The sequence below is a fragment of the Kitasatospora sp. NPDC088264 genome (assembly GCF_040685715.1).
In the GTDB taxonomy this organism is placed as follows: Bacteria; Actinomycetota; Actinomycetes; order Streptomycetales; family Streptomycetaceae; genus Kitasatospora.
On the sequence record NZ_JBFBIR010000029.1, the window covers coordinates 1 to 57,362 of the forward strand.

Sequence of the window (57,362 nt, forward strand, 5' to 3'; positions counted from 1 at the left end):
CGGCGGAGACCACCACGGTGTGGGACACCCCGGGGGTGTTGTCCACGAAATTGGTGATCAGCCAGTTCAGGTTCTGTGCGGCCTGGCTCATCTGATTCAACTCAACGCTCCTGGTGATCTGCGCCGTTGCCGTCGGTCCGGCCACCGAAACTATCGAATCCGGGCTGCTGGGCACCATGCTGGGAGCCCGGCTGGTTGGCCTGTTCGGCTCCGGCCCGGCGGCCCTGCTGGATGCCGCGGCGCAGGTTGGTCAGCCGGCCGCGGACCTCTTCGGGGGCCCGGGAGACCTGCGGACCGGTCAGCGGCGAGGCCTCGGCGGTGCCGGAGACCAGGTTGGCCTGCGGGGTCCGCCGGGGGAGACCGGACATCGTGACGCCGCTGGTCGAGGGCTCGCGGACCTGCTCGGCGCGGCGCCAGCGCTCGTCGTTCGCGGACGGGCGCCACGGGGCGTCCCCGGGGCCGGGCTGCGGCTGCTGGCCCTGCCGCGGCTGCTGCTGACCCTGCTGCGGGGCCTGGGACTGCGGGGCCTGGGGGGCCTGAGCCTGCGCGGCCTGCTGCGGAGCCTGGGGCTGCGGGGCCTGGGCCGGCCGGCCCTGTCGGCCCTGCGGGTCGGACGGCTGGAACTCCGGCGCCGAGGTGCCGGGCCGGCGCGGCTGGTACGTCCGCGGCCGCGCCTCCTGCCCGCCCTCCTGCGGGTACCACGGCTGCTCGGCCGCACCCCCGGACGGGCCGGTCGGCAGCGCCATCGGCTCCGGCCGGGCCTGCTCCTGGCGCACCGGCTCGGGCCGGGCCTGCTCCTGACGGACCGGCTCCGGACGCGCCGGGTTGGGCACGCTCGGCAGCACCGGCTCCACCAGACCGAGGCCCAGCGGGTCACGCGGGTCGATCTGACTGGCCTCGAAGCGCGGCCGGGCGAACTGCTGGGTGCTCTCCACCGGTGCCGGCTCGGCCGACGGCAGCGGCTGGGCCTGCTGCTGCGGCGGCAGTTGCGGCTGGCGGTCGCGCTGCGGCGCGTCCGGGCCGGGGCGCTGCGGACGGCGCTGGCCCTGCGGACCGGGCTGGCCCTGCGGGCCGCCCTGACCGGGGCCGCCCTGGCCCTGCGGGGCCGGCCGGCGCTGCGGCAGGCCCTCCTGCGGGCGGTTGCCCGGGCGGGCGCCGCCGCCCTGCTGCTGCGGAGCGCCGCCCGGCCGGCCCGGCCGACCGTGCTGCGGCTGCTCGCCGGTCCGGGGGCCCGGACCGCCGTCGAACTCGCCACCCGGGCGCGGCCGTTCCTGGCCGGGGCGGCCCTGGGCGGGCTGCTGCTGACCGGGGCGGCCCTGGGCGGGCTGCTGCTGGCCGCGGCGGGGCAGGCCGCCGAGGCCGCCCTGCGCCGGGCCCGGCCGGTTCGGGCCGCGCTGCGGCAGGCCGCCCTGCGGGGACTGCTGGGGCTGCGGGGACTGCTGGGCCTGCGGGGCCTGCGGGGCCTGCTGGGCCGGCTTCTGGCCCTGGGGCTGCGGGGCTTGCCGGCCCGGTCCCTGGGGTCCCTGGGGCTGCTGGCCCGGGCCTGGCTGGCCCGGCTGGCCGGGGTTCTCGCGCAGCGACTGGCCGACCTGGCGGGTCGGCAGGCCTCCGGCCCGGCCGCCGGACGCGGCAGGTGCACCCGGTCCGGTCGGAGCACCCGGAGCACCCGGAGCACCCGGAGCGTTCGGTCCGGTCGGAGCACCGGGGCCGCCCTGGCCGAGCTGCGGTCGGCCGCCCTGCGGGGCACCGCCGGCCGGGCCCTGGCCGAGCGCGGCCGGGCCGCCCTGGCCGGGCGGCACCTGGCGCTGCTGGCGCGGCGTCGGGGCGACTCCGCGCTGCTGCTTGGCCTGGGCCGGGCCGGGCCGGCCAGCGCCGCGGCGGTCGGCGGAGTTGGTGACGTCCACCGGGAGCATGACCAGCGCGGTGGTGCCGCCGGAGTCGCTGGGGCGCAGCTGGATGCGGATGCCGTGTCGCAGGGACAGGCGGCCGACCACGAAGAGGCCCATGCGGCGGGAGACCGAGACGTCCACCGTCGGCGGGTTGGCGAGGCGCTCGTTGATGTCGGCGAGGTCGTCGGGGCTCAGGCCGATGCCGGTGTCGTGGATCTCGACCAGGACGCGGCCGTCGGGCAGCGCGTGGCCGGTGACCCGGACGCGGGTCTGCGGGCTGGAGAACGAGGTGGCGTTCTCCAGCAGCTCGGCGAGCAGGTGGACGAGGTCGTTGACGACGCGGCCGGCGACCTCGGCCGACGGCACGGCGGCGAGTTCGATGCGCTCGTACTGCTCCACCTCGGAGGCGGCGGCGCGGAGCACGTCGACCAGCGGGACGGGCCTGGTCCAGCGGCGGCCCGGGTCCTCACCGGCGAGGACGAGGAGGTTCTCGCCGTTGCGGCGCATGCGGGTCGCGAGGTGGTCCAGCTTGAAGAGGTTGGCCAGCTGGTCCGGGTCGGCCTCGCGGCTCTCCAGTTCGGAGATGAGCGACAGCTGGCGCTGGATGAGGCCCTGGCTGCGGCGCGAGAGGTTGGTGAACATCGCGTTGATGTTGCCGCGCAGGAGGGCCTGCTCGGCGGCGAGGCGGACGGCCTCGCTGTGCACCATGTCGAAGGCGTGCGCCACGTGGCCGATCTCGTCGGTGGAGTCGACGGCCACCGGTTCGACCGTCGTGTCGACGTCGTGCGGGTCGCTCTCGGAGAGGGTCTTGACCAGCTCGGGCAGGCGGCGCTCGGCGACGTCCTCGGCCGCGGCCTGCAGACGGGTCAGCGAGCGCACCATCGAGCGGGCGATCAGACCGGCGCCACCGAGGGCGACGAGCAGCACCAGGGCGATGGCGGCACCGATGATGATGGCCTCGGTGTCGGCCTGGGACTGGAGGTCCTGGGCCTTGCCGTCGAGGTCCTCGATGAGCTTGGACTCGATCCGGCGCTCGGCGGTGATCTTGGCGCTGGCCTTCTCGTACCAGTCCTTGTAGGTCACCGGGTCGGTCTGGTGGATGCCGCTCGGCTGGAGGATCGAGCGCGCGTACCGGTCGGCGTCGGCGATCACCGAGTTGTAGCTGAGCTGGCCGCGCAGGTTGTCCAGGTCGTGCGCGGTGTAGATGTTGTTGAAGCTGGTGAGCGAGTTGTCGTACGAGGTGCGCAGGCGGATGCCGAAGGACTCGTCGCTGGGGCTGAGGTCGGGGCCCTTGGGGTTGGCGAGTGCGGCGCCGATCAGGGCGCGCTGCTGCGAGGTGGCGTTCTTGGCCAGCGAGAACTGCTGCAGCGAGCGGGTCGCGACGAGCAGGTCCTTGTTGTTCGACGCGAGCGCGATGTCCTGGGTGATGGCCAGCAGGTCGCGGATGATCACGTCGTAGGCGGTGATCGTCGACTGGATGTTCTGGTTGTTCTGGTACGGCGTGTTGCGCGCGTCCGAGATCGAGTTCAGGTCCCTGCGGATCTGGAACAGCAGCGCCTTCCCGCCCGAGAGCTCGAGGTTCTCGAACTTGTCCGAGGACGCGGTGAAGGTGCGGCTCAGGTCGTCGGTGGCCCTGCGGGCGGTGGCGATGTCGTCGTCGAGCGGGTCGTTGGGGCGCGCGGTGATGTAGCCGGCGCTGATGTCGCGCTCGGTCTGCAGGGCGTCCGCGAGGTTGGTCGCCTTCTTGGCCAGGTCGGACAGGTTGGCCATCTGGGAGAGCTGCTGCGAGTTCTGCATCGAGGCCTGGATCCGCAGGCCACCGAGGACCAGGGAGACCAGGACGGGCAGGGCGAGCAGGGCGATCAGTCGGGTCCGGATGCGCCAGTTGCGCATCGCGAGCCGGCTCAGACCGGTGGCCCGCCGCCTGGTCAGGGTGGTCCGGAGCTTGTCCCGGGCGGACTTCCGTTCCTGGCCGTCGTCCTCCGGGTGGCCGGGGGCCTCGGGGATCACCGGCTCGGGCGGGCCGCCGGGGGCCGCCGCCTGCTGGGGGGCTGCCACGGGCTCGTGCGACTCCGGGTTACCCGCGCCGCCGCTACCCCTTTTGAAACGTCCCTGCACTGGCGTCGCAACCTCTGGACCGGGCGTCCCGCCGCGTCGCCGCGGACCGGACGGTGTCGAGTTTCCTTCCGCTCCCCGGCTGGTCCGGGTGAGCGCGTCGCCGGGGTGGACTTCTCCCTACCCACGGTCCGTGGCATTCCAGCACAGCCGGGGAATCCCAACAAGGGCCGCCAGGACACGCCGCGCGGCGCTACCGAACGCGTGCGTGACTTCACTGACTGTGCCGTAACAGGACCGGAATACCGCATTTTTCGGACACTCGCCGGATACATGCCAACCCGGCCCGAGATCGAAAAGAGTCGCGGACCTTCCGGAATGACCGTTATCGGAGATATGCCGGAAAATCCCGTTGCGGCGATATGTCGGATATCTGCAATTCGCTCATGAATTTGTGAGCAAAATCACAGTCTAATGTGTAGCTTTGGTCACGGCCCCTGTGGAATGAGATCTCGTAACCTGGCTGTCTCCGGAGCACGGCCCCGATCAGCCTGCCCAGAACCCCTCCGAATCATTCGGAATCACTCAGGCCGGTGACGATCCGCCGCGATCCGCCCGGCCGCGACCACGAGGTGCTCTCGATGTCCCAGGCGAAGAAGGCCACCAAGTCCACGCTGCCCTGCCGCTCCACGGCGAACCCGCGCCGGACGACGCTGGCCTCGGTCGCGGACTTCAGCACGATCCCGGGTGCCCGCAAGCCCGAGGACGCCGTCACCTACGGCACCGAGCTGCCGGCCAGCACCGCCAACCCGCGCCGCACCCAGCTGATGGTCGCCCCGGCGCCCGTCGTCGTGCAGGACTGACCCGACCCCCGCTCCGACCGGGCGTCGCGGCCGTGCCACCGAGGGCGGTCGCGGCGCCCTGCGGCGTTCCCGGGCGGTTGCCGGGGCTCGCGGCCCAACCGCGCTGAACAGGGGCAAAGCGGTCAGCCGGGGCCCCACGCGATAGCCTGGACGACGATTGACGGGGCCGCGCCCACCGTGGGCGAGGCGCCCACCAGCGCCCGGGCGCGCCCCGGGCGGTCGACGAAGCGAGGGGTATCCCAGCCGTGCGCATTGCCAGGTTTTCCGTCCGGGAGGGGAGCCCTGCCGCCGGCAGCGTCTCCTTCGGCGTGGTGGAGGGCGACCCTTCCCAGCCCGACTCGCTGGTCGTCCACGCGCTGGCCGGCCACCCGTTCGGCCAGCCCCAGCCGACCGGCGAGAGTTACCGCTTCCAGGACGTCCGGCTGCTCAGCCCGATGCTCCCCAACAAGATCGTGGCGGTCGGCCGCAACTTCGCGGCGCACGCCGCCGAGCTGGGCAACGACGTCCCGGACGTGCCGCTCACCTTCTTCAAGCCGTCCACCTCGGTGATCGGCCCGACCGAGAACATCGCCTACCCGCCGTTCTCCTCGGACGTCCAGCACGAGGCCGAACTCGCCGTGGTGATCGGCCGGATGTGCCGCGAGGTGCCGCTGGACCGGGTGCCCGAGGTGATCCTCGGCTACACCTGCGCCAACGACGTCACCGCCCGGGACGTGCAGAAGCGCGAGGGCCAGTGGGCCCGGGCCAAGGGCTTCGACACCTCCTGCCCGCTGGGCCCGTGGATCGAGACCGATCTGGACCCGGCCGACCTCGCCGTCACCTGCACGGTCAACGGCGAGCTCCGGCAGGCCGGCCGCACCTCCCAGATGGTCCGCTCGGTCGCCGAGCTGATCGTCCACATCTCCGAGGCCATGACGCTGCTGCCCGGCGACGTCATCCTCACCGGCACGCCCGCAGGGGTGGGCCCGCTCAACGTCGGCGACGAGGTCGCCGTCTCCATCGAAGGCATCGGCACTCTCACCAACAAGGTGATCAAGCGTGGCTAGTGAAAAGCTCAGCGGCTCCGCCGCGGGCAACCCGGCCGTCCGGGTTCGTTTCTGTCCGTCCCCGACCGGGAACCCGCACGTGGGCCTGGTCCGCACGGCCCTCTTCAACTGGGCCTACGCCCGCCACAACGGCGGCACGCTGGTCTTCCGGATCGAGGACACCGACTCGGCCCGCGACTCCGAGGAGTCGTACGACCAGCTGCTCGACGCGATGCGCTGGCTCGGCTTCGACTGGGACGAGGGCCCGGAGGTCGGCGGCCCGCACGAGCCGTACCGCCAGTCCCAGCGGATGGACATCTACGCCGACGTCGCCCGCCGCCTGCACGAGGCCGGCCACGCCTACCACTGCTACTGCAGCACCGAGGAGCTGGACGCCCGCCGCGAGGCCGCCCGCGCCGCCGGCAAGCCCTCCGGCTACGACGGCCACTGCCGCGAGCTGACGGACGAGCAGGTCGCCGTCTACAAGCTGGAGAAGCGCGAGCCGATCCTGCGTTTCCGGATGCCCGACCGCACCCTCAGCTTCGACGACCTGGTGCGCGGCACGCTCACCTTCGAGCCGGAGAACGTGCCGGACTACGGCATCGTCCGGGCCAACGGCGCCCCGCTGTACACCTTGGTCAACCCGGTGGACGACGCCCTGATGGGCATCACCCACGTGCTGCGCGGCGAGGACCTGCTCTCCTCCACCCCGCGGCAGATCGCGCTGTACGCCGCGCTCGCCGAGATCGGCGTCGGCGACGGCACCACCCCGCGCTTCGGCCACCTGCCGTACGTGATGGGCGAGGGCAACAAGAAGCTCTCCAAGCGCGACCCGCAGGCCTCGCTCAACCTGTACCGCGAGCGCGGCTTCATCCCCGAGGGCCTGCTCAACTACCTCTCCCTGCTGGGCTGGTCGCTGGCCGACGACCGCGACCTGTTCGGCATCGACGAGATGGTCGCCGCCTTCGACATCGCCAAGGTGAACGCCAACCCGGCCCGCTTCGACCTGAAGAAGTGCGAGGCGATCAACGCCGAGCACGTCCGCAAGCTGGCCCCGGAGGACTTCGTCCGCCGCCTGGTGCCGTACCTCCAGGCACCCGGGCTGCTGCCGGCCGAGCCGACCGCCGAGCAGCTGGACCTGCTCGCCAGGATCGCGCCGCTCACCCAGGAGCGGATGGTCGTGCTGAGCGAGATCGTGAACATGGCCGGCTTCCTGTTCGTCGACCCGGCCGACTTCGCCGTCGACCCGGACGACGCCGCCAAGGCGCTGACCGCCGACGCCCGCCCGGTGCTGGAGGCCAGCGTCAAGGCGCTGGAGGCGCTCGCGGACTTCAGCCCGGAGCCGATCCAGGCCGCGCTGCGCGAGGCGCTGGTGGACGGGCTGGGCATCAAGCCCAAGTTCGCGTTCACGCCGCTGCGGGTCGCCGTCACCGGCCGCCGGGTCTCGCCGCCGCTGTTCGAGTCGATGGAGCTGCTCGGTCGCCCCGAGACGCTGCGCCGGCTGAACTCCGCCCTGGAGGCCCTGCCGGCCGCCTGAGCGGGCCGCTGAGCAGGCCGCGGGCCCGGCCTCGTGCCGGGCCCGCGGCCTGCCCGGACGTCACTGCCAGGACGCCCGGCCGCTGCCTGGGGTTATCGATTTTGGAGCCGGGGCCGGCGTCGGGTAATGTTCTTTCTGCGCCGCCCGGGAGGGAACGGACGAGGGAGCGAAACCCTCCACCCGGCCCCGAACGAGAGGCGCAACGCCTGAGAAGGCCCCGACAGGGGTTCAACTCTGGTGGGGTATGGTGTAATTGGCAGCACGAGTGATTCTGGTTCATTTAGTCTAGGTTCGAGTCCTGGTACCCCAGCGCAGTACGCAAGTCCAGCAGTACAAGTGAAGAACAAGCCCCCGTTGTGTAGCGGCCTAGCACGCTGCCCTCTCACGGCAGTAGCGCCGGTTCGAATCCGGTCGGGGGTACCGATCCCGCAAGGGATCACCTGGAAAGCCCCCGTTGTGTAGCGGCCTAGCACGCTGCCCTCTCACGGCAGTAGCGCCGGTTCGAATCCGGTCGGGGGTACTGATCCCGCAAGGGATCGCCAGGAAGCCCCCGTTGTGTAGCGGCCTAGCACGCTGCCCTCTCACGGCAGTAGCGCCGGTTCGAATCCGGTCGGGGGTACTCCAGAGCATGAAGCCGGTGGGTTATCCCATCGGCGCTTGCTTTGTGTTGGGGTATGGTGTAATTGGCAGCACGAGTGATTCTGGTTCATTTAGTCTAGGTTCGAGTCCTGGTACCCCAGCCAGAAATTGGAAGGCCCCGGTTTCCGGGGTCTTTTTTGCATTTCCCGGAGCATTCCGAAGGGCCCCGCGCGGTGGTGCTGCGCGGGGCCCTTTCCGGGTGCGGCGGTCAGCCGCGGCGGAGGGCCTCGGTGAGCCGGTTCGCGGCCTCGATGATGGCCTGGGCGTGCAGGCGGCCCGGGTGGCGGGTCAGCCGCTCGATCGGGCCGGAGACGGAGACGGAGGCCACCACGCGGTTGGAGGGGCCGCGCACGGGAGCGGAGACGGACGCGACGCCCGGCTCGCGCTCGCCGATCGACTGGGCCCAGCCGCGGCGGCGGACGCCGCTGAGCGCGGTGGCGGTGAAGCGGGCGCCCTGGAGGCCGCGGTGCAGCCGCTCGGGCTCCTCCCAGGCCAGCAGGACCTGGGCGGCCGAGCCGGCCTTCATCGGCAGGGTGCTGCCGACCGGGACGGTGTCCCGCAGACCGGAGAGCCGCTCGGCGGCGGCTACGCAGATCCGCATCTCGCCCTGGCGGCGGTAGAGCTGTGCGCTCTCGCCGGTGACGTCGCGCAGGTGGGTCAGAACCGGGCCCGCGGTGGCGAGCAGCCGGTCCTCGCCCGCCGCGGCGGAGAGTTCGGACAGACGGGGGCCGAGGATGAATCGCCCCTGCATGTCCCTGGTGACCAGACGGTGGTGTTCGAGTGCGACGGCGAGCCGGTGGGCCGTGGGGCGCGCCAGACCGGTGGCGGCGACCAGCCCCGCCAACGTGGCGGGGCCCGACTCCAGTGCGCTCAGCACCAGAGCGGCCTTGTCGAGAACGCCGACGCCGCTAGAGTTGTCCATGCGCTAAGACTGCAGTCTCATTCCGCGAGACGCAAGTTCAATCTTCCGGGAAAAGCGCCACTCTGGATGCAGCAGCCCGGGAGGCATCCAGGATGCGACCTCACCAGAGTGTCCGCATCGTGGACAGCGATCCGGCGTGCAGGTCGCGAGAACGCGCCCGCCACAGGGCGGCGGGAGCTCCGACCTCGACGACACGAGAAGGCCGGCAACGCGGCCGGCTGGAGGGAATCCGATGGGACGGACACTCGCAGAGAAGGTCTGGGACGACCACGTCGTGCGGCGCGCGGAGGGAGAGCCCGACCTGCTCTTCATCGACCTCCACCTGCTCCACGAGGTGACCAGCCCGCAGGCCTTCGACGGGCTGCGGCTGGCCGGCCGGACGGTCCGCCGCACCGATCTGACGATCGCCACCGAGGATCACAACACCCCCACCGTGGACATCGACAAGCCGATCGCCGACCCGGTGTCCAAGGTGCAGCTGGAGACGCTGCGCCGCAACGCCGCCGAGTTCGGTGTCCGGATCCACTCGCTCGGCGACATCGAGCAGGGCGTCGTGCACGTGGTCGGCCCGCAGCTGGGCCTGACCCAGCCCGGCATGACCGTGGTCTGCGGCGACTCCCACACCTCGACCCACGGCGCGTTCGGCGCACTGGCGTTCGGCATCGGCACCAGCCAGGTCGAGCACGTGCTGGCCACCCAGACGCTGCCGCTGGCGCCGTTCCGGACCATGGCCGTCACGGTCGAGGGCGAGCTGCCCGAGGGCGTCACCGCCAAGGACCTGATCCTGGCCGTGATTGCCAAGATCGGCACCGGCGGCGGCCAGGGATACGTCCTGGAGTACCGCGGTTCGGCGATCCGGGGCCTGTCCATGGAGGCCCGGATGACCATCTGCAACATGTCCATCGAGGCCGGCGCCCGGGCGGGCATGATCGCCCCGGACGAGACCACCTTCGGCTACCTCAAGGGCCGTCCGCACGCCCCGCAGGGCGAGGACTGGGACGCCGCCGTCGCGTACTGGTCGACCCTGGGCACCGACGAGGACGCGGTCTTCGACCACGAGATCTTCGTCGACGCGGCCGCGCTGACCCCGTTCGTCACCTGGGGCACCAACCCCGGCCAGGGTGCCCCGCTGGGCTCTGACGTGCCGGACCCGGCCTCCTTCGCCGACCCGCAGGAGCGCGCGGCCGCCGAGAACGCCCTCGCCTACATGGGCCTGGAGGCCGGCACCCCGCTGCGCGAGGTCACCGTCGACGCCGTCTTCGTCGGCTCCTGCACCAACGGCCGGATCGAGGACCTGCGCGCCGCCGCCGCCGTCGTGGAGGGCCGCCGGATCGCCGACGGCGTACGGATGCTCGTCGTCCCCGGCTCCGTCCGGGTCGCCCTGCAAGCCGTGGAGGAGGGCCTGGACAAGGTGTTCACCGCGGCCGGCGCCGAGTGGCGCCACGCGGGCTGCTCGATGTGCCTGGGCATGAACCCCGACCAGCTCGCCCCCGGGGAGCGCTGCGCCTCCACCTCGAACCGCAACTTCGAGGGCCGGCAGGGCAAGGGTGGCCGGACCCACCTGGTGTCCCCGCAGGTCGCCGCCGCGACCGCCGTCCTGGGCCGTCTGGCCGCACCGTCCGATCTGCCCTCCGACCTGGCGGACACCAACGTGGCTGTGGAGGCCTGAGAACCATGGAGAAGTTCACCACCCACACCGGCCGGGCCGTTCCGCTGCGGCGCTCGAACGTGGACACCGACCAGATCATCCCGGCCCACTGGCTCAAGAAGGTCACCCGTTCCGGTTTCGAGGGCGGCCTTTTCGAGGCCTGGCGCAAGGACGAGTCGTTCATCCTCAACCAGCCCGAGCGGCAGGGCGCCACGGTCCTGGTGGCCGGCCCGGAGTTCGGCACCGGCTCCTCCCGTGAGCACGCCGTCTGGGCGCTGCAGAACTACGGCTTCCACGCGGTCATCTCGTCGCGCTTCGCGGACATCTTCCGTGGGAATTCCCTGAAGAACGGACTGCTGACGGTCGTCCTGCCGCAAGAGACCGTGGAACAGCTCTGGGCGCTCACCGAGAGTAACCCTTCGGCCGAGATCACCGTTGATCTGGAAGCCCGCGAAGTCCGGGCCGAGGGCGTCACCGCGTCTTTCGAACTGGACGACAACGTCCGGTGGCGGCTGCTCAACGGGCTGGACGACATCAGCATCACCCTGCGGAACGAGGCCGACATCGCGGCCTTCGAAGCGACCCGTCCGACCTTCAAGCCCCGTACTCTGCCGGTTGCCTGAGATCCCCTCAGAACAAGCATTCTGGCGATCCACCGGATGGCCCGCCTCCCCTTCGGGGGGGCGGGCCATCCGCCGTTCCGGAGCACGAGTTAGCGCCGCGGCCCACCCCGGATTGCCCATTTGGCTTTGCCGGAGAGGGCCCCGCGCAAGTACAACTGCGGGTAGATGGCACAATCAGTACATGCACCGGCACCATGAACCTCCGTACGCGGGCGGCGAACCCGCGGCTCCGGAGTCCGTGGGCCGGGGATCCGAACGCCGAATTGACGATCGGCCGGACGTCGCCTCCGCACCAGCTGAGGGGCCGGACGACCAGGAAGTCGCAGCGCTCTACGCGCTTGTGGCCGAGCGGTTGAAGCAAGCTCACGCCCGCGTGCATGCGCTGAACGTGTCTGCCGATGCAAAGACCGCTCTCTCCCGTCAACTCCTCATCGTCACCGAGACCGCCAAGCGCGATCTTCCGGAGGCGGCAAGGCGGTTGAGTCGCTTTGTACATGACCTCGACGAGGGGCGCCCGCCCGTCGCCTGAGGTCGCCGACGCGCAAATCCATTGCGACACTAGGGTGATTCGCGCGTTTGGTAATTGAAAGTCCGCAGATACATACCTAACGTGCGAAAAGAACGGATGGAATCATCCGGCGCCCGTTTCCGAAGGGGAAGACGTGAACAAGGCTCAGCTTGTCGAAGCGGTGGCCGAGCAGCTGGGCGGTCGCAAGGCTGCCGCAGAGGCCGTCGACGCAGTGCTCGACACCATGGTCCGTGCCGTTGTGGCCGGTGACCGGGTTTCGGTCACTGGTTTCGGCACCTTCGAGAAGGTGGAGCGCTCCGCGCGCTTCGCCCGCAACCCGCAGACCGGCGAGAAGGTCAAGGTCAAGAAGACCTCGGTGCCCCGCTTCCGTCCCGGCCAGGGCTTCAAGGACCTGGTCAGCGGCAGCAAGAAGCTGCCGAAGGAAGGCCCCTCGGTGAAGAAGGCCCCCAAGGGCTCCCTCACCCCGGGCAAGAGCGGCGTCGCCGCCACCCCGGCCGCCAAGCGCGCCGCCACCAAGCGTGCCGCCACGGCCGCCGCCGCCGCTCCGGCCAAGAAGGCCGCCGCCAAGAAGACGGCGACCACGGCCGCGGCCAAGAAGGCGACCACCACCGCCGCCGCGAAGAAGGCGACCGCCACCAAGAAGGCGACCACCACCGCCGCCGCGAAGAAGACCACCGCGACCGCGACCAAGAAGACGGCCGCCGCCGCCAAGAAGGCGACCACCACCGCCGCCGCCAAGAAGACCACCGCGACCGCCAAGAAGGCGACCGCGACGGCCAAGAAGACGGCTCCGGCGAAGAAGACCGCCACCCGCAAGACCACCGCGCGCAAGACCTCTGCCAAGTAGTCCCGCGCAGCGGTCCTCGGACGGCCTTCGGCAGAGAGCCGCGGCACCCCCCCTCCGTGAATTGCGGAGACCGGGTCGCCGCGGCTCTTTCGATTTCCGGGCGCTTAGTCAGGATTCTGCGACCGACGGTGACCAGGCACGGAACGCGGCGGCGGGCGTGCCGGACGGCGGGGGAGGACCAGCGGGGGGACGGTCAGCGGAGGACGGTCAGCCCGCGGCCGGGTCGGGGAAGGTCTGCAGCGTCACGAAGACCACCCGGCGGGCCTCGCCGGCGCCCTCGGTGCGGATCCGCACCCGCTGGCCCGGTCGCAGCAGCCGCAGACCGCCGGCGTCGAAGGCGGCCGCGTCGAACGGCACCGGGGTCCCGTCGTCGAGCAGCACGGAGCCGGCCCGGGTGGCGGGGTCGAAGGTGAACGCGGTGGCCTGCATGGCAGCAGCATAGCGAGCGGCCCCGGCCGACCGGGCGGCGTCCCGCGGGGCGCCGGTCAGGCCCGCGCCAGCCGGGCGAACAGGACGCTGGTGTACGGGCCGAGGCCGAGCGCCGCGGCCTCGCCGAGGTCCGCGCCGGTGTCGACGTCCCGGCGCACCGACTCCACGTCCGCCAGGCGAAGTTCGAGTGCTCCGCCGGCCGCGTGCCGGGCCCGCGAGCCGTCCCCGAAGGCGGGCGAGAGCGGGCGGCCGGGGGTACAGGCGAGCAGCGTGGTGCCGAGGCCTGGGGAGTCCGGCAGGAAGGCCCGGCCGTCCGGCGGCACCGCGCCCAGCACCCGGGCCAGTTCGACCGGGCGCAGGGCCGGCAGGTCCGCCGAGAGGGCGGCCAGCGGCGAGCGCGGGGCGAGCGCCAGGGCGGCCGCCGTGCCGTGCACCAGCGCCTCGTTGAGGCCCTCGCCGGGTTCGTCGGCGACCACCACCGCGCCCAGTGCCGCCAGCCGGGCGCCGGCCGCCGCGTCCCGGGTGACCACCAGGACCCGGGCGACGCCCGGGGTGGCCAGTGCGGCGGTGGCGGTGTCGAGCGCGAAGGACAGCGCGAGGTCCGCCCGGTGCGGCCCGGCGTACGGGGCCAGTCGGCTCTTCGCGAGGGCGAGCGGCTTGAGCGGCAGCACCAGCGACCAGTCGGTGGCGGGTGCGGGGGGCGCGACGGGCCCGTTGGGGCGTACGGTGTCCTGGGTCATCGGCGTCATTGTGACGCCGGTCCCGGAGCCCTCGCCAGGCCGTCCGATCTGTGCGGACGTGCGTTTGATCACGCCTGCCGGGCGGGTTGGTGCGGTCGCTCGACAGCCGGTGAGCAGCCGGGCGAGACTGTTCCGCGCCCGTCACCCGGGCACCGGTCCCGTACCGGTGCGCGGCACCGGGAGGTTATGACCGCGGCACCCCACGTGCCGCTTCGGATGAGGAGGACCTGGGGTGGCCCGCCGCTCGTACGCCAAGTTCGGCAACGCCGACTACGGCATCTGGTACCGCTTCGCGGCCGTGCTGGTGAAGCCGGTGACGACCGCGCTGGTGAAGCCCGACTGGCGGGGCTGGGAGCACCTTCCGAAGGAAGGCGGCTTCATCGCCGCGGTGAACCACAATTCGATCATCGACCCGGTGATCTACGCGCACTGGCAGTACAACAGCGGCCGTCCGCCGCGCATTCTCGGCAAGTCCTCGCTGTTCTCGATTCCCTTCATCGGATTCATGCTGCGCAAGACCGGCCAGATTCCGGTGTTCCGCGAGTCCACCGATGCCGCGCAGGCTTTCCGGGCCGCTATCGACGCCGTCAACGGCGGCCAGTGCGTGCAGTTCTACCCGGAGGGCACGCTCACCCGGGACCCGGACCTGTGGCCGATGACCGGCAAGAGCGGCGTCGCCCGGGTCGCGCTGATGACCGGCGCGCCGGTCATCCCGGTCGCACACTGGGGAGCGCACGAGATCATCCCGCCGTACGGCCGTCCGGGCTTCGGGAAGGGCAAGTTCAACCTCTTCCCGCGCCACCGGGTCACCGTGGCGGCGGGGCCCGCGGTGGACCTGAGCAAGTACCGGGGCCAGGAGCTCACCGCCCAGGTGCTCAACGACGCCACCGAGGACATCATGACGGCGATCACCGCCGTGCTGGCCGACGTCCGCGGCGAGGAGCCGCCGGCCGAGCGCTACGACATGCGCAAGGCCGCCCGGAACCGCGCCGCCGCGGCCGCCGCCGAACGCCGGCGCGCCAAGGGCGGCAACGACGACGAGGAGGGCGGCCGGTGACCCGCTGCGCAGTGATGGGGACGGGCTCCTGGGGCACCGCCTTCGCGATGGTGCTGGCCGACGCGGGCAGCGACGTCGTCCTGTGGGCCCGCCGCCAGGAACTCGTCGACGCCATCAACACCACGCACGAGAACCCGGACTACCTGCCGGGCGTGCCGCTGCCGGGCTCCGTCCGGGCCACCACCGACGCCGCCGAGGCGCTGGCCGGCGCCGACTTCGCCGTCCTGGTGGTGCCCTCGCAGACGCTGCGCGACAACCTGGCCGCCTGGACGCCGCTGATCGAGCCGCAGACCGTGCTGGTGAGCCTGATGAAGGGCATCGAACTCGGCACGGCCAAGCGGATGAGCGAGGTGATCGACGAGGTCACCAAGGTCGGCCCGGAGCGCGTCGCGGTGGTCAGCGGGCCCAACCTGGCCCGGGAGATCGCCAACCGGCAGCCCGCCGCCAGCGTCGTCGCCTGCGCGGACGAGGCGGTCGCCAAGCGGCTCCAGGCGGCCTGCCACACGCCGTACTTCCGCCCGTACACCAATACCGACGTGCTGGGCTGCGAGCTCGGCGGAGCGGTCAAGAACGTGATCGGCCTGGCGGTCGGCATGGCGGCCGGCATGGGGCTCGGCGACAACACCAAGGCGACGCTGATCACCCGCGGGCTGGCCGAGACCACCCGGCTCGGCGAGGTGCTCGGCGCCGACCCGCACACCTTCGCCGGGCTCGCCGGGATGGGCGACCTGGTCGCCACCTGCTCCTCGCCGCTGTCGCGCAACAACACCTTCGGCATGAACCTGGGCCGGGGCATGTCGCTCGCGGAGACCATCGCGGCGACCCGGCAGACCGCGGAGGGCGTCAAGTCCTGCGAGTCGGTGCTCGACCTGGCCCGGCGCAACGGCGTCGACATGCCGATCGTCGAGGCGGTGGTGGACGTCGTGCACAACGGGCGGCCCACCCAGGAGGCGCTCCAGGCCCTGATGTCCCGTTCGGCGAAGGCCGAGCGGCGCTGAGCGGTGCCGAGCGGCGCTGACGGCGAGGCGGTGGTCCGGGGCGGTGGTCGGGGGCGGCTGACGCCCCGGAAACCCTTCGCACGGTAGTCTCAAACCCGATATGAGCATCGAACAGTCCTCCCCGAACCCGTCCGCTGCGAAGCCGCGCGTCGCGCTGGTCTTCGGCGGACGCAGCTCCGAGCACGGCGTCTCGGTGGTCACCGCCGGCAGCGTGCTCAAGGCGATCGACCGCGAGAAGTACGAGGTGCTCCCGATCGGGATCACCCCCGAGGGCCGCTGGGCGCTGGTCAGCGACGAGCCCGCCCGGATGGCGATCACCGACGGCCGGATGCCGGACGTCCCGGGCGTCGCCGAGTCCGTGGACGGGCAGGTCGCGTTGCCGATCGCCCCGGGCGACCGGGAGGTCGTCCTGAGCGAGCCGGGGAGCACCCCCAAGGCCCTCGGCGAGGTCGACGTGGTGTTCCCGCTGCTGCACGGCCCCTGGGGAGAGGACGGCACCCTGCAAGGCCTGCTGGAGCTGTCCGGCGTGCCCTACGTCGGCAACGGCGTGCTGTCCAGCGCGGTCGGCATGGACAAGGAGTTCACCAAGCGGATCCTGGCCTCGCACGGCCTGGGCGTCGGCCGGTACACCATCGTGCGGCCGCGCGACTGGGAGAGCGAGGCCGGCCGCGCCGCGGTGCGCGAGCGGGCCGCCGAGCTCGGCCTGCCGCTGTTCGTGAAGCCCTGCCGGGCCGGCTCCAGCATGGGCATCACCAAGGTCAAGGACCTCGCCGACCTCGACGCCGCGATCGAGGAGGCCCGCCGGCACGACCCCAAGCTGATCATCGAGGCCGGCGTGAGCGGCCGCGAGATCGAGTGCGGCGTGCTGGAGACCGAGGACGGCCCGAAGGCCAGCCTCCCGGCCGAGGTGCTGGTCGGCGACGGCTTCGACTTCTACGACTTCGAGGCCAAGTACATCGACTCGTCCGAGGTGCAGATCCCGGCGAAGCTCGACGACGAGCAGACCGCCGAGATCCGCCGCCAGGCGGTGGCCGCGTTCGACGCGCTTGGCTGCGAGGGCCTGGCCCGGGTGGACTTCTTCCTGCTGGAGGACGGCACCTGGATGGTCAACGAGATCAACACCATGCCCGGCTTCACCCCGATCTCGGCCTACCCGAAGATGTGGGAGGCCACCGGGCTGTCCTACCCGGAGCTGATCGACCGGCTGCTCCAGGCGGCGCTGCGCCGCTCGACCGGCCTGCGGTAGCCGCGCGCGAACGACGGAGGGCGGGCCGGGAAGCTCCCGGCCCGCCCTCCTCGGCGCGCTCGCGGGCTCAGCCCGGGACGGTGGCCTTCACCGCGCCGGTGAGGGCGGCGGCCGGGTCGAAGGGGTTGGCCGCGGCACCGGCCGGGACGGTCACCTCGACGTAGGCGGCGCGCATGGTCGTCACGAAGCGGTAGCCGCCGTCGGTGAGCTTCTGCGACCACCAGGTGACGTCGTCCACGGTCGGCGACCAGTCCTTGGCGTGCTCGCCGTCCAGTTCCTCCGGACGGTCGATGCCGCAACGCAGCACCGTGCGGGGCGAGCTGGCCCACGCGGCCACGTACGGCGAGGCGGGCGACGGGTCCTTGCGGGCGTGGCCGAGCAGCTCCTGCGGCAGGGCCGCGGCCAGCGCGCGGCAGTACTCGGCCGCCTTGCCGCCCGGCCGGGGGGCCGCCACCGATTCGTCGGCGGAGCCCCAACTGCCGAGCAGCACGACGACCGTGCAGGTCAGGGCGAGCGGCAGGGCCAGCCAGCGGACGGGCGCCGGCAGTGCCGTCAGCGCCCGTGGGATTCGGAGTTCTCTGGCCACCCGCCGATGGTAGCCGGGTCTTACAGGTGCACCACCGGACAGGTGAGGGTGCGGGTGATGCCCTCGACCTGCTGGACCTTGGCCACCACCAGGCGGCCCAGGTCGTCCACGGTGTCGGCCTCGGCCCGGACGATGACGTCGTACGGGCCGGTGACGTCCTCGGCCTGGAGGACGCCGGGAATCTCGGAGATCGACTGGGCCACGGCGGTGGCCTTGCCGACCTCGGTCTGGATCAGGATGTATGCCTGTACCACGGGGACCTCCGGCGGCCGGTTACGGGGATCGCCGCCGTGATCGCCCGGACGGTTGTCGGGGTGGGAACGGGCTCACCGGCAGTCTGATCACCACGCTACCGCGCGGTGGGCCGGGGAGGGGAGACCCCGACACCCCGGAAGGGCGTACGCTGCGCGCGGGGGCGCGACGGGGACGAGTTCAGATGGACATGCGAGAGGACGGCAGATGCAGGGGACCGTGGGCGAGCTCGGCGAGTTCGGTCTCATCAGGGAGCTGACCGCCCGGGTGCCGCTCACCGACGCGGTGGACCTCGGCCCCGGTGACGACGCCGCGGTGGTGAAGGCCCCGGACGGCCGGGTGGTGGCCACCACGGACGTCCTGATCGAGAACCGGCACTTCCGCCGGGACTGGTCCACCGCCTACGACGTGGGCCGCAAGGCCGCCGCCCAGAACCTCGCCGACGTGGCCGCCATGGGAGCGGTGCCCACCGCGATACTGCTTGGCCTGGTCGCCCCCGCCGACCTGCCCACCACCTGGGCCACCGAGCTGATGGACGGGCTGCGCGACGAGTGCCAGGTGGCCGGGGCGACGGTGGTCGGCGGCGACGTGGTGCGCGGCGACACCGTCACGCTGGCCATCACGGCGCTCGGGGACCTCCAGGGGCGCGCGCCGGTGACGCGCGCCGGCGCGCAGGTCGGCGACGTGGTCGCGGTGACCGGCTGGCTCGGCTGGTCGGCCGCCGGACTCACCGTGCTGCAACGCGGCTTCCGCTCCCCGCGCGCCTTCGTCGAGGCGCACCGCCGGCCCGAGCCGCCGTACCACGCGGGCCCGGGCGGCGCCGAGTTGGGCGCGACCTCGATGATCGACGTGAGCGACGGACTGGTCGCCGACCTCGGCCACGTGGCCCGGGCCAGCGCGGTGGACATCGACCTGAAGGCCGCCGACTTCGACGTCCCGGCGCAGATGGCCGACATCGGACAGGCGGTCGGGGTGGACCCGCTGGTCTGGGTGCTGTCCGGCGGCGAGGACCACGCGATCGTGGCGACCTTCCCGCGCGGGGTCCAACTCCCGGCCCGCTGGCGGGTGGTGGGCGAGGTGACCGGCCGACCCCGGGGCAGCCGCAGCGGCCGGGTGACGGTGGACGGCGCGCCCTGGGACCGGGTCGGCGGCTGGGACCACTTCGCCGAGTGACGGGCGGCCGCGCCGATTGTCGTACGGCACACGGCGGGTGACGCCCGGACACCGGCGCGCGGCGGGCGGCGCGTGACCCCCGGACTCGCGGCGCACGGGCTTCGCGGGTCCGTTTTGCGTAGGCTGGCGACAACCGAGCCCGCCCGCCCGTCTGGTGTGGGTGGTCTGAACCACTGCGAGCGGGAGCGCACCCAGTCATGCGTATCGGTGTACTGACCAGCGGCGGCGACTGCCCCGGCCTCAACGCGGTGATCCGCTCCGTCGTGCACCGGGGCACGGACGTGCACGGCGACGAGATCGTCGGCATCCTGGACGGCTTCCTCGGCCTGATCGAAGGCCGCACCCGGCCGGTCTCGCACGACGACGTCACCGGCCTGCTCACCCTCGGCGGCACCGTCCTGGGCTCCGCCCGGGTGCAGCGCGAGCGGATCTCCTGGGCGGTGGAGAACGCGAGGACGCTGGCCCGGGACATCGGCATCGACGCGCTCATCGCGATCGGCGGCGAGGGCACGCTGACCGCCGCCAGGCTGTTCAGCGACGCCGGACTGCCGGTCGTCGGGGTGCCCAAGACCATCGACAACGACATCAACGCCACCGACGCCACCTTCGGCTTCGACACCGCGGTGCACGTCGCGACCGAGGCGATCGACCGGCTCAAGACCACCGCGGAATCCCACCAGCGCGTCATGGTGGTCGAGTTGATGGGACGTCACACCGGCTGGATCACCCTCACCGCGGGCATGGCCGGCGGCGCGCACGGCATCCTCATCCCGGAGAAGCCCTTCGACATCGAGGCGGTGGCCCGGATGGTCGACGACCGCTTCGACCGCGGCAAGAAGTTCGCCATCATCGCCGTCGCGGAGGGCGCCGCCCCGCTGCCCGGCACCATGCGCTTCGACCACGGCGAGGTCGACCAGTACGGCCACCGGACCTTCGGCGGGATCGGCAACCGGCTCGCCCACGAACTGGAGAACCTGCTCGGCAAGGAGGCCCGCCCGGTCATCCTCGGGCACACCCAGCGCGGCGGCACCCCGACCGCCCGGGACCGCGTGCTCGCCACCCGCTTCGGCTGGCACGCCGTCGAGGCCGTCCACCAGGGCGCGTTCGGCCACTTCACCGCGCTGCGCCGGACCGGGATCGAGCTGGTGCCGATCGCCGACGCGGTGACCAGGCTGAAGACGGTGCCGGAGGACCGCTGGGTGGAGTCCGAGGCCGTGCTCTGAGGCCGTGCTCTGGTCGCGCGCAGGTAGGGTGCCGCGCTCCGAACGCGCGCAGGTAGGTTGACCTCATGGCCCACCCGTCTCCCACCCCCGCCCCTGGCCGACGCGCTGCGCGCGGCCCCTCCACCGCCCCTCCCCGCGTGCTCACCGTCGCCGGCTCCGACTCCGGCGGTGGCGCCGGCATCCAGGCCGACCTCAAGGCGATGCTCGCTCTCGGCGTCCACGGCATGAGCGTGATCACCGCCGTCACCGCGCAGAACTCGCTCGGCGTCCAGGGCTACTGGGAGCTGCCCGCCGAGGCCGTCCGGGCGCAGTTCCGCAGCGTGGTCGACGACATCGGGGTGCAGGCCGTGAAGACCGGCATGCTCGCCTCGATCGAACTGGTCGAGACCGTCTCCGAACTGCTGGCCGGGGTGGACGCCCCGGTGGTCGTCGACCCGGTCGGCGTCTCCAAGCACGGGGACGCCCTGCTGGCCGCCGAGGCCGTCGCCACCGTCCGCGAACGGCTGCTGCCGGTCGCCACCCTGGCCACCCCCAACCTGCACGAAGTGACCCAGCTCACCGGCCGGACGGTCGAGGACGAGGGGCAGATGCTGGACGCCGCCAAGGCGTTGCTCGACCTCGGGCCGCGCTGGGCGCTGGTCAAGGGGGGCCACCTGGAGGGTGAGGCCGCGGACCTGCTCTACGGCGGGCCCGGCGAGGTGCACTGGTACCGGGCGCCGCGCTACGACAACCGGCACACCCACGGCACCGGTTGCACCCTGGCCAGCGCGATCGCGGCCGGGCTGGCCAAGGGCGAGTCGCTGCCGGAGGCGGTCGGCTCGGCCAAGGCCTACATCACCGGCGCGATCGCCGGCGGCTTCGCGCTCGGTGCCGGGATCGGCCCGGTCGACCACGCCTGGCGCTGGCGCTGACCCGGCCGGTGGGCGGGCCCCCGGGCCCGCCCACCACCACGGATGTGGCGGGGAACACGGGTGCGGCGGGAAGCCGGCGGGAAATCAGCGGCCGGAAAGCGCGGCGGAAAAACAGTGAAGCCGGTTCATCCGAGGATGAACCGGCTTCACTGGAGGACCGGCATGCCGGTCTGCGCGTCAGCGCGAGACCTTACCGGCCTTGATGCACGAGGTGCAGACGTTGAGCCGCTTCGGCGTCCGCCCAATCACAGCGCGCACCGTCTGAATGTTGGGGTTCCAACGACGGGGGGTACGGCGGTGCGAGTGGGAGATGCTGTTGCCGAAGCCCGGCCCCTTGCCGCAGACGTCGCAGTTGGCAGCCACAGGAGTCACTCCAAGACTTCAGATCATTTACGTTCGACAACCCCGCTGGACCAGCGGAGCACTCGCGTGAACCTGACCGGACCGAGGGGTGAGCCTGGATTGTTCCAGGCAACCGGAAGAGCATACAACGCCTGTTCCGGTTCAACGAAACTACCATGTCCGGCAGGGTGATCGCTCCGGTCGCCGGTCCGGGCGACCCTCCCCGGCCCCCGATAACCTGCCGGTATCACCCCTCGCCGCGGCCTTGGCCGTGCTGCTGCCCCGCAGGCCGTCGCGGCGTCCCACCCGGAGGAGACCTGGTGCTGCACACGCTCGACGCCCCGGCCGTGCGCACCTGGTGCCAGCTCGCCCTGCGTGCGCTCGGCCAGGCCCGCGAGGAGATCGACGCGCTCAACGTCTATCCCGTCCCGGACGGTGACACCGGCACCAACCTCTACCTGACCGTCGAGTCCGCCGCCGCCGAGGTGGAGAGCCGCTTCGCCGACCCCGCCGCCGACCCGGCCCCCGGCCTGGCCGACACCGCACGGGCGATGGCCCGCGGCGCGCTGGTCGGCGCCCGCGGCAACTCCGGGGTGATCCTCGCCCAATGGCTGCGCGGCACCGCCGAGACGCTCGCCGAGGGCGGCGGCGCCGACCAGCTGCGGGCCGCCCTGCAACGGGCCGCCGACTCCGCCTACCAGGCCGTCGCGGAGCCCGTCGAGGGCACCCTGCTGACCGTCGCCCGGGTCGCCGCCCGGGAGGCCGTCCGGGCCGGGGACGGGCTCGCGCAGGTCGCCGACACCGCCTACCGGGCCGCCCGGGACGCGCTGCGGCACACCCCCGAACAGCTCGCCGTGCTGGCCGAGAACGGGGTCGTGGACGCCGGCGGACGCGGCCTGGTCGCCGTGCTCGGCGCGCTCGCCGACGCCGTCGCCGGGCAGCAGCCGATGGGCCCGGTCGCGCTGCGCGGGGACGTCCGGGAGGTCGACAGCTGCGCGGTGCACCTGAGGCCGCCGGGCCCCGGCCACCCCGCGTTCGAGGTGATCTACCTGCTCGACGCGCCCGACGAGGCCCTGCCCACGCTGCGCGAGCGGCTCGGCGCGCTCGGCGACTCCCTGGTGGTCGGCGGCGGCGACGGCCTGTGGAACGTGCACGTCCACGTGGACGACGCGGGCGCCGCCGTCGAGGCCGGGGTCGAGGCCGGGCGGCCGCACCAGATCCGGATCACGCACTTCGCCGAGGCCGCCGCCCGGGCCGGCAGCGCCGCCGAGCGCGGCGAACGCCGGGACCGGGCCCGCGCGGTGCTCTGCGTGGTGTCCGGCGGGGGACTGGCCGAGTTGTGCGAGCAGGCCGGCGCCGTCGCCCTGCACGCCGACCCGGACCGCCCGCCGGCCAGTGCCGAACTCGCCGCCGCCGTGCGCCGCTCGGCCGCCCGCGAGGTCGTCCTGCTGCTCAACGACCCCGAACTGCGCGCCGCCGCCGGGGCCGCCGCCGACCAGCTGCGCGAGGAGGGCGTGCGGATCGCCGTGCTGCCGACCCGCTCGCCGGTGCAGGGCCTGGCGGCGCTCGCGGTGCACGAGGGCGGGCGCCGCTTCGACGAGGACGTGGTCGCCATGACCTCCGCGGCAGGTGCCACCCGGTACGCCGAACTCGCCGTGGCCGAGGGGGAGTCCTGGACGATGGCCGGGGTCTGCCAGGCCGGGGACGTGCTCGGCCTGATCGACGGCGACGTCGCGGTGATCGGCACCGGGCTGGCCGAGGTCGGGGCGAGCGTGCTGGACCGGATGCTCGGCGCAGGCGGCGAACTCGTCACCCTGGTCCTCGGCGAGGGCGCCGACGAGGCGCTCGCCGACCGCCTGGTGGCACACGCCCGGCACCGGCGGCCCGAGGTCGACGCGGTGGTCTTCCACGGCGGCCAGGAGTCCGCGCCGCTGCTCATCGGGGTGGAGTAGGGCACGCCGCGGAGCCCGGAATGTCGGCCCCGTGGTGTAAACAGGGGCCTGATGGGCGCTCTCGATGAACCACTGACCAAACTCGTCGGCGACCGCACCGCGAAGGTGCTCGCCGACAGCCTCAAGCTGCGCACGGTCGGGGACCTGCTGCACCACTATCCGCGCCGCTACGTCGAGCGCGGCCAGCTCACCAGCCTGGACGAGCTGGAGATCGACGAGCACGTCACCGTGCTGGCCCGGATCGAGAAGGTCACCCTGATCCCGTTCCGCGGCCGCAAGGGCGACCGGCTGGAGGTCGTCGTCACCGACGGCCGCAGCCGGCTCTCGCTGGTCTTCTTCAACCAGGGCTGGCGGCAGAAGGAGCTCAAGTCCGGCGCCCAGGGCCTGTTCGCGGGCAAGGTCGGCGTCTTCAACCGCAGCCGCCAGCTGGTCTCGCCGGACTACCAGCTGCTCGACGAGGAGGCCGGGTCGGACGCCGCCCGGCAGTTCGCCGGCCGGCTGATCCCGGTCTACGGCGCCAGCGCGCAGATGCCCAGCTGGAAGCTGTCGATCTGCGTCGAGACGGCCCTCACCAAGCACCTGGGCGACGTCGGCGAGCCACTGCCCGCCGAACTGCGCGAGCGGCACGGGCTGATCCCGCTGCCCGAGGCGCTGGAGCTGATCCACCGCCCGCGCGGCCAGGCCGACCGCGAGCTCGCCCAGAGCCGGTTGCGCTGGGACGAGGCCTTCGTCCTCCAGGTCGCCCTGGCCCAGCGCCGGGCCGCCGAGTCCGCGCTGCCCGCCGTCCCGCGCAGGGCCCGCGCGGGCGGCCTGCTGGACGCCTTCGATGCCCGGCTGCCGTTCACCCTCACCGAGGGCCAGCAGAAGGTGTCCGCCGAGATCGCCGCCGATCTCGCGAGCGAGCACCCGATGCACCGGCTGCTCCAGGGCGAGGTCGGCTCCGGCAAGACCCTGGTCGCGCTGCGCGCCATGCTCGCCGTGGTCGACGCGGGCGGCCAGGCCGTGCTGCTCGCGCCCACCGAGGTGCTGGCCCAGCAGCACCACCGCTCGATCGTCGAGATGATGGGAGACCTGGCGGAGGGCGGCATGCTCGGCGGCTCCGACCTCGGCACCCGGGTGGTGCTGCTGACCGGCTCCATGGGCGTCCCGGCCCGCCGCCAGGCGCTGCTCGACATGGCCTGCGGAGATGCGGGCATCGCCATCGGCACCCACGCGCTGATCGAGGACAAGGTCCAGTTCCAGGACCTCGGCCTGGTCGTGGTCGACGAGCAGCACCGCTTCGGCGTCGAACAGCGGGACGCCCTGCGCGCCAAGGGCGAACAGCCGCCGCACCTGCTGGTGATGACCGCCACCCCGATCCCGCGCACCGTCGCGATGACCGTCTTCGGGGACTTGGAGACCTCCGTCCTCGACCAGCTGCCGGCCGGCCGCTCGCCGATCTCCACCCACGTCGTCCCCGCGCTGGAGAAGCCCAACTTCCTCGCCCGGGCCTGGGAGCGCGTGCGCGAGGAGGTCGCCAAGGGCCACCAGGCGTACGTGGTCTGCCCCCGGATCGGGGACGAGGAGCCCGCCGCCGAGCCGAAGAAGAAGCGGAAGGCGGCCGAGGAGGACCTGGAGGACGTCGCCGACGCCGGTGCCGGGAGCGACGAACGGCGGCCCCCGCTCTCGGTGGTGGAGACCGCCGGGAAGCTGGTCGGGGGGCCGTTGCAGGGCCTGCGGGTGGAGATCCTGCACGGCCGGCTGGCCCCGGAGGCCAAGGACGAGGTGATGCGCCGCTTCACGGCCGGCGAGGTGGACGTGCTGGTCGCCACCACCGTCATCGAGGTCGGCGTCAACGTCCCCAACTCCACCGCGATGGTCATCATGGACGCCGACCGCTTCGGTGTCTCCCAGCTCCACCAGCTGCGCGGCCGGGTCGGCCGCGGCAGCGCCGCGGGCCTGTGCCTGCTGGTCAGCGACATGCCCGCGGGCAGCGCCGCCCGGGCCCGGCTGGACGCGGTGGCCGGCACCCTGGACGGCTTCGAGCTGTCCCGGATCGACCTCGAACAGCGCCGCGAGGGCGACGTGCTGGGCCAGGCGCAGTCCGGGGTGAAGTCCTCGCTCAAGGTGCTCTCGGTGCTGGAGGACGAGGAGGTCATCCTCACCGCCAGGACGGAGGCCACCCGGCTGGTCGCCGAGGACCGCGAGCTGACCGCCCACCCGGAGCTGCGCACCGCGCTGGAGAGCCTGCTCGACGAGGACCGCGCGGCCTACATGGAGAAGGGCTGAGCGGCCGCCGCCGGCCCCGGAATTGTCAGACCCCCGCGAGAGAATGAAGGTGTTCAGGGCGCACCCCCAAGGTGCGTACCTGGCACGACATTTGGGGGTCCTGCCATGGCATTCCGTCATCTCAACGAGCTCCCGCTGGGCGACAAGGTCTTCCGGATCGAACTCGCCAGCGACGACGACCGCGAGGTCACCCTCACCCTGACCGGCTGGCGCGAGGGGGCGGCCGCCCAGCCGCTCGCCTCGGGCAAGCTCCGCCTGCCGGTCGAGGACGTCGCCTCGCTGCGGATCGCGCTCAACCGCGCGCTGCGGGCGCTGGCGATCGTCGCCGACGTCTCCGAGCCCATCCCCGACCGTGACGTGCTGCGCGAGCTGTACCCCGGCCACGGCGCCCCCTGGGTCCCGCAGCACGAGGAGGAGCTGGTCCGGCGCTTCCACGACGGCGAGACCGTCGCCCGGATCGCCGCCCGCTTCGGCCGCACCCCCGACTCCGTCCGCACCAAGCTGCGCGAGCTCGGGCACGACCCGCGCCGCCCCGAGTTCTGCCCGCCCGACGGCTGCCTGTCCTGGTCCCGCTACGCCTCGCCGGCGCTGCTCGGCGCGGCCGTCCCGACCCCGCCGGCGGGCTCCGAGGCGAGCTGAGACGCGCCCCGGGGCCGGCTGAGGCGGGCTCCGGGGCGGGCTGAGCCGTGACCCGGGGGCCCCACCGATCCGTCGGTGGGGCCTCGACCCGTATAGCGTGGTCGGGCAGCGACGAAAGGACCTTCCCCCACCATGACCCGCGTGATCGCCGGGCTGGCCGGCGGCCGCCGGCTGGCCGTACCGCCAGGCCGGGGCACCCGCCCGACCTCCGACAAGGCCCGTGAGGCGATGTTCTCCACCCTGGAGGCGCTGCGCGGCACCCTGCACGGGATCCGGATGCTCGACCTGTTCGGTGGATCGGGCGCGGTCGGCCTGGAAGCGCTGTCGCGCGGCGCCGAGCACGTCCTGCTGGTCGAGGCGGACGGCCAGGCGGCCCGGGTGATCCGGGAGAACGTCCGCACGATCGGCCTGCCGGGCGTGGAGGTGAAGGCCGCCAGGGCCGAGCAGGTGATCGCGGGCCCGCCCCCGCAGACCCCGTACGACCTGGTCTTCCTCGACCCGCCGTACGCCGTGACGGACGACGAGCTGCGCGAGATGCTGATCACACTCCTGGCCGGGGGCTGGCTCGCGGAGGACGCACTCGTCACCGTGGAGCGCAGCACCCGTGGCGGCGACTTCGGCTGGCCCGAGGGCTTCGAGGTGCTGCGCTCGCGCCGCTACGGCGAGGGCACGCTCTGGTACGGTCGCGCCGCCGCCGAGACCAGTCAGCACGAGTAGCGGGCCGAGGCCCGCAGCAGCCGTCACCCCACGAGGGAGCACCCACGCCATGCGCCGCGCCGTCTGTCCCGGTTCGTTCGACCCGATCACCAACGGTCATCTCGACATCATCGGGCGGGCCTCGAAGCTGTACGACGTCGTGCATGTCACGGTCCTGATCAACCGCAACAAGCAGGGCATGTTCAGCGTCGAGGAGCGGATGGGCCTGATCGAGGAGGTCACCGCGGACTTCGGGAACGTGGTGGTCGAGTCGTACCACGGCCTGCTGGTGGACTTCTGCCGGGAGCGCGGGATCCCCGCGATCATCAAGGGCCTGCGCGCGGTCAGCGACTTCGACTACGAGTTGCAGATGGCCCAGATGAACCACGGCCTGTCCGGGGTGGAGACGCTGTTCGTGCCGACCTCCCCGACGTACAGCTTCCTCTCCTCGACGCTGGTCAAGGAGGTCGCCTCGTACGGCGGGGACGTCTCCCACCTGCTGCCGGAGACGGTGCACCGGCGGCTGGTCGAGCGGATCGCGGAGCGCAGGGCCCAGCAGTAGGCGGGAGCGTCGGCATCGCGGGGCGGGCGTCCGTTTCTGCTGGTTCGTCATGACTTGTCCGATGCCCGGTCGACCGGTTCGGCTCGGGCGTTGTGACCACGCCGCGCGGTGGCCGTACAGTCTGTATTCCTGCCCCTGCGGTGAGGTTCACCGCGTCGGGCCTGCCTCCGCCGGACCGTCGGCGGCACACGGAAAGACGAAGCCCCGTGGACGTGCAGAACAAGGTCGACGAGATCGTCGCGGCGGTCGAGAACGCCCGCTCGATGCCGATGTCGGCCTCCTGCGTGGTGAACCGGGCCGAACTGATCGGCCTGCTCAACGCCCTCAAGGCGGAGCTGCCCGCCGAACTCGCCCAGGCCCAGTCGATGATGGCCGACCACGAGCAGGTGGTGGCCGGGGCCCAGGCCGAGGCCGACCGGATCATCCAGGGTGCGCACGCCGAGCGCGGCTCGCTGATCTCGGACACCGAGGTGGTCCGCCGGGCCCAGGCCGAGGCCGACCGGATCCTCGCCGAGGCCCGTGGCGAGACCGAGGCCAAGCGTGCCGAGGCCGACGACTACGTGGACAGCAAGCTCGCCAACTTCGAGGTCGTGCTGACCAAGACGCTCGGCGCCGTCGGCCGCGGCCGGACCAAGCTGCGCGGTGACTCCAGCGTCTTCGAGACCGAATTCGACGGCGAGACGGACGGCGAGGAGTTCCAGCCGCAGCGGATCACCCCCAGCCCCGAGGTCGACGAGTACGTCGATGTGAAGCTCGCCACGCTGGAGAACGTCCTCAGCGCCACCCTGGAGGCCGTCGGCAAGGGCCGCGACAAGCTGCTCGGCAAGCGGCCGATCGACGAGCTGGGCGCCTACCTGGCCGCCGCCGACGAGGCGCAGCAGGCCAAGGAGCGCGCCGAGGCGGTGGCCGCCGGCTTCGCCACCGACGCCGAAGCCAACGGCGACGACATCGCCTGGTACCGCGAGGACGTCCCGCAGCAGCAGACCTGGCCGGAGCAGACCCCGGCCGCGGCGGGCTGGCAGGCGCCGGGCGTCGACCAGTACGCGGCCGCCCAGCAGCAGGGCGGGCAGCAGCAGGGGCAGTACGCCGAGGTGTACGCCGGCGGCTACGACCCGGCCGGCCAGGGCGACCCGTACGGTGCCCAGTGGGGGCACCAGCAGCAGGGCGCCGCGGACGGCTACCCGCAGCAGCAGCACCCGGACTACGCGGCCCAGCAGCAGCACGGGGACTACGGCTATCCGCAGCAGCAGCAGCCGGGTTACGGCGCGCAGCAGTACGACGCCTACACCTACCCGCAGCAGCCCGCCGCCCCGCCGGCGGTGCCGCAACAGCAGCAGCAGCCGGGTCTGGACGAGACCAGCTTCTTCGACACCAGCATGATCGACATGACCCGGCTCCGGGAGCTGGGCGGCCGCTGAGCCGGCCCCGCGCGGGCCCGGCGGAAGCTCCTGACGGGAGCGAAGTTGGGCCTGGCGGGAGACTCCGGTAGGCTGACCACTCCGGCCTTTTCGTGTCGGACTGTCGGCTTGCCCGCGCACCGTTGGTGCGGTGGCACCGCGATCGAAGATTCCCCATGGAAGTCAGGACACCTTGAACCGCCTCGACCACCGCGACCCCCTCGTGTTCGACACGCACGAGCTGGGACGTCGCCCGGGCTCGCTGCGCAAGGTGTCCCGCACTCTGGAGGCCCCCGCGGGCCTGGGGATCATCGACGTGATCGGCGTCCCCGAGAAGAGCGAGCTCCGGCTGGAGCTCCGCCTGGAGTCCGTGGTCGAGGGCGTGCTGGTCACCGGCACCGCCGAGGCCCAGGTCGAGGGCGAGTGCGCCCGGTGCCTGGAGCCCGTCGAGGACGACCTCGACGTCGACTTCCAGGAGCTGTACTACTACCCGGAGTCCGACGAGCGTCACCGCGCCCGGACCGCCGGGGCCGAGGACCTCGACGAGGACTCGGAAGAAGATACTTACCGCCTGGAGGGCGACTTCTTCGACCTCCAGCCGGTGCTGCGTGACGCGGTGGTGCTCGCACTGCCGCTGCAGCCGGTGTGCCAGGAAGACTGCCTGGGTCTGTGCTCCGAGTGCGGAGCGCGCCTGAGCGACGACCCGACGCACCACCACGACGCCGCCGACCCCCGGTGGGCGGCTCTGCAGGGACTCTCCGCCGCCCCCGGCGACGAGGGTGACGGGATCAAGAACAGCGACACCCGTGAGGGTCTCGCCGAGAACCAGGAGAAGTAGCCGTGGCTGTTCCGAAGCGGAAGATGTCGCGCAGCAACACGCGCCACCGTCGGTCCAACTGGAAGGCCGTTGTTCCGGCCCTCGTGGCGTGCGACCGCTGCCACGAGCCGAAGCTGGGTCACATCGCGTGCCCGAGCTGCGGCACGTACAACCGTCGCCAGGTCCTCTCGGTCTGATCGGCGGGGTGCACGGATCGATGTCGGACGGTAACTCCACCCGCAAGGCGTCCTCCGCCCCGAAGGGTTCCTCTTCGGGCGGTGGCAAGGCCGGTGGGCCGGCTTCGACCGAATACGACGTCCTGGAAGGGCGCCTCGGGTACACGCTCGAGCGCGCCCTTCTGGTGCGTGCCCTGACCCACCGCTCGTACGCGTACGAGAACGGGGGTCTGCCCACCAACGAGCGCCTGGAGTTCCTCGGCGACTCGGTGCTGGGCCTCGTGGTGACCGACACCCTCTACCGCGTCCACCCGGACGTGCCGGAGGGCACGCTCGCCAAGCTGCGCGCCGCGGTGGTGAACTCCCGCGCGCTCGCGGACGTCGGCCGGGGACTGGAACTCGGCACGTTCATCCGGCTCGGCAAGGGCGAGGAGGGCACCGGCGGCCGCGACAAGTCGTCGATCCTCGCCGACACGGTCGAAGCCGTGATCGGGGCCGTCTACCTGGACCAGGGTCTGGACGCGGCCACCGAGTTCGTCCACCGGCTGTTCGACCCGCTGATCGAGGAGTCCTCCCAGCTGGGCGCCGGCCTGGACTGGAAGACCAGCCTCCAGGAGCTCACCGCCTCGGTGGGCATCGGGGTGCCCGAGTACGTGGTCATGGAGTCCGGTCCGGACCACGAGAAGACCTTCACCGCGGCGGCCCGGGTGGCCGGCGAGGACTTCGGCAGCGGCGTCGGCCGCTCGAAGAAGGAGGCCGAGCAGAAGGCCGCCGAGAGCGCCTGGCGGGCGATCAAGGAGAAGTACGCCGACCGGCTGCCCGCCGGGGCGTGAGGGAGCAGTAGCCTTCCTCCTGCTGATCCCTTCCGCAGGAGGCCTGTTCCCGTGCCCGAACTTCCCGAGGTCGAGGTCGTCCGCCGCGGTCTGGCGAACTGGGTCGCCGGGCGGACCGTCGCCGACGTCCAGGTGCTGCACCCGCGCGCGGTGCGCCGCCAGCCCGCCGGCGCCGCCGACTTCGCCGCCCGGCTGACCGGCACCACCCTCGGCACCGCGCAGCGGCGCGGCAAGTACCTGTGGGTGCCGCTGGCGGGGTCCGGCGCGGGCTTCTCGCTGATCGGCCACCTCGGCATGAGCGGCCAACTCCTCGTCCAGGACCCGTCCGTACCCGACGAGACGCACCTGCGGGTGCGGCTGCGGTTCACCGACGGCGGGCGCGAACTGCGCTTCGTCGACCAGCGGACCTTCGGCGGCCTCGCGGTCGAGGAGGCCGAGGACGGCGACCCGGAGGGCACGCCGCTCTCCATCGCGCACATCGCCCGCGACCCGCTCGACCCGCGCTTCGACGACACCGCCTTCGCGGCCGCGCTGCGGGCCAAGCGCACCACCGTGAAGCGGGCGCTGCTCGACCAGACGCTGATCAGCGGGGTCGGCAACATCTACGCCGACGAGGCGCTCTGGCGCTCCCGGCTGCACTACGACCGCCCGACCGCGACGCTCACCCGCCCGCAGGCCGCCGAACTGCTGGCGAACGCCCGCGAGGTGATGACGGCGGCGCTCGCCGTCGGCGGCACCAGCTTCGACAGCCTGTACGTCAACGTGAACGGCGAGAGCGGCTACTTCTCCCGCGACCTCGACGCGTACGGCCGCGAGCACGAGCCCTGCCGCCGCTGCGCCACCCCGATCCGGCGGGCCGCCTGGATGAACCGCTCCAGCTACTTCTGCCCCCGCTGCCAGCGGGTGCCGCGGGCCCGCAGCGGGGGCTGACAGCGAGGGCCGGAAACGGGGGCCGGGGAGCTCAGTGCTTGGCGAGTTCCGGCTGGTCGGCGGCCGCCTCGCCGGGGGAGCCGTGGGTGTCCTGGCCGAAGTAGGCGACCCCGACCGCGGACACCACCGCGAGCAGGAAGCCGACCACGCCGAGCCAGCCCAGGCCGGACTTGGAGGAGTCGCCGAGCCAGAGGACGCCGATCGCGCCGGGCAGCACCGTCTCGCCGACCACCAGCGCCGCCGTCGCGCCGTTCACCGAGCCGATCTGCAGCGCCACGGTGTGCACGTACATGCCGCCGAGGCCGCCGACCAGGATCGCGTACAGCGCCGGGTCGGAGAGCAGCTTGGCGACGTCGAACGGGTCGATGCCGTTCAGGATGCGCACGCCGACGCCCAGCGCGCCGAAGCCCAGGCCGGAGAGCAGGCCGGCGACGATCGCGCCCTTGGAGCCCATCCGCCGCACCAGCAGGCCGCCGCCGACCAGCAGCACGGTGGTGACCAGCAGCAGGCCCCAGTGGAAGGACATCGACGCGTGGTGGCCGCCCTCCGGGCCGGCCGAGACGGCCAGCAGCACCAGCGCCGAGCAGAGCACGCCGATCGAGGCCCACTCCAGTTGCTTGAGCCGGATGCCGAGCAGCTTGATGCTCAGCACCGCGGTGATCACCAGGTTGGCGCTGATGATGGTCTGCGAGAGGAACAGCGGCAGCAGCCGCGCGGCCAGCGCGCCCAGCCCGAAGCCGATCAGGTCGAGCACCGTGCCGACGATGAACTCCCAGGTGACGGCAGCCTTCGCGGTGGAGGACAGGCTCGGCCCGCCGTGCTCGGTGGTGGCGCCGGCGGCGCCCTTGGCGGCCTCCTCGCGCGCGGAACGGCGGGATCCGACGGCCTGGAGGACTGAGCCGGTGCCGTAGCAGGCGGATGCCGCCACGGCGGTGACGAGGCCGATGATCACCGGGTGCTCCGATCGGGAGATGGGTCAAGAACAGGTAATGGGACCAGTGGTCCGGGACCACTATGCCCGTCCGCGCGGTACGGTCGGCGCACCGCCCGGAACACCCTGGGCCCGCCGGGACGTACGTCCGGGCGCCGGCCGCAGTTCCCGCGCACCACCCGCGTCAGGGGCGAGTGGGGGAAACATCATCCCCGAGGAGGGGTGCGGCCCCGGCGGTCGGCGGGGAATCCTGTCACTACCAGTATGCGAAGGGTATGCCGTGCCTTGACGCCCGTCGGGGTAGCGTCGAGGGCATGAGAACCCTTGCACGACGTTCCCGGGGCGCCGGGCCGCTTGCCCTGGTGGCGGCGCTGCTGGGGCTGCTGCTCCTGCTCGCACCGACGGCCTCGGCCGCGGGCGGGCTGGACGACGCGGCCTCCACCCTGAAGCAGGGTCGGGTCTACGTCGACCCGGCGATGACCAGCCGATTCAGCCAGAGCCAGGCCGACGCCCTGACCGAGAAGATCAAGAAGGCCGACAAGCCGATCTTCGTCGCGGTCGTCCCGGCCAGCGCCCCCTACGGCGAGCGGACCGTCTTCAACGACCTGCGCACCAAGGTCGGCATCGACGGTGCCTACGCGATCTGGCGCGGTGACCAGTTCGCGGCCAAGGCAGACCGCGGCGCGATGGCGCAGGGCAGTGCCGAGCGGATCGCCGGCGCCGCCTTCCGCTCCCACAACGGCGACATCGACGCCACCCTGAACGAGTTCGTCGACAGCGCCGCCCCGCAGGCCAAGGGCACCGGGGTGAACCACAGCACCTCGATCGCCTGGGTGGTCATCCCGGTCGTGCTGCTCGCGCTGGCCGGCGCCGGCGTCTTCCTCCTCTTCCGCCGCGCCAAGACGCGCAAGGAGGAGCAGGCCCGGGCCGAGCTGGAGCAGCTGCGCCGGGTGGTCGACGAGGACATCACCGCCTTCGGCGAGGAACTGGACCGGCTCGACTTCAACCCGGCCGCGACCGGCGCCGACGACACCCAGCGCACCGACTACACCCACGCCCTGGACTCGTACGAGAAGGCCAAGCGGCTGATGGACGAGGCCAAGCGGCCGGACGACGTCAAGCCGGTCACCGAGGCGCTGGAGGACGGCCGGTTCGCGCTGGCCACCCTGGCCGCCCGGCGGGAGAAGCGCCCGGTGCCCGAGCGCCGTCCCCCGTGCTTCTTCGACCCGCGCCACGGCCCGTCGGTCAAGGACGTCGACTGGGCCCCGGCCGACGGCGCCGCCCGCACCGTCCCGGTCTGCCGGTCCGACGCGGACCGGCTGGCCTCCGGCCTCGACCCGGCCATCCGTACCGTCGAGACCGAGCACGGCCCGCAGCCGTACTGGAACGCCGGCCCGGCCTACGCCCCCTGGGCGGGCGGCTACTTCGGCGGATTCGGCGGCGGCCTGCTGCCGGGCCTGCTGGTCGGCACCATGCTCGGCTCGATGATCAGCAGCCCGGCCTACGCCGCGGCGCCGATGATGGACCAGGGCTACCAGGACCAGCACGAGGGCGGCGACTTCACCGGCGCCGACTTCAACTCCTCCGACTTCAGCGGCGGCTTCGGCGACGGCGGCGGATTCGGTGGCGGGGACTTCGGTGGCGGCGGCGACTTCGGCGGCGGCGACTGGTGACCCGCTGAGCCCCACCGCGACACCCCTGCGGCCCCGCCGGACCTCCTCCGGCGGGGCCGCTCCGCGTGGTCGACGGCCCCGTGGACCTGTGACCGTCCGTCGCGTTGGTTAGGCTCGGGGCATGCACGGTCGCGACGCCCACAGTGAGGAACCGGTCCGGGTGACCGCCTGGGTCCGGGGGAAGGTCCAGCAGGTCGGGTTCCGCTGGTGGACCAGGGCACGGGCGCTGGAGACCGGCCTGACCGGCTACGCGAGCAACCTCGGGGACGGCCGGGTGCAGGTGGTCGCCGAGGGCCTGGCCGCCGACTGCGAACTGCTGCTGGACCTGCTGCGCGGCCCGGACACCCCGGGCGAGGTCAGCGGCGTCACCGAGATCTGGACGGCCGTGGGCCCCGGCTACGAGGGCTTCGAGATCCGCTGAGCCCGGCCACACCCGCGCGGGCCGGAACTGATCCGCAACTGCCGGTGTCATGCGGTTGCCATTCGGGCAGACTCGTGGTTGACTCCGCATCGAACGATGATCCACGAGCAGCTGGTGGACCCGGCCCGAGGCCCCCAGGCGTGACGACACCGCCAGGCAGGTGACAGGGTCGCGGTAGCGTGCGGTGATCGTGTTGACCCTTTCCGTCTTTGGTGAGACGCTGGAAACCCGCGCACACGACCGCGTTTTCCCGGCAGGCGCCTGCCCTCGTGAGCCCAGCTCACGATGGTTGTGCCGTAAGTGCCCAGCCAGCACTACCGGTGACGCGCCGCGCGTGCGTCCCCCTTCCCCCTAGACCTGTACCGTTCCGGTTCGGTCACTCAGCGTGGAGGACCATTCATCATGGCAAAGGCGCTTCTCGGGTACGTCGGCGGCCCCGACCCGCGAATGCTCTCCGAGATGCGACGGCTTCAGCAGCGCGTCCAGGACCTTGAATCCGAGCTCCTTCGGATGCAGGCCGAGAACGACGCGCTCGCCGCTGTCGCTGACGGGCACTCGCTGCTCAACAGCATCGATCTGGATCAGCGGGAGCCGGCTCTCACCTGAGTCCCGCCCGGTCCTCGCAGATCGACGCCGCTGTGCACTGAGCCGCTCCGAAAGGGACGCAGCTTGCAAGGGACGCCCGGTTGTGGCGTCCCTTCGTCGTGTCCGGGCCCGGGGCTCGCGGCCCGCCGGGGATACAGTCGCCGTTGACGACAGGCCCTGGGCCCTGGCGAGCGACGAGGAGACCGGCCGCGTGCACCTGAAGAGTCTGACGCTGCGCGGGTTCAAGTCCTTCGCCTCCAGCACCACCCTGCGCTTCGAGCCCGGCATCACCTGCGTGGTCGGCCCGAACGGCTCCGGCAAGTCGAACGTCGTCGACGCGCTGTCCTGGGTGATGGGGGAGCAGGGCGCCAAGTCGCTGCGCGGCGGCAAGATGGAGGACGTCATCTTCGCCGGGACCAGCGGGCGCGCCCCGCTCGGCCGGGCCGAGGTCAGCCTCACCATCGACAACGCCGACGGCGCCCTGCCGATCGACTACTCCGAGGTGACCATCACTCGGACCATGTTCCGCAACGGCGGCAGCGAGTACGCGCTCAACGGCGAGACCTGCCGCCTGCTGGACATCCAGGAGCTCCTCTCCGACTCCGGCATCGGCCGCGAGATGCACGTCATCGTCGGCCAGGGCCAGCTGGATTCCGTCCTGCACGCCGACCCGATGGGCCGCCGCGCCTTCATCGAGGAGGCGGCCGGCGTCCTCAAGCACCGCAAGCGCAAGGAGAAGGCGTTGCGGAAACTGGACGCGATGCAGGTCAACCTCAACCGCGTCCAGGACCTGGTGGCCGAACTGCGCCGCCAGCTGGGACCGCTCGGCCGGCAGGCCAGGATCGCCCGCCGCGCCGCCGGCATCCAGGCCGACCTGCGCGACGCCCGGCTGCGGCTGCTCGCCGACGACCTGCTGGCCCTCCGGCAGGCCGTCGAGGCCGAGATCGCCGACGAGCTGGCACTGCGGCTGCGCCGCACCACCGTCGAGCAGGAGCTGGCCGGTGTCGTCCAGCGCGAGGCCGTGCTGGAGGCGCAGGTCCAGCAGCTCGGCCCGAGCCTGGAGGCCGCCCGGCAGACCTGGTACCGGCTCTCCGCGCTCGCCGAGCGCACCCGCGGCACCATCGGGCTGGCCGAGGCCCGCGCCCGGCACGCCGCCGCGGGCGGGCAGGCCGAGGAGCGGCGCGGCCGCGATCCCGAGGAACTGGAGCGGGAGGCCGCGCGGGTCCGCGAGGACGAGGCCGCGCTGGCCGAGGCGCTGGAGGAGGCGCAGTACGCGCTGGCCGAGGCGGTCGAACGCAGGAGTGGACTGGAGCGCGGGCTGGCCACCGAGGAACGTCGGCTGCGGGACGCCGCCCGGGCCATCGCGGACCGCCGGGAGGGCCTGGCCCGGTTGCAGGGGCAGGCCGCCGCCGCCCGCTCCAAGGCGGCCTCCGCCGAAGCCGAGATCGGCCGGCTGACCGAGGCCGGCGGCGAGGCACTGCTGCGGGCCGAGGCCGCGCAGGCCGAGTACGAGGAGCTCCAGCGGCAGGTCGGCGGCCCCGCCGGGGACGACGAGCGGGCCGAGGCCGCCCACCAGGAGGCCCGGGAGCGGCTCGCCGCCGTCGAACGCGACCTCGCCGCCGCCCGGGAGTCGGCCGGCGCCGCCGAGCGCGAACGGGCCGGGCTCACCGCGCGGCACGAGGCGCTCTCCCTCGGACTGCGCCGCAAGGACGGCACCGGCGCCCTGCTCGACGCGGGGGAGCGGCTGAGCGGACTGCGGGGCCCCGCGGCCGCGCTGCTGCGGATCGCCCCCGGGTACGAGGTGCCGGTGGCGGCGGCGCTCGGCGCGGCCGCCGACGCGATCGCCGTCGACTCGCCCGGCACCGCCGCCGAGGCGCTGCGGCTGCTGCGTGCCGAGGACGCCGGCCGGGCCGCGCTGCTGATCGAGGGTGCCGGCCGGGCCGCGCTGCCGATCGGGGGTGCCGGTGAACCGCTCGCCGGCGTCGGAGAGTTGCCGGAAGGAGCCCGCTGGGCCGCCGAACTCGTCGACGGGCCGGCCGGGTTGGTCGGTGCCGTGCGGGGCCTGCTGGCCCGGGTGGCGGTCGTCGGCACCCTCGACGAGGCGCTGCGGCTGGTCGCCGACCACCCCGGGCTGACCGCCGTCACCGCCGCCGGGGACCGGCTCGGCGCCGACTTCGCGCAGGGCGGCTCCGACGGTGTGCCGAGCCTGCTGGAGATCCGGGCGGCGGTCGAGGAGACCGCCCGGGCGATCGCCGAACTCGCCCTCCGTTGCACCGAGTCGGCCGCACGCCTGGCCGAACTCGCCGAGCAGCGGCGGGAGTCGGACGCCGCCGTGGAGCAACTCGCCGAGCAGCGGCGGCGGCAGGAGAAGGAGCGCGCCCAGGTGGCGGGCACGCTCGGCCGCCTCGGCGGGCAGGCCAGGGCCGCCGCCGGCGAGGCCGATCGGCTGTCCGCCGCCGCCGCGCGGGCCGACCAGGGCCTGGCGGAACTCCTCGCCACCGCGGAGGAGTTGGCCGAACGCCTGGCCGCGGCCGAGGACTCGCAGGACTCCGGAGAGGACGAGCCGGACACCGCCGAGCAGCAGCGGCTGGCCGAGGCCGCCACCGGCTCCCGGCAGGCCGAGCTGGAGGCCAGGCTCGCGGTGCGCACCCACGAGGAGCGGGTCCGCGCGCTCGCCGGCCGGGCGGACCAGCTGGACCGGGCCGCCCGCGCCGAGCGCGAGGCGCGTGCCCGGGCCGCCGAGCGCCGCCGACGCGCCGAGCACGACGCCGGGGTGGCGAACGCCGTCGCGGCGGGCGCCCGACAGCTGCTGGCCTGCCTGGAGGTGTCGCTGTCCCGCGCGGACGCCGGGCGGGCGGCGGTCGAGCAGGCGCGCGCCGAGCGCGAGACCGAACTGCGGGCGCACCGCGAGCACGGCCGCGGTCTCAAGGAGGAACTGGACAAACTGGTCGACGCCGGCCACCGGGACGAGGTGCTGCGGGCCGAGAAGCGGCTGCGGATCGAGCAGCTGGAGGCCCGGGCGCTGGAGGAGTTCGGCATCGACGGCGGCGAACTGCTCGCCACCTACGGGCCGGACCAGCCCGTCCCGCCGTCGACCCCGGAAGAAGGACGGGAGCCGGGCGAGCCGCGCCCGTACGACCGGGCCGAGCAGGAGAAGCGGCTCAGGGCGGCCGAGAAGGCGTACCAGCAACTGGGCAAGGTCAACCCGCTGGCGCTGGAGGAGTTCGCGGCGCTGGAGGAGCGCCACCAGTTCCTCGGGGAGCAACTGGACGACCTCAAGCGCAGCCGGCGCGACCTGCTGGACATCGTCCGGGAGGTGGACGAGCGGGTCGAGCAGCTGTTCGCCTCGGCGTACCACGACACCGCCGCCCAGTTCGAGGGCGTCTTCGCCCGGCTGTTCCCCGGCGGCGAGGGGCGGCTGGTGCTGACCGACCCCGACCACATGCTCACCACCGGCGTCGAGGTGGAGGCCCGCCCGCCGGGCAAGAAGGTCAAGCGGCTGTCGCTGCTGTCCGGCGGCGAGCGCTCGCTGACCGCGGTGGCACTGCTGGTGGCGATCTTCAAGGCCAGGCCCAGTCCGTTCTACGTGATGGACGAGGTGGAGGCGGCGCTCGACGAGACCAACCTGCGCCGGCTGGTCGGGATCATGGAGGAGCTGCGGGAGAGCTCCCAGCTGATCGTGATCACCCACCAGAAGCTGACCATGGAGTCCGCGGACGCCCTCTACGGCGTGACCATGAAGGGCGACGGCATCTCGCAGGTGATCAGCCAGCGGCTGCGCGAGGGGCGCCGGGAGCGAAGGGCGCGCCCGATGCCTCCTCGGCGGCGCGACGAGGCTGTTGTCTCCGGGTCGACAGACTGATCCACCGGCCTGGCCCGGGCAGATGCTCCCGGACGCTCCGATCACGGATACTGGAGCGGTTGTGACTCCTCCCCCTCGCTCGCGAGGGGGCTTCTCGTTCAGCCGTTTGACGACCTCATGACGGCCAAGCCCTGACCGGTGCCGCACGGCACAGTGGTCAGCGTAAGGGAGGCGGCGACGCTCCGTGCGTCGGTGACCGAAGGATCACTCTGTCGTGGGATCCCGAGAAGGAGATTTATGTGGAATACGTGATCCTTGCCGTAGTCATCGCCGTGGTCGCCATCGGCGCGATCGCCGGCCTCGTCGTTTCCGGCAGACGACGCCAGCAACTGCCCCCGAAGTCGCAGTCGCCGGTCATCACGGCGCCGCCGACCACCCCGCAGGAGCCCCAGGTCGGCGAGGAGGCCGCGCCGCCGACCGAGGAGCCCCGCCGCACCGTCGAGGAGGTGCAGCTCCCCGAGACCGAGGCTCCGACCGAAGCCTCGACCGGAGCCCCGGCGACGGCCCCGACCGAGGTCGAGGTCGAGGCCGCCGAGGCCGAGACGGCACCCGCCGTCGAGGTCCCCGAGCCCACCGCGGGCCGACTGGTCCGGCTGCGCTCCCGGCTCTCCCGCTCGCAGAACTCGCTCGGCAAGGGCCTGCTCTCGCTGCTCTCCCGCGAGCACCTGGACGAGGACACCTGGGAGGAGATCGAGGAGACCCTGCTGACCGCCGACGTCGGCGTGGCCCCCACCCAGGAGCTGGTCGAGCGGCTGCGCACCCGGGTGAAGGTGCTCGGCACCCGCACGCCCGACGAACTGCGCGCGCTGCTGCGCGAGGAGCTCGTCGAGCTGATCGGCAAGGACTCCGACCGCACCGTCCGCTCCACCAAGCACGCGGAGGGGCCGGCCGTGGTCCTGGTGGTCGGCGTCAACGGCGTCGGCAAGACCACCACCACCGGCAAGCTCGCCCGCGTCCTGGTCGCCGACGGCCGCAAGGTGGTGCTCGGCGCCGCCGACACCTTCCGGGCCGCCGCCGCCGACCAGCTGCAGACCTGGGGCGAGCGGGTCGGTGCGCGCACCGTGCGCGGCCCGGAGGGCGGTGACCCGGCCTCGATCGCGTTCGACGCGGTCAAGGAGGGCATCGCCGAGGGCGCCGACACCGTGCTGGTGGACACCGCCGGCCGGCTGCACACCAAGACCGGCCTGATGGACGAGCTGGGCAAGGTCAAGCGGGTCGTCGAGAAGCACGGCCCGGTGGACGAGGTGCTGCTGGTGCTGGACGCCACCACCGGCCAGAACGGCCTGATCCAGGCCCGGGTGTTCGCCGAGGTGGTCGACATCACCGGCATCGTGCTGACCAAGCTGGACGGCACCGCCAAGGGCGGCATCGTGGTCGCGGTCCAGCGCGACCTGGGCGTGCCGGTCAAGCTGGTCGGCCTGGGCGAGGGTGCGGACGACCTGGCGCCGTTCGAGCCGGGCGCGTTCGTGGACGCGCTGATCGGGGACTGAGGCCCCGTACGCACGAAGGGTCCGCTCCGCGAGGGGCGGGCCCTTTCGCGTTGCCGCCCGGGGGCCGGCGGGGTGCCCGGGACCGGAGGAGCGTGCCGAGGCGGAGGAGCGCGCCGAGCTGGAGGGGCGCGCCGAGCTGGAGGGGCGCGCCGAGCTGGAGGGGCGCGCGGAGGCCTACGAGGCGAGCCAGGCAGGTTCGGCGGTGCGCTCGCGGCCGCGGTGGCAGGCGTAGGCGAGGGTGCCGAGCAGCAGCCGGGCCTCGGGCGGGCAGCCGGCGTTGTCGCGGGTGGGGCGGCGCAGCCAGCGGACCGGGCCGAGCGCGCCGAGCACGGTGGGCGGGGCGGCGACGTAGCTGCCCTCGCCGTGGCAGGTGAGGTCGAGCGCGGCGTCGTCCCAGCCCATCCGGTAGAGCAGGTCGGGCAGTCGGCGGGCGGCGCCGGCGGCGACCAGGAACTGCAGCCGGCCGGTGGGCGGGGCGAGCACCGGGCCGACCTGGGTGCCCATCCGCTCCAGCCGGACCAGCGCCTGTAGTCCGGCCTGCTCGGGGACGTCCAGGACGTCGAAGGCGCGGCCGGTGGGGAAGAGAACCGAGCCCCCGGCGCCCGCTTCCCGGGACCGGTCCTCGCCGCCCGGTACGGGATGCAGGCCGGGCGCGGCGCAGCGGTCGGAGCCGCAGGGACAGCGGGTCGGGGCGGTGGCGGAGCCGGCCGGGGCGCCGGTGGCGACCGTCCAGCCCCAGCGGCCGGTGTACTCCGCGGCGGCTTGGGACGCGGTGACCTTGGTGCGGCGGCGCGCGCCCAGCGGAGTCAACCGCAGGTGTCCCAGTCGAAGTTCGCCGAACAGGTTGTCCATGCCTCCCCCAACAGGTTCCCGTCGCCGATGGTTACGGGATGGTGACTGTGTGTTGATTGTCCGTTGCGTGGTGCGTTGTGCGGTGGCGGCGTGCAGCGCCCGGTGTGCGCCTGTCGTGGTGGTGCGCCTCGGGCGCCGCCTTGTGGCTGGCGGCACCGATGCCGGATCGTGGGGTGGGCGAGGCGGCCGCCGATCAGGGTGGGCGTCGAACTCGCCTGTGACTGCGGTGGGTTGCCGGGGCTGCCGGGTTTCGCCGGAGGCCTTGGCGGCCCGCATATGCCGGGCCGTCGGACTTCCTAGTGAAGCGCGTGGGCCGTGGCTTCGGTTCACTCGTGGGGGTGGCGAAAGGTGGCGTTTCGCCAGGGCCGCTCCCGTGGGCGCCGCGCGGGGCATTACGTTCAGCACACGGACGTCATCGTGGAATCGACTCCGGTCCGCCAGGGCGCGGGAGTTGGGAATCTGACGGTCCGTCCGTAACGATGGCACACCAGTGCGAGAGCGTGGTACGGCGACACCTCAGGCACGGTACGTCTGGCAAGGGCCCGAAACCGTCGGGCGTCACGATCGGGGCCCCGAGGGGGCCGGGCGGGATGGGGACGTTCCCATGGCAGAGAAGCAACCCAACGAGAAGCTGACCACCTGGTTCGCCCGCAGCGGCTGGTCCAAGGGCGAGTTGGCCCGTCAGGTCAACCGCCGGGCCCGGCAGATCGGTGCCCACCACGTGTCCACCGACACCTCGCGGGTGCGCCGATGGCTCGACGGCGAACAGCCCCGCGAGCCGATTCCCAAGATCATGTCGGAGCTCTTCTCCGAGCGCTTCGGCTCGGTGGTCTCGATCGAGGACCTCGGCCTGCGCGCCGCGATCCCGGTCTCCACCGTGGGCGGCGGCGTCGACCTGCCGTGGAGCGCGCCGCAGACCGTCCAGCTGATCAGCGACTACTCCCGCAGCGACCTGATGCTCAACCGCCGGGGCTTCCTCGGCACCTCGCTCGCGCTGACCGCCGGCGCCGCGCTGATCGAGCCGATGCAGCGCTGGCTCACCCCAGGCCCGACCGGCGCCCCCACCCCGATCCTCGCCGCGGCCAACGGCGGCGATCCGTTCACCGGCCGGCTGTCCGAGCCCGAGCTCGAACTGCTGGAGCAGACCACGGTCATGTTCCGGCAGTGGGACGCGCAGAACGGCGGCGGGCTGCGCCGCAAGGCCGTCGTCGGCCAGCTCCACGAGGTCACCGACCTGCTCCAGGAGACGTACAACGAGAACACCACCCGGCGGCTGTTCCGGCTCACCGCCGAACTCGCCCACCTGGCCGGGTGGATGTCGTACGACGTCGGAATGCACCCGAGCGCGCAGAAGTACTACGTGCTGGCCCTGCACGCCGCCAAGGAGGCCGGGGACCGCCCGTTCGGCGCACTCATCCTCACCGACATGAGCCGCCAGATGATCCACCTCAACCGGGGCGAGGACGCCCTGGAGCTGATCCACCTGGCGCAGTACGGCAGCCGGGACACCGCCAGCGCGCGCCAGCAGTCCCTGCTGTACGCGATGGAGGCGCGCGCCTACGCCACCATCGGCGAGGTGAACCGCTGCGCCCGGGCCGTCCGGCTGGCCGAGGACACCTTCACCGACATCCGCGAGGGGGAGGAGGAGCCGGACTGGCTGAAGTTCTTCTCGCCGGCCGAGCTGAACGCCGAGAACGCGCACTCCTTCCGCGACCTCGCGTACCACTCCGACAACGCCCAGCTGTACGCCTCGATGTCCGCGCCGGTGATGGAGCGCGCGGTCGACCTGTTCCGCCAGGACGGCGACCACGTGCGCTCGTACGCCTTCAACCTGATCGGCATGGCCAGCGTCCACCTGTTGCAGCGGGAGGCCGAGCAGGCCGCGGTGATGGCCGAGCAGGCGGTGGACATCGCCACCAAGGTGCGCTCGGAGCGGCTGAACTCCCGGGTCCGCAAGACCACCGAGGCCGCGGCCGCCCGGTTCAAGGGCGTGGACGCGGTGAGCCGGCTCAAGGAGCGCGTCGTCCAGGACATCCCCGAGTACGTCTCGGTGGTCTGAGCACCCCGAGCCCGTGGGCCGCGGATCCGGCCCGAGGACCCCGCCGACCGTGACGGCCGCCGCCGCCACGGTCGGTGGCCGTCGTGCCACCGGCCGTCCCGTTCGGCGGCACGGTAACCCGTTCGGCCCTGCGGCACGGCCGTCGTTCACGAAGGCGTAACCCGCGCGTCGTACGCGTCACGGCCGCGAAACAACGGGCCGCACTGGCCGAAACCAGCCTTCGGCACTCTCCTCTTCATCGCCGACACCCCGGGTGGCACGGGACGGGTAATCCGGGTTTGGATCGGCTTCCACGCAGAGGAGACGCCGATGCCGGACGGCTTCAGCGCGGGCGACACCGCCTTCGTGCTCATCAGTGCGGCCCTGGTCATGGTGATGACCCCGGGCCTGGCCTTCTTCTACGGGGGCATGGTCAGGGCCAAGAGCACCCTGAACATGCTGGCGATGAGCTTCCTCTCGCTCGGCATCGTCAGCGTGCTCTGGGTCCTCTACGGGTACTCGCTCAGCTTCGGGCCCGACTCCTTCGCCGGCCTCATCGGCAACCTGGACTTCCTCGGGATGCGCGGCATCGGCCTGAACGACCTCACCGGGACCATCCCGGTCACCGCGTTCGCCACCTTCCAGCTGATGTTCGCGATCATCACCCCGGCGCTGATCAGCGGCGCGATCGCGGACCGGGCCAAGTTCGGCGCCTGGGGCCTGTTCATCGCGCTCTGGGTGACCGTCGTCTACTTCCCGGTCGCGCACTGGGTGTTCTTCTTCGACGGCGGCCACGGCGGCTGGCTGGGCGACCGCAACGGCGTGATCGACTTCGCCGGCGGCACGGCCGTGCACATCAACGCGGGCGTGGCCGGCCTCGCGCTCTGCCTGGTGCTGGGCAAGCGGGTCGGCTTCAAGAAGGACCCGATGCGCCCGCACAGCCTGCCACTGGTGATGCTCGGCTCCGGGCTGCTGTGGTTCGGCTGGTTCGGCTTCAACGCGGGCTCGGCGCTGGCCGCCAACGGCGTCGCCGCGATGGCGATGGTCAACACCCAGGTCGCCACCGGTGCGGCGCTGGTCGGCTGGCTGGTCTACGAGAAGCTCAGGCACGGCGCGTTCACCACGCTGGGCGCCGCCTCCGGCGCGGTGTCCGGCCTGGTCGCGATCACCCCGGCCTGCGGCTCGGTCAGCCCGCTGGGCGCGGTGGCGATCGGCCTGATCGCCGGCGCGGTCTGCGCCGCCGCGGTCAGCCTCAAGTACCGCCTCGGCTTCGACGACTCGCTCGACGTGGTCGGCGTGCACGCGGTGGGCGGCGCGATCGGCTCGCTGCTGATCGGCCTGTTCGCCACCGGCGGGGTCGGCCAGACCGCCAAGGGCCTGTTCTACGGCGGCGGGCCGGCGCAGCTCGGCAAGCAGGCGATGGGCGTGGCCGTGGTCGCCGCGTACTCCTTCGTCCTCTCCTGGCTGCTGGCGAAGGCGATCGACAGGACGGTCGGCTTCCGGGTCGCCGAGGAGGTCGAGGTGGCCGGCATCGACCAGGCCGAACACGCCGAGTCCGCCTACGATTTCAGCGCGGTGGGCGCGGGCCTGGCGCGGGCCCTGCCGGGCCTGGTCGGCGCCGCCGCGGCCGCGAGGTCCGCGGAGAGGTCCGCCGCCGGGAAGGCCGCCGCCGAGCCCTCCGCCGAGCCAGCCGCCACGGCCGCCGGGAAGGCCGCCGACACGACCACCGCCGAGCCCACCGAGAAGACCGAGGTCGACGCCCGATGAAGCTCATCACCGCCGTGATCAAGCCGTACCGCCTGGACGAGGTGAAGGCCGCCCTACAGGCCTTCGGGGTGCACGGCCTGACCGTCACCGAGGCCAGCGGCTACGGCCGCCAGCGCGGCCACACCGAGGTCTACCGGGGCGCCGAGTACACCGTGGACCTGGTCCCCAAGGTCAGAATCGAGGTGCTGGTCGAGGACGAGGACGCCGACGAGCTGATCGAGGTCCTGGTGAAGGCCGCCCGGACCGGCAAGATCGGCGACGGCAAGGTCTGGAGCGTCCCGGTCGACACCGCCGTCCGGGTCCGGACCGGAGAGCGCGGGCCGGACGCCCTCTGAGGGCCCTTCGCCGAGGGCCCTTCGTCGAGGGCCCTGAACCGTAGGACGCGCCGCAGGCGGGCCCGCCGTCCCCGAGGGGTCGCGGGTCCGCCGACGGCGCATCGGCGCCAGGCCGCCCGGGCCGTCCGCAGATCTCCCATCGGCCGCCCGCAGGCCGTCCGGCGCCGCCCGCTCAACCGCACGACGGACGGGACCAAAACGCCATGACCACCGAGACCAGCCCTCCCGACTACGGCGCCGCCCGGGCCGCGCTGCTCGCCGGCCCCGGCCCGGCCGGGCGGCCCCGCCGCGCGGCTCTCGCCCGGCTCACCGACGACTGGCTGGCCGGTCTGCTCGCGGCCGCCGGCGGCCCGCCCGGCGTCGCGCTGGTCGCGGTCGGCGGATACGGGCGCGGCGAGCTGTCCCCGCGCAGCGACCTCGACGTCCTGCTGCTGCACGACGGCCGGCTCGACCCCGACCTGCCCGAGCGGATCTGGTACCCGGTCTGGGACGCCGGCGCCGCGCTCGACCACTCGGTGCGCACCGTCGCCGAGGCCCGATCCGTCGCCGCCGCGGACCTCAAGGCCCAGCTCGGCCTGCTGGACGCCCGCCACCTCGCCGGGGACCAGGAGCTCACCGCCGCCCTGCGCTCCGCCGTGCTCACCGACTGGCGCGCGAGCGCCCCCGCGCGCCTGCCGGAACTGCGCGACCTCGGGCGGGAGCGGGCCGAGCGGCACGGCGAGCTGTCGTTCCTGCTGGAGCCCGACCTCAAGGAGGCCCGCGGCGGCCTGCGCGACGCCGTCGCGCTCAACGCCGTCGCCGCCACCTGGCTCGCCGACGCCCCCCGGGACGGCCTGGACGCCGCCGCGCTGCGGCTCGCCGACGTCCGCGACGCGCTGCACCTGGCCACCGGCCGGGCCACCGAGCGGCTCGGCCTCCAGGACCAGGACCAGGTCGCCGAACGGCTCGGCGTGCTGGACGCCGACACCCTGCTGCGCCAGGTCTACGAGGCCGCCCGCACCGTCGCCTACGCGAGTGACGTCACCTGGCGGGCGGTGGAGCGGGTGCTCGCCGCCCGGTCCGGCCGGGGCCGCCGGGCCGCCCGGCTGGCCTTCCCGTTCACCGGCGCCGGGCGCGGCGCGGGCGCGGTGGCCCGGGGCGCGGTCGCGCGCCGGCCGCTCGCCGAGGGCGTGGTCGAGCAGGACGGCGAGGCGGTGCTCGCCCAGGGTGCCCGCCCGGCCGCCGACCCGGTGCTGCCGCTGCGCGCCGCGGCCGCCGCCGCGCAGAACGGGCTCACCGTCTCGTACGCGACGGTGCGCCGGCTGGCTGCCGAGTGCCGCCCGCTGCCGGTGCCCTGGCCGGACGAGGCGCGCGAGCAACTGGTCACCCTGCTGGGCGCGGGCGAGGCGGCCGTCCCGGTGTGGGAGGCGCTGGAGGCGGAGGGACTGGTCACCCGGCTGCTGCCGGACTGGGAGCGGGTGCGCTGCCGTCCGCAGCGCAACGCCGTGCACCGCTGGACGGTGGACCGGCACCTGGTGGAGACGGCGGTGCGGGCCGCGGCGATGACCCGCCGGGTGGCCCGGCCGGACCTCCTGCTGGTCGCCGCGCTGCTGCACGACATCGGCAAGGGCTGGCCCGGCGACCACAGCGAGGCCGGCGAGGTCATCGTCCGGGACGTCGCCGCCCGGATGGGCTTCGGCCCCGAGGACACCGAGACCCTGGCGGTGCTGGTCCGCCACCACCTGACCCTGGTCGACACCGCGACCCGACGGGACCCGGACGACCCGGCCACCGTCGAGGCGATCACCAAGGTGGTCGGCACCGCGGCCCAGCTGGAGCTGCTGCACGTGCTCACCGAGGCGGACGCGCTGGCCACCGGCCCGGCCGCGTGGAGCGGCTGGCGGGCCTCGCTGGTGGACGGCCTGGCGGCCCGGGTCGCCGCCCGGCTGGCCGGCGCCTACGCCGCGCCCGTGGAGACCGCGCCGACCGCCGCGCAGGAACGGCTCGCGGTGGAGGCCGCCCGGACCGGCGGGCCCGCCCTGTCGCTGCTGGCGCGGTCCGAGGGGGCGGAGCCGGGCGCCGAGCCGATGGGCGTCGAGCTGACCCTGGCCGTCCCGGACCGGCCCGGACTGCTCGGCACCGTCGCCGGGGTGCTCGCGCTGCACCGGCTGGCCGTGCGCTCGGCCGGTCTGCGCGAGCTGGACCCGATCGGCGCCGGCCCGGTGCTGCTGCTGTCCTGGCGGGTGGCCGCCGAGTTCGGCGAGCTGCCGGAGGCCGCCCGGCTACGGGCCGACCTGCGCCGGGCGCTGGACGGCTCGCTGGACGTCGCGCGCCGGCTGGCCGAGCGGGACGCCGCCGCCCCGCGCCGCCGGGGCATCCCCACCCCGCCGCCGGTGGTCGCGGTGGCGCCTGCGGTGGCCTCGGCGACCGCGACCGTCCTGGAGGTCCGCGCGCACGACGCGCCGGGGCTGCTGCACCGGATCGGCCGGGCGCTGGACGGGGCGGGCGTGCGGGTGCGGACGGCGCACGTCTCGACGCTGGGCGCGGAGGCCGTCGACTCCTTCTACCTGACCGACGGGGAGGGGCGGTCGCTCTCCGCCGGGCGGGCCGGGGAGGTGGCGGCGGCGGTTCGGGCGGCGCTGGGCTGAGCCGTACCGGGGGCCTTCCGGGCTCGCCGGGGTGCGGTTCCGCCGGGTTCCGCCGGGGCCCGCCTGGGGCTGCCGGGGGTCGGCCCGCCGGGGCCCGCCGGCGCCTGCCGAGGTCCGTTCCGAGGCCGTGGCAACCCGGGTGGAGACCGTACCCGGGGCGGCCGGATACCCTGGGGGGCGACGACCGTACCGATACCGATGCCGCAGAGGACCCGCGACGACGTGTTCGACACTCTTTCCGATCGCCTCGCAGCGACGTTCAAGAACCTCCGGGGCAAGGGCCGCCTGAGCGAGGCGGACATCGACGCCACCGCCCGCGAGATCCGCATCGCGCTGCTGGAGGCGGACGTCGCGCTGCCGGTCGTGCGGGCCTTCATCAAGCAGGTCAAGGAGCGGGCGGCCGGCGCCGAGGTCTCGGGCGCGCTCAACCCCGCGCAGCAGATCATCAAGATCGTCAACGAGGAGCTCATCGCGATCCTCGGTGGCGAGACCCGCCGGGTCCGGTTCGCCAAGAACGGCCCGACGGTGATCATGCTCGCCGGTCTGCAGGGTGCCGGTAAGACCACCCTCGCGGGCAAGCTCGGCCACTGGCTGAAGAGCCAGAAGCACACCCCGCTGCTGGTCGCCTGCGACCTCCAGCGGCCCAACGCCGTCAACCAGCTCCAGGTGGTCGCCGACCGCGCCGGCGTGGCCTTCTACGGCCCGCAGCCGGGCAACGGCGTCGGCGACCCGGTGCAGGTGGCCAAGGACTCGATCGAGTACGCCAAGCAGAAGCAGTACGACGTCGTCGTCGTCGACACCGCCGGACGCCTGGGCATCGACGCCGAGCTGATGCAGCAGGCCGCGGACATCCGCGCCGCGGTCAACCCGGACGAGGTCCTGTTCGTCGTCGACGCGATGATCGGCCAGGACGCGGTCACCACCGCGCAGGCCTTCCTCGACGGCGTCGACTTCACCGGTGTCGTGCTCTCCAAGCTCGACGGCGACGCCCGCGGCGGTGCCGCCCTGTCGGTCGCCCACGTCACCGGCCGGCAGATCATGTTCGCCTCCAACGGCGAGAAGGTCGACGACTTCGACGCCTTCCACCCCGACCGGATGGCCTCGCGCATCCTCGGCATGGGTGACGTCCTCTCGCTGATCGAGAAGGCCGAGCAGACCTTCTCGCAGGAGGAGGCCGAGAAGATCGCCGCCAAGCTGCGCGGCGGTCCGAAGGCGTTCACCCTGGACGACTTCCTGTCGCAGCTGGAGCAGGTCCAGAAGATGGGCTCGATCTCCAAGCTGCTGGGGATGCTGCCCGGGATGGGCCAGATCCGCGACCAGATCAACAACATCGACGACAAGGACGTCAACCGGGTCGGCGCGATCATCAAGTCGATGACCCCGGCCGAGCGCGCCGAGCCGGAGCTGATCAACGGCTCCCGCCGGGCCCGCATCGCCAAGGGCTCGGGTGTCCAGGTCGGCGAGGTGAAGAACCTGGTCGAGCGGTTCTTCGACGCCCGCAAGATGATGTCCGCGATGGCCTCCGGCAAGGGCGTGCCCGGCATGCCGGGGATCCCGGGCATGGGCGGCGGCGCCAAGAAGTCCGGCAAGAAGGCCCCGCAGGCCAAGGGCAAGCGCAAGAGCGGCAACCCGCTCAAGCGGGCGCAGGAGGAGGCCGCGGCCGCCCAGCGCCGCGCGCTCGGCCCGGGCGGCGACCAGGACCCGGCCGGCGGCGGCGCGTTCGGCCTCGGTGCGGGCAAGGGCCCGGCCGACTTCGAGCTGCCCAAGGAGTTCAAGGACCTGCTGTAGACCGGTCCGTCGTTCGAGCGGCCCGCCGTCCGGGACCTTCCGGGCGGCGGGCCGCTCGCATGCCCGATGATGGTGGTGTGCGAGTGACGATCAGGGCCCCGCGGGCCGAGGACAAGGACGTGTACGCCGAGGCGGTCCGACGGTCCGCCGACCACATCGGGCGGTGGAACCCGGTCGAGCCGGACGGCCTGGCCGAACTGCTGGACCGCCAGGGGCCGGGCCTGCGCACCTTCCTGATCGTCGACCGGGACACCGGCGGGCTGGTCGGCAAGGTGAACGTCGCCAACATCGTGATGGGCCGGTTCTGCAACGGCGCGCTGGGCTACGACGCGTACCTGCCGTTCGCCGGCACCGGGCGGATGACGGAGGGGCTGCGGCTGGTCCTGGACCGCTGCTTCGCCCCGCAGTCGGCCGGCGGGCTGGGCCTGCACCGGCTGGAGATCAACGTGCAGCCGGACAACGAGCGGTCGGTCGCGATGGCCAAGCGGCTGGGCTTCCGGCACGAGGGCTTCACCCCCCGGATGCTGTTCCTCCAGGGCGACTGGCGGGACCACGAGCGGTTCGCGCTGACCGCCGAGGAGTGGCCGGGCGCGGAGGCGTAGCCACGGGCGGGGCGCTGCGCGGCCACTGACGGGGCGAGCCACGTGCGCGGCCACTGACGGGGCGGCGAGGCCTCTGAGCCACGGGCGGGGCTCCGGGCGGCACGGCCACTGACGGGGCACCGGTGCTCAGCCACTGGCGGGGCCCCGTCGAGGCTGGTCAGGGGCGTGCTCGGCGCGGCGTTTCGGGTGGCTCGCCCGAGCCCGCGTCCGTATCGTCCGATGGGTGACCGAACCCGTGCCGCCGCGCCAGACCCCCGACCAGCCCTGGCGGTCCGAGGGCGCCCCGCCCCCGCCGCCGCCCCGCCGCCGGATGCCCGGCGGCTGGATGGGGCTCGCCCTCACCGCGCTCGTGGTGTTCCTGATCTCCGACCTGCTGCTGTCCTTCTTCGGCAACGCCGGCGCCACCACGATCTCCTACACCGAGTTCAACAACCAGCTGAACAAGGGCAACATCACCAAGATCTACTCCAAGGGCGACGCGATCGAGGGCACCCTCAAGAGCGCCCAGCCCAAACCGGACGGCGGCAAGGGCGACTACACCGACTTCGCCACCCAGCGGCCGTCCTTCGCCAACGACAACCTGTGGACCACGCTGCAGCAGCAGGGCGTCGAGGTCACCGCCACCTCCCCGGTGGTCCAGCAGCGCAGCTTCCTCGCCAACCTGCTGATCTCGCTGGCCCCCATGGTGCTGCTGATCCTGATCTGGGTGCTGCTCGCCCGCCGGATGGCCGGCGGGCTGGGCGCCGGCGCGCTCGGCCGCAAGGCCCCGCCCAAGCCGGTCACCGCCGACCAGGGCAAGCGCACCACCTTCGCCGACGTGGCCGGCATCGACGAGGTCGAGGCCGAACTCACCGAGGTGGTCGACTTCCTGAAGAACCCGCAGCAGTACCGCAGGCTCGGCGCCAAGATGCCGCGCGGCGTGCTGCTGAGCGGCCCGCCCGGGACGGGCAAGACCCTGCTCGCCAGGGCCGTCGCCGGCGAGGCGGACGTGCCGTTCTTCTCCGCCTCCGCCTCCGAGTTCATCGAGATGATCGTCGGCGTCGGCGCCAGCCGGGTCCGTGAACTGTTCGCCGAGGCCCGCAAGGTCGCCCCGGCGATCATCTTCATCGACGAGATCGACACCATCGGCCGCCAGCGCGGCGCGGGCGGCGGCATGGGCGGGCACGACGAGCGCGAGCAGACGCTCAACCAGATCCTCACCGAGATGGACGGCTTCACCGGCTCCGAGGGCGTCATCGTGATCGCCGCGACCAACCGCGCGGACGTGCTCGACCCGGCGCTGCTGCGCCCCGGCCGGTTCGACCGGCGGATCACCGTCAGCCCGCCCGACCGGGACGGCCGCGCCGCCATCCTGCGCATCCACACCCGGACCGTCCCGCTGGCCGGCGACGCCGACCTCACCCGGCTGGCCAAGGTCACCCCCGGGATGACCGGCGCCGAACTCGCCAACCTGGTCAACGAGGCCGCCCTGCTGGCCGTCAAGCGCAAGCAGGACGCGGTGAACGAGCGGGACCTCTCGGACGCCCTGGAGAAGGTCCAGCTCGGCGCCGTCCGGCCGCTGGTGATGCCGCAGGAGGAGCGCGAGCGCACGGCCTACCACGAGAGCGGGCACGCGCTGCTGGGCATGCTGCAGCCCGGCGCCGACCCCGTCCGCAAGATCACCATCGTGCCGCGCGGCCGGGCGCTCGGCGTGACCCTGTCCACTCCGGAGAACGACCGCTACTCGTACACCGAGCCCTACCTGCGCGGCCGGATCATCGGCGCGCTCGGCGGGATGGCGGCCGAGCAGGTGGTCTACGGGGTGATCACCACCGGGGCGGAGAGCGACCTGGAGCAGGTCACCAACATCGCCCGCGGGATGGCCGGCCGGTGGGGGATGAGCGAGCGGGTCGGGCGGCTGACCGCGGTGCCCGCCGACCCGCAGGGCGCCTACGGGCTCTCCGCCGCGCCGACCACCCTCGACGCGGTGGACGAGGAGGCCCGGCGGATCGTCGCCGAGTGCTACGAGGACGCGGTGCGGCTGCTGACCGAGCAGCGGGCCCGGCTGGACGCGCTGGCGGCGGCGCTGCTGGAGGGGGAGACGCTGGACGAGGAGCAGGCGTACCGGGCGGCCGGGGTGCCGCGGAAGGGCTCCGGCTCCGACCAGAAGTCGCTCGACCAGGCGTGAACCGGCGGGCCGGGGGCGCTCGCCGCGCTGGCGGGCGCCCCCGGTTTCGTCGTTGCCGGATCTGTTGTCGCCCGGGGCCGTTCCGATCGCCGCCGGGGGTCTCGTTCCCAGTGCCGTCGGGGTCTCGTTCCGGGCGTCGCCGTGGGCCCCGTTCCCAACGCCGTCGGGGTCGGCCGCCGCCAGCCGCTACCGGGGCCGTTCGGCGATCAGGTAGCGGAAGACGTTCTCCATCCGGACCGAGCCGTCCGCGCGCAGGTACGGCTGCAGCGCCTCCTCCAGCTCCTTGGCGACCAGCGACGCGCCGGAGAACTCCTCGGCCGCCTCGAACAGACCGGTGGAGAGCAGGCCGCGCACCGCGCTGTCCAGGTCCGCGTAGGCGAACGGGCAGCTCACCCGCCCGCTGCCGGCCGGGCGCAGGCCGGCCGGGGCGAGCAGGTCCTCCAGCGTGCCGGGCGTGCTCAGCTCGAACGGGTCGCGCGCGGTGGTCCGGCCCGCCCGCCGACGCGCCACGTCCAGCACCGGGGCGCTCTGGCAGCGCTCCGGAGGGCCCCAGGCGGCCAGCACCACGTGCCCGCCCGGGAGGGTCAGCCGGGCGGCCTCGACGACCACCGCACCCGGCTCGGCGCAACCGGGCAACTGCTCGAACACCGTCACCAGCGAATGGGCCGAGCGGGGGACGGCAGCGGTCGGCCGGGCCCCCGCGCACACCCGCAGCCGACGGTCATGGGCCAGCTCGCGCAGCTCGTCCCGCGGCTCCTGGCCGGTGACCTGGGCACCGCGCCCGGCGGCGAGCAGCAGCGCCAGTCCGGACCGGCAGCCCAGGCCCAGCACGCTGGTCGCCGGGCCGACCTCCAGCCGGTCGTGGACCGCCTCGTAGAGCGGCACGAGCATGCGCTCCTGGATCTCCGCCCAGTCGCGCGCCCGCGCGGGCCGCGCCGCCCCGGGCTGCGGGTGGTGCGGTCGTGCGCCTGTCGGTCGTACGGTCGTGCCGGTCGTCCGAGCTGAAGCCATCGCGGCCTCCCATCCGGTCCTTCGGTGTGCTGCTACGGCTCCCCCAAAGTCCCGCCCCACTCCAGCGAACAGCGGGTCGGGCCCGGCGTCCAGAGGGGTGCAGGGTGGTGCGCGCGTGTCGCGGTCGTGCGCCCCCTGCGGTCGGCGGGTGCCGCCTCCTGCCGCCGGCGGGTGCGCGGTCGCCCGTCCGGCGGGTGCGGCGGTCGTCCGTCCGGCGGCCGCGGGCGTGTTATCGATTCGAAGTCAGGGGGCCGCGCCCCGTACCATTCGGGCCATGGCTAAGGCACCCGTTCTCACCCCTCAGGCGGAAGACTTCCCGCGCTGGTACCAGGACCTCATCAACAAGGCCGAGCTGGCCGACAACGGTCCGGTGCGCGGCACCATGGTCATCCGACCGTACGGCTACGGCCTGTGGGAGCGGATGCAGCAGGAGATGGACGCGCGGATTAAGAAGGCCGGCGCGCAGAACGCCTACTTCCCGATGTTCATCCCGCAGTCCTACCTGACCAGGGAGGCCGAGCACGTCGAAGGCTTCGCCCCCGAGCTCGCGGTGGTCACCCACGGCGGCGGCAAGCAGCTCGACGAGCCGGTCGTCGTCCGGCCCACCTCCGAGACGATCATCAACGAGTACTTCTCGAAGTGGGTGCAGAGCCACCGCGACCTGCCCCTGCTGATCAACCAGTGGGCCAACGTGGTCCGTTGGGAGCTGCGCCCGCGCGTCTTCCTGCGCACCACCGAGTTCCTCTGGCAGGAGGGCCACACCGCCCACGCCACCTACGAGGACGCCCGCGCGTACGCGTCGATGATCCACACCCAGGTCTACGGCGACTTCATGACGAACGTGCTCGGCATCGACGTCGTGCTCGGTCGCAAGACGGCCAAGGAGCGGTTCGCCGGCGCCATCAACACCCTCACCCTGGAGGGCATGATGGGCGACGGCAAGGCGCTGCAGATGGGCACCAGCCACGAGCTGGGCCAGAACTTCGCCAAGGCGTTCAACACGACCTACCAGCTCCAGGGCGGCGAGCGCGAGCACGTCTGGCAGACCTCGTGGGGCGTCTCGACCCGCATGGTCGGCGGCCTGATCATGTCCCACGGCGACGACAACGGCCTGCGGGTGCCCCCGCGACTGGCCGCCGTCCAGGCCGTCGTGCTCGCCATCAAGGGCGACGACGCGGTCATCGCCAAGGTGCGCGAGATCGGCGCCACGCTGGAGGCCGCCGGTGTCCGGGTGGTCGTCGACGACCGCACCGACACCCCGTTCGGCCGCCGCGCGGTGGACTGGGAGCTCAAGGGCGTGCCGCTGCGCATCGAGGTCGGCCCGCGCGACCTCGAGAACGGCACCGCGATGCTGGCCCGCCGGATCCCCGGCGGCAAGGAGCCCGTCTCCATCGACTCCCTGGCCGCGCTGGTCCCGGGCATCCTGGAGGAGGACCAGGCGCTGCTGCTGCGCCAGTCCCGCGAGCGCCGCGAGGCCCGTACCGTCGACGTCAAGACCATCGAGGAGGCCGCCGAGGCCGCCGCGACCGGTTGGGGCCGGATCTCCTGGGCCGACCTCGGCCCGGAGGGCGAGGCCAAGCTGGCCGAGCAGGGCGTTTCGGTGCGCTGCATTGTCGCGGCCGACGGCTCGGTGCCGCTGGCGGACGACCAGGACGGCAATATCGCGATCGTCGCCCGCGCGTACTGATGCCTGTTACCAGCAGGTAATGACCGTTGCCGGCGACATTTGCCCGGAATGCGGATGAGTAAGAATCCGGTAACTGTCCGAGGGGCGCCCCGACCGCGGACATCCCTACTGGCCGGTCAACTGCCGGTATTAACGCAATAGCGGTACGGTGTACGGCCCGTGGCCCTGTCAACTCGACGGGTCCACGGGCCGTACGTCCAGGGGGCGACAGCCCGCCCCCGGACGGAATTCACGAGGCCCGCCGAGCTGCGGCGAGCCGAAACCGGCAGGGGGTTGGTCTTGCGTCAGATCCGGAACGCGCAATTCGCGCGCGACCATGCATTCCTGGGAGTTTCCTGGGAATTCCCGAAGAACGAGAACATGCGGAACATCGGCTCGCACTCCATCGTTGGTCTAGCGTGAGCACGACACAGCCCCTCGTCCTCGCGGCCGAACTGGCCGCCGCCTGGAGTGACATCCAGGCCCACCACCAGGACCTTCCCGACCTGGCCTCGCCCGAGGCCCTGATCGGCGAATCCTCCTCGGCCTGTGGCACCCGGCTCGGTTTCGAGCGGCTCCTCCACGAGGCTGCCCACGGTCTGGCCGCGGCCCGGGACATCCGGGACACCTCGCGAGCCGGCCGCTACCACAACCGGCGCTTCCTGCTGCTCGCCTCCGAGCTCGGACTGGCGCACCCGGTCGAACCGCACGCGAGCAGCGGCTTCTCCCAGGTGACCATGCTCAAGGAGACCCAGGAGCGCTACGCGGAGACCATCGAGCGACTGGACCGCGCCCTCGGCGCGCACCAGGAGGCGGTGGCCGGCGACGGTACGACGCGGGCCTTCCGCGGCCCGGCCGCCCGGCACGGCTCCTCCGGGGGCGGCGTCCGGGTCAAGGCGGTGTGCGGCTGCGGACGGAACGTCCGGGTCGTGCCGTCGGTACTCGCCCAGGCGTCCATCGTCTGCGGCGCGTGCCAGCAGCCGTTCAAGATCTCGTGACCGATCGGTCCACCGGACCGGGAGATCGTTAGACCGGAACACCAGAAGACGGGGAAGCCGGCGGACGGCTGTGCGGGCAGCGGATCCGGCCGGAGCGAGCGGTACATCGGTGAGTTCGTGGGCGGACCGGGAGCGAGGGCTCCCGGTCGCGCCTTGTGGACGAGCCTGCGGAGGCGGTCGGGGGGCGGCCTCCGGAGGGTCGTGCGCGGCCCGCGGACGGCCGGGCGCGCCGCTGGGGCACGGCTGGGTGCGCGGCCGGGGTACGGCTGGGATGCAGCCGGGATGCCTCCTGCGGATGGCCGAGCGAAGGCGGTTCGCGCCGGTATGGCAGAATGGACAGCTGAGTACTCGGCAGCCGAGCAGGACCCCTCTCTCCTACGGCTGGCGTGTCCCTTGAACGGCCCACGGCGCAACCCCACGCGACGGCGCGGCCGCTCACCCACGTCAACACCAGGAGAATCCACTCCCGTGGCAGTCAAGATCAAGCTCAAGCGTCTCGGCAAGATTCGCTCCCCGCACTACCGCATCGTCGTCGCCGACTCGCGCACCAAGCGTGACGGCCGCGCCATCGAGGAGATCGGCATCTACCAGCCGACCTACAACCCCTCGAAGATCGAGGTCGACACCGACCGGGCCCAGTACTGGCTGTCCGTCGGCGCCCAGCCGACCGAGCCGGTGCTCGCCATCCTCAAGCTGACCGGCGACTGGCAGAAGTTCAAGGGCCTCCCGGCCCCGGCGCCGCTGC

Annotated in this window: 48 protein-coding genes, 5 tRNA genes and 1 pseudogene (1 of these 54 running past the window's edge); 43 read left to right on the top strand and 11 right to left on the bottom strand. The window is 73.0% G+C overall.

Features of this window, described 5'->3' with window-relative positions:
- Both AB0O82_RS22240 and AB0O82_RS22245 read right to left on the bottom strand, forming a co-directional pair.
- Positions 1 to 91 (bottom strand): annotated as a pseudogene (locus AB0O82_RS22240) (roadblock/LC7 domain-containing protein); the annotation flags it as partial.
- A gap of 10 nt (positions 92 to 101) precedes the next feature.
- Entirely contained in the window at positions 102 to 3,947 is a 3,846-nt protein-coding gene (locus AB0O82_RS22245; protein WP_363585712.1) for a nitrate- and nitrite sensing domain-containing protein, read from the bottom strand.
- 590 nt (positions 3,948 to 4,537) lie between these two features.
- Between AB0O82_RS22245 and AB0O82_RS22250 the strand changes: the two genes are divergently transcribed.
- The 8 genes from AB0O82_RS22250 to AB0O82_RS22285 all read left to right on the top strand — a co-directional run bounded on the left by AB0O82_RS22250 (position 4,538) and on the right by AB0O82_RS22285 (position 8,112).
- A complete protein-coding gene (locus AB0O82_RS22250; RefSeq protein WP_363585713.1) occupies positions 4,538 to 4,807 on the top strand; it encodes a hypothetical protein in 270 nt (89 codons plus the stop codon).
- Positions 4,808 to 5,052: 245 nt separating this feature from the next.
- Positions 5,053 to 5,853 (top strand): fumarylacetoacetate hydrolase family protein, encoded by an 801-nt coding sequence (locus tag AB0O82_RS22255; RefSeq protein WP_063347716.1) that lies wholly within the window; start codon positions 5,053 to 5,055, stop codon positions 5,851 to 5,853.
- Positions 5,846 to 7,369 carry a glutamate--tRNA ligase gene (gene gltX, locus AB0O82_RS22260; protein WP_363585714.1) on the top strand — a complete coding sequence of 508 codons (1,524 nt, stop codon included), beginning with the start codon at positions 5,846 to 5,848 and terminating at the stop codon, positions 7,367 to 7,369. The genes AB0O82_RS22255 and gltX overlap by 8 nt, the downstream gene beginning before the upstream one ends.
- A 238-nt stretch (positions 7,370 to 7,607) precedes the next feature.
- A tRNA-Gln gene (locus AB0O82_RS22265) sits at positions 7,608 to 7,679 on the top strand.
- Positions 7,680 to 7,716: 37 nt separating this feature from the next.
- A tRNA-Glu gene (locus AB0O82_RS22270) sits at positions 7,717 to 7,789 on the top strand.
- A gap of 27 nt (positions 7,790 to 7,816) precedes the next feature.
- A tRNA-Glu gene (locus tag AB0O82_RS22275) sits at positions 7,817 to 7,889 on the top strand.
- A 26-nt stretch (positions 7,890 to 7,915) separates the two neighbouring features.
- Positions 7,916 to 7,988: transfer RNA gene (locus AB0O82_RS22280), tRNA-Glu, on the top strand.
- Between the two features lie 49 nt (positions 7,989 to 8,037).
- Positions 8,038 to 8,112: transfer RNA gene (locus AB0O82_RS22285), tRNA-Gln, on the top strand.
- A 104-nt stretch (positions 8,113 to 8,216) separates the two neighbouring features.
- Here the strand turns inward: AB0O82_RS22285 and AB0O82_RS22290 are convergent.
- Positions 8,217 to 8,930, bottom strand: a complete 714-nt coding sequence (locus AB0O82_RS22290; RefSeq protein WP_063347714.1) for an IclR family transcriptional regulator — start codon at positions 8,928 to 8,930, stop codon at positions 8,217 to 8,219.
- A 232-nt stretch (positions 8,931 to 9,162) separates the two neighbouring features.
- Between AB0O82_RS22290 and leuC the strand changes: the two genes are divergently transcribed.
- The 4 genes from leuC (at position 9,163) to AB0O82_RS22310 (ending at position 12,577) form a co-directional block, all read left to right on the top strand.
- Complete coding sequence (gene leuC / locus AB0O82_RS22295) at positions 9,163 to 10,599, top strand: 3-isopropylmalate dehydratase large subunit (protein ID WP_363585715.1); 1,437 nt, start codon at positions 9,163 to 9,165, stop codon at positions 10,597 to 10,599.
- A 5-nt stretch (positions 10,600 to 10,604) separates the two neighbouring features.
- The gene (gene leuD, locus AB0O82_RS22300; protein ID WP_363585716.1) at positions 10,605 to 11,201 is read left to right on the top strand and encodes a 3-isopropylmalate dehydratase small subunit; all 597 of its coding nucleotides are present in this window, start codon (positions 10,605 to 10,607) and stop codon (positions 11,199 to 11,201) included.
- Between the two features lie 340 nt (positions 11,202 to 11,541).
- A complete protein-coding gene (locus tag AB0O82_RS22305; RefSeq protein ID WP_079135607.1) occupies positions 11,542 to 11,730 on the top strand; it encodes a hypothetical protein in 189 nt (62 codons plus the stop codon).
- A 133-nt stretch (positions 11,731 to 11,863) separates the two neighbouring features.
- On the top strand, positions 11,864 to 12,577 hold the full coding sequence (locus AB0O82_RS22310; protein WP_350882962.1) for an HU family DNA-binding protein: 714 nt from the start codon (positions 11,864 to 11,866) through the stop codon (positions 12,575 to 12,577).
- A 207-nt stretch (positions 12,578 to 12,784) separates the two neighbouring features.
- On the opposite strand, the gene AB0O82_RS22315 is transcribed toward AB0O82_RS22310, so the two are convergent.
- Together AB0O82_RS22315 and cofC are read right to left on the bottom strand one after the other, a co-directional pair.
- Positions 12,785 to 13,006: a hypothetical protein gene (locus AB0O82_RS22315; RefSeq protein WP_063347710.1), complete on the bottom strand. Its 222-nt coding sequence runs from the start codon at positions 13,004 to 13,006 to the stop codon at positions 12,785 to 12,787.
- Positions 13,007 to 13,062: 56 nt separating this feature from the next.
- Positions 13,063 to 13,746, bottom strand: coding sequence for a 2-phospho-L-lactate guanylyltransferase (gene cofC / locus AB0O82_RS22320; protein WP_363585717.1), 684 nt, complete (start codon positions 13,744 to 13,746; stop codon positions 13,063 to 13,065).
- Between the two features lie 232 nt (positions 13,747 to 13,978).
- Here cofC and AB0O82_RS22325 point away from each other — a divergent pair, with 232 nt between their 5' ends.
- From AB0O82_RS22325 to AB0O82_RS22335, 3 genes are all read left to right on the top strand, one after another.
- Positions 13,979 to 14,803 (top strand): lysophospholipid acyltransferase family protein, encoded by an 825-nt coding sequence (locus AB0O82_RS22325; RefSeq protein WP_350882958.1) that lies wholly within the window; start codon positions 13,979 to 13,981, stop codon positions 14,801 to 14,803.
- 14 nt (positions 14,804 to 14,817) lie between these two features.
- Positions 14,818 to 15,801, top strand: a complete 984-nt coding sequence (locus tag AB0O82_RS22330; RefSeq protein ID WP_079135606.1) for an NAD(P)H-dependent glycerol-3-phosphate dehydrogenase — start codon at positions 14,818 to 14,820, stop codon at positions 15,799 to 15,801.
- Positions 15,802 to 15,901: 100 nt separating this feature from the next.
- Positions 15,902 to 17,047: a D-alanine--D-alanine ligase family protein gene (locus AB0O82_RS22335; protein ID WP_350882957.1), complete on the top strand. Its 1,146-nt coding sequence runs from the start codon at positions 15,902 to 15,904 to the stop codon at positions 17,045 to 17,047.
- 67 nt (positions 17,048 to 17,114) lie between these two features.
- Here the strand turns inward: AB0O82_RS22335 and AB0O82_RS22340 are convergent, their stop codons facing one another.
- Both AB0O82_RS22340 and AB0O82_RS22345 read right to left on the bottom strand, forming a co-directional pair.
- Positions 17,115 to 17,633: a DUF3515 domain-containing protein gene (locus tag AB0O82_RS22340; RefSeq protein ID WP_363375955.1), complete on the bottom strand. Its 519-nt coding sequence runs from the start codon at positions 17,631 to 17,633 to the stop codon at positions 17,115 to 17,117.
- Between the two features lie 20 nt (positions 17,634 to 17,653).
- Positions 17,654 to 17,887 (bottom strand): Lrp/AsnC ligand binding domain-containing protein, encoded by a 234-nt coding sequence (locus AB0O82_RS22345; protein WP_363375953.1) that lies wholly within the window; start codon positions 17,885 to 17,887, stop codon positions 17,654 to 17,656.
- A gap of 205 nt (positions 17,888 to 18,092) precedes the next feature.
- Between AB0O82_RS22345 and AB0O82_RS22350 the strand changes: the two genes are divergently transcribed.
- The 3 genes from AB0O82_RS22350 to thiD all read left to right on the top strand — a co-directional run bounded on the left by AB0O82_RS22350 (position 18,093) and on the right by thiD (position 21,192).
- Positions 18,093 to 19,058 carry a thiamine-phosphate kinase gene (locus AB0O82_RS22350; protein WP_363585718.1) on the top strand — a complete coding sequence of 322 codons (966 nt, stop codon included), beginning with the start codon at positions 18,093 to 18,095 and terminating at the stop codon, positions 19,056 to 19,058.
- Between the two features lie 197 nt (positions 19,059 to 19,255).
- The gene (locus tag AB0O82_RS22355; protein WP_363585719.1) at positions 19,256 to 20,281 is read left to right on the top strand and encodes an ATP-dependent 6-phosphofructokinase; all 1,026 of its coding nucleotides are present in this window, start codon (positions 19,256 to 19,258) and stop codon (positions 20,279 to 20,281) included.
- Between the two features lie 65 nt (positions 20,282 to 20,346).
- The gene (gene thiD / locus AB0O82_RS22360) at positions 20,347 to 21,192 is read left to right on the top strand and encodes a bifunctional hydroxymethylpyrimidine kinase/phosphomethylpyrimidine kinase (protein WP_363585720.1); all 846 of its coding nucleotides are present in this window, start codon (positions 20,347 to 20,349) and stop codon (positions 21,190 to 21,192) included.
- A gap of 177 nt (positions 21,193 to 21,369) precedes the next feature.
- On the opposite strand, the gene rpmB is transcribed toward thiD, so the two are convergent.
- On the bottom strand, positions 21,370 to 21,555 hold the full coding sequence (gene rpmB / locus AB0O82_RS22365) for a 50S ribosomal protein L28 (RefSeq protein WP_014138233.1): 186 nt from the start codon (positions 21,553 to 21,555) through the stop codon (positions 21,370 to 21,372).
- 299 nt (positions 21,556 to 21,854) lie between these two features.
- Here rpmB and AB0O82_RS22370 point away from each other — a divergent pair, with 299 nt between their 5' ends.
- From AB0O82_RS22370 to mutM, 10 genes are all read left to right on the top strand, one after another.
- Positions 21,855 to 23,486 carry a DAK2 domain-containing protein gene (locus AB0O82_RS22370; protein WP_363585721.1) on the top strand — a complete coding sequence of 544 codons (1,632 nt, stop codon included), beginning with the start codon at positions 21,855 to 21,857 and terminating at the stop codon, positions 23,484 to 23,486.
- Between the two features lie 51 nt (positions 23,487 to 23,537).
- Positions 23,538 to 25,754 carry an ATP-dependent DNA helicase RecG gene (recG, locus tag AB0O82_RS22375; protein WP_363585722.1) on the top strand — a complete coding sequence of 739 codons (2,217 nt, stop codon included), beginning with the start codon at positions 23,538 to 23,540 and terminating at the stop codon, positions 25,752 to 25,754.
- Between the two features lie 105 nt (positions 25,755 to 25,859).
- Positions 25,860 to 26,393, top strand: a complete 534-nt coding sequence (locus AB0O82_RS22380) for a hypothetical protein (protein ID WP_363585723.1) — start codon at positions 25,860 to 25,862, stop codon at positions 26,391 to 26,393.
- A gap of 132 nt (positions 26,394 to 26,525) precedes the next feature.
- Positions 26,526 to 27,110, top strand: coding sequence for a 16S rRNA (guanine(966)-N(2))-methyltransferase RsmD (gene rsmD / locus AB0O82_RS22385; protein ID WP_363585724.1), 585 nt, complete (start codon positions 26,526 to 26,528; stop codon positions 27,108 to 27,110).
- 49 nt (positions 27,111 to 27,159) lie between these two features.
- Positions 27,160 to 27,651 (top strand): pantetheine-phosphate adenylyltransferase, encoded by a 492-nt coding sequence (gene coaD, locus AB0O82_RS22390; protein WP_363585725.1) that lies wholly within the window; start codon positions 27,160 to 27,162, stop codon positions 27,649 to 27,651.
- A 206-nt stretch (positions 27,652 to 27,857) separates the two neighbouring features.
- Positions 27,858 to 29,069, top strand: a complete 1,212-nt coding sequence (locus AB0O82_RS22395) for a cell division initiation protein (RefSeq protein WP_363585726.1) — start codon at positions 27,858 to 27,860, stop codon at positions 29,067 to 29,069.
- Positions 29,070 to 29,241: 172 nt separating this feature from the next.
- Positions 29,242 to 29,886 (top strand): DUF177 domain-containing protein, encoded by a 645-nt coding sequence (locus AB0O82_RS22400; RefSeq protein ID WP_063347695.1) that lies wholly within the window; start codon positions 29,242 to 29,244, stop codon positions 29,884 to 29,886.
- A gap of 2 nt (positions 29,887 to 29,888) precedes the next feature.
- Positions 29,889 to 30,062 carry a 50S ribosomal protein L32 gene (gene rpmF / locus AB0O82_RS22405; protein ID WP_030056747.1) on the top strand — a complete coding sequence of 58 codons (174 nt, stop codon included), beginning with the start codon at positions 29,889 to 29,891 and terminating at the stop codon, positions 30,060 to 30,062.
- Between the two features lie 20 nt (positions 30,063 to 30,082).
- Positions 30,083 to 30,874, top strand: a complete 792-nt coding sequence (gene rnc, locus AB0O82_RS22410; RefSeq protein WP_350882931.1) for a ribonuclease III — start codon at positions 30,083 to 30,085, stop codon at positions 30,872 to 30,874.
- Positions 30,875 to 30,925: 51 nt separating this feature from the next.
- The gene (mutM, locus tag AB0O82_RS22415; protein ID WP_363585727.1) at positions 30,926 to 31,804 is read left to right on the top strand and encodes a bifunctional DNA-formamidopyrimidine glycosylase/DNA-(apurinic or apyrimidinic site) lyase; all 879 of its coding nucleotides are present in this window, start codon (positions 30,926 to 30,928) and stop codon (positions 31,802 to 31,804) included.
- A gap of 31 nt (positions 31,805 to 31,835) precedes the next feature.
- Here mutM and AB0O82_RS22420 read toward each other — a convergent pair whose 3' ends face one another.
- Entirely contained in the window at positions 31,836 to 32,756 is a 921-nt protein-coding gene (locus tag AB0O82_RS22420) for a hypothetical protein (protein ID WP_363585728.1), read from the bottom strand.
- A gap of 293 nt (positions 32,757 to 33,049) precedes the next feature.
- Here AB0O82_RS22420 and AB0O82_RS22425 point away from each other — a divergent pair, with 293 nt between their 5' ends.
- From AB0O82_RS22425 to ftsY, 5 genes are all read left to right on the top strand, one after another.
- Positions 33,050 to 34,408, top strand: coding sequence for a hypothetical protein (locus tag AB0O82_RS22425; RefSeq protein WP_363585729.1), 1,359 nt, complete (start codon positions 33,050 to 33,052; stop codon positions 34,406 to 34,408).
- A 121-nt stretch (positions 34,409 to 34,529) separates the two neighbouring features.
- Positions 34,530 to 34,829, top strand: coding sequence for an acylphosphatase (locus AB0O82_RS22430; protein WP_350882923.1), 300 nt, complete (start codon positions 34,530 to 34,532; stop codon positions 34,827 to 34,829).
- A 402-nt stretch (positions 34,830 to 35,231) separates the two neighbouring features.
- Positions 35,232 to 35,435 (top strand): hypothetical protein, encoded by a 204-nt coding sequence (locus tag AB0O82_RS22435; protein ID WP_063347689.1) that lies wholly within the window; start codon positions 35,232 to 35,234, stop codon positions 35,433 to 35,435.
- A gap of 190 nt (positions 35,436 to 35,625) precedes the next feature.
- A complete protein-coding gene (gene smc, locus AB0O82_RS22440) occupies positions 35,626 to 39,276 on the top strand; it encodes a chromosome segregation protein SMC (RefSeq protein ID WP_363585730.1) in 3,651 nt (1,216 codons plus the stop codon).
- A gap of 239 nt (positions 39,277 to 39,515) precedes the next feature.
- A complete protein-coding gene (gene ftsY / locus AB0O82_RS22445; protein WP_363585731.1) occupies positions 39,516 to 40,766 on the top strand; it encodes a signal recognition particle-docking protein FtsY in 1,251 nt (416 codons plus the stop codon).
- Between the two features lie 174 nt (positions 40,767 to 40,940).
- Here ftsY and AB0O82_RS22450 read toward each other — a convergent pair whose 3' ends face one another.
- Entirely contained in the window at positions 40,941 to 41,618 is a 678-nt protein-coding gene (locus AB0O82_RS22450) for a bifunctional DNA primase/polymerase (protein ID WP_363585732.1), read from the bottom strand.
- Between the two features lie 604 nt (positions 41,619 to 42,222).
- On the opposite strand from AB0O82_RS22450, the gene AB0O82_RS22455 reads away from it, so the two are divergent.
- From AB0O82_RS22455 to ftsH, 7 genes are all read left to right on the top strand, one after another.
- Positions 42,223 to 43,677 carry a hypothetical protein gene (locus AB0O82_RS22455; RefSeq protein WP_350882914.1) on the top strand — a complete coding sequence of 485 codons (1,455 nt, stop codon included), beginning with the start codon at positions 42,223 to 42,225 and terminating at the stop codon, positions 43,675 to 43,677.
- 309 nt (positions 43,678 to 43,986) lie between these two features.
- Positions 43,987 to 45,423, top strand: a complete 1,437-nt coding sequence (locus AB0O82_RS22460; protein WP_363585733.1) for an ammonium transporter — start codon at positions 43,987 to 43,989, stop codon at positions 45,421 to 45,423.
- A complete protein-coding gene (locus tag AB0O82_RS22465; RefSeq protein ID WP_063347683.1) occupies positions 45,420 to 45,758 on the top strand; it encodes a P-II family nitrogen regulator in 339 nt (112 codons plus the stop codon). The genes AB0O82_RS22460 and AB0O82_RS22465 overlap by 4 nt, the downstream gene beginning before the upstream one ends.
- A gap of 203 nt (positions 45,759 to 45,961) precedes the next feature.
- Positions 45,962 to 48,385 carry a [protein-PII] uridylyltransferase gene (locus tag AB0O82_RS22470; protein ID WP_363585734.1) on the top strand — a complete coding sequence of 808 codons (2,424 nt, stop codon included), beginning with the start codon at positions 45,962 to 45,964 and terminating at the stop codon, positions 48,383 to 48,385.
- Between the two features lie 222 nt (positions 48,386 to 48,607).
- Positions 48,608 to 50,173: a signal recognition particle protein gene (gene ffh, locus AB0O82_RS22475; RefSeq protein WP_350882982.1), complete on the top strand. Its 1,566-nt coding sequence runs from the start codon at positions 48,608 to 48,610 to the stop codon at positions 50,171 to 50,173.
- A gap of 59 nt (positions 50,174 to 50,232) precedes the next feature.
- Positions 50,233 to 50,775: a GNAT family protein gene (locus AB0O82_RS22480; RefSeq protein WP_363375916.1), complete on the top strand. Its 543-nt coding sequence runs from the start codon at positions 50,233 to 50,235 to the stop codon at positions 50,773 to 50,775.
- Positions 50,776 to 50,998: 223 nt separating this feature from the next.
- Entirely contained in the window at positions 50,999 to 52,942 is a 1,944-nt protein-coding gene (gene ftsH, locus AB0O82_RS22485) for an ATP-dependent zinc metalloprotease FtsH (protein ID WP_363585735.1), read from the top strand.
- Positions 52,943 to 53,128: 186 nt separating this feature from the next.
- Here ftsH and AB0O82_RS22490 read toward each other — a convergent pair whose 3' ends face one another.
- Positions 53,129 to 53,833: a methyltransferase domain-containing protein gene (locus AB0O82_RS22490; protein WP_363585736.1), complete on the bottom strand. Its 705-nt coding sequence runs from the start codon at positions 53,831 to 53,833 to the stop codon at positions 53,129 to 53,131.
- Between the two features lie 394 nt (positions 53,834 to 54,227).
- Between AB0O82_RS22490 and proS the strand changes: the two genes are divergently transcribed.
- The 3 genes from proS to rpsP form a co-directional block, all read left to right on the top strand.
- Positions 54,228 to 55,640 (top strand): proline--tRNA ligase, encoded by a 1,413-nt coding sequence (gene proS / locus AB0O82_RS22495; protein ID WP_363585737.1) that lies wholly within the window; start codon positions 54,228 to 54,230, stop codon positions 55,638 to 55,640.
- A 398-nt stretch (positions 55,641 to 56,038) separates the two neighbouring features.
- Complete coding sequence (locus tag AB0O82_RS22500; protein WP_063347677.1) at positions 56,039 to 56,617, top strand: hypothetical protein; 579 nt, start codon at positions 56,039 to 56,041, stop codon at positions 56,615 to 56,617.
- A 468-nt stretch (positions 56,618 to 57,085) separates the two neighbouring features.
- Positions 57,086 to 57,362 carry the 5' portion of a 30S ribosomal protein S16 gene (gene rpsP, locus AB0O82_RS22505; RefSeq protein WP_063347676.1) on the top strand. It continues 152 nt past the right edge of the window, so only the first 277 of its 429 coding nucleotides appear in the window; its start codon is at positions 57,086 to 57,088; its stop codon lies off the right edge, out of view.

Coding starts and splice junctions, on each gene's coding strand:
- AB0O82_RS22290 (WP_063347714.1), bottom strand. CDS start 8,930: ATGGACAACTCTAGCGGCGTCGGCGTTCTCGACAAGGCCGCTCTGGTG.
- leuC (WP_363585715.1), top strand. CDS start 9,163: ATGGGACGGACACTCGCAGAGAAGGTCTGGGACGACCACGTCGTGCGG.
- leuD (WP_363585716.1), top strand. CDS start 10,605: ATGGAGAAGTTCACCACCCACACCGGCCGGGCCGTTCCGCTGCGGCGC.
- AB0O82_RS22315 (WP_063347710.1), bottom strand. CDS start 13,006: ATGCAGGCCACCGCGTTCACCTTCGACCCCGCCACCCGGGCCGGCTCC.
- cofC (WP_363585717.1), bottom strand. CDS start 13,746: ATGACCCAGGACACCGTACGCCCCAACGGGCCCGTCGCGCCCCCCGCA.
- AB0O82_RS22330 (WP_079135606.1), top strand. CDS start 14,818: ATGGGGACGGGCTCCTGGGGCACCGCCTTCGCGATGGTGCTGGCCGAC.
- AB0O82_RS22335 (WP_350882957.1), top strand. CDS start 15,902: ATGAGCATCGAACAGTCCTCCCCGAACCCGTCCGCTGCGAAGCCGCGC.
- AB0O82_RS22350 (WP_363585718.1), top strand. CDS start 18,093: ATGCAGGGGACCGTGGGCGAGCTCGGCGAGTTCGGTCTCATCAGGGAG.
- AB0O82_RS22355 (WP_363585719.1), top strand. CDS start 19,256: ATGCGTATCGGTGTACTGACCAGCGGCGGCGACTGCCCCGGCCTCAAC.
- thiD (WP_363585720.1), top strand. CDS start 20,347: ATGGCCCACCCGTCTCCCACCCCCGCCCCTGGCCGACGCGCTGCGCGC.
- recG (WP_363585722.1), top strand. CDS start 23,538: ATGGGCGCTCTCGATGAACCACTGACCAAACTCGTCGGCGACCGCACC.
- AB0O82_RS22380 (WP_363585723.1), top strand. CDS start 25,860: ATGGCATTCCGTCATCTCAACGAGCTCCCGCTGGGCGACAAGGTCTTC.
- rsmD (WP_363585724.1), top strand. CDS start 26,526: ATGACCCGCGTGATCGCCGGGCTGGCCGGCGGCCGCCGGCTGGCCGTA.
- coaD (WP_363585725.1), top strand. CDS start 27,160: ATGCGCCGCGCCGTCTGTCCCGGTTCGTTCGACCCGATCACCAACGGT.
- rnc (WP_350882931.1), top strand. CDS start 30,083: ATGTCGGACGGTAACTCCACCCGCAAGGCGTCCTCCGCCCCGAAGGGT.
- AB0O82_RS22425 (WP_363585729.1), top strand. CDS start 33,050: ATGAGAACCCTTGCACGACGTTCCCGGGGCGCCGGGCCGCTTGCCCTG.
- AB0O82_RS22430 (WP_350882923.1), top strand. CDS start 34,530: ATGCACGGTCGCGACGCCCACAGTGAGGAACCGGTCCGGGTGACCGCC.
- AB0O82_RS22435 (WP_063347689.1), top strand. CDS start 35,232: ATGGCAAAGGCGCTTCTCGGGTACGTCGGCGGCCCCGACCCGCGAATG.
- AB0O82_RS22450 (WP_363585732.1), bottom strand. CDS start 41,618: ATGGACAACCTGTTCGGCGAACTTCGACTGGGACACCTGCGGTTGACT.
- AB0O82_RS22455 (WP_350882914.1), top strand. CDS start 42,223: ATGGCAGAGAAGCAACCCAACGAGAAGCTGACCACCTGGTTCGCCCGC.
- AB0O82_RS22460 (WP_363585733.1), top strand. CDS start 43,987: ATGCCGGACGGCTTCAGCGCGGGCGACACCGCCTTCGTGCTCATCAGT.
- AB0O82_RS22465 (WP_063347683.1), top strand. CDS start 45,420: ATGAAGCTCATCACCGCCGTGATCAAGCCGTACCGCCTGGACGAGGTG.
- AB0O82_RS22470 (WP_363585734.1), top strand. CDS start 45,962: ATGACCACCGAGACCAGCCCTCCCGACTACGGCGCCGCCCGGGCCGCG.
- AB0O82_RS22480 (WP_363375916.1), top strand. CDS start 50,233: ATGCCCGATGATGGTGGTGTGCGAGTGACGATCAGGGCCCCGCGGGCC.
- AB0O82_RS22490 (WP_363585736.1), bottom strand. CDS start 53,833: ATGCTCGTGCCGCTCTACGAGGCGGTCCACGACCGGCTGGAGGTCGGC.
- proS (WP_363585737.1), top strand. CDS start 54,228: ATGGCTAAGGCACCCGTTCTCACCCCTCAGGCGGAAGACTTCCCGCGC.